At 65.9% G+C, this 46,359-nt stretch carries 39 protein-coding genes, 1 tRNA gene and 5 pseudogenes (1 of these 45 cut by a window edge); 23 read left to right on the top strand and 22 right to left on the bottom strand.

The annotated features are described in order from the left end of the window. Nucleotides 1-1,080, top strand: a pseudogene (locus tag B4U45_RS29845) (hypothetical protein); the annotation flags it as partial. Nucleotides 1,081-1,290: 210 nt separating this feature from the next. On the opposite strand, the gene B4U45_RS10960 reads toward B4U45_RS29845, so the two are convergent. The 3 genes from B4U45_RS10960 to B4U45_RS10950 all read right to left on the bottom strand — a co-directional run bounded on the left by B4U45_RS10960 (nucleotide 1,291) and on the right by B4U45_RS10950 (nucleotide 3,070). Continuing rightward, nucleotides 1,291-2,100, bottom strand: coding sequence for a sulfotransferase family protein (locus B4U45_RS10960; protein ID WP_116671212.1), 810 nt, complete (start codon nucleotides 2,098-2,100; stop codon nucleotides 1,291-1,293). Between the two features lie 148 nt (nucleotides 2,101-2,248). Then, nucleotides 2,249-2,320, bottom strand: a tRNA-Thr gene (locus tag B4U45_RS10955). Nucleotides 2,321-2,347: 27 nt separating this feature from the next. Continuing rightward, a complete protein-coding gene (locus B4U45_RS10950) occupies nucleotides 2,348-3,070 on the bottom strand; it encodes a hypothetical protein (protein ID WP_075545661.1) in 723 nt (240 codons plus the stop codon). Between the two features lie 161 nt (nucleotides 3,071-3,231). On the opposite strand from B4U45_RS10950, the gene phoP reads away from it, so the two are divergent. Both phoP and B4U45_RS10940 read left to right on the top strand, forming a co-directional pair. Continuing rightward, on the top strand, nucleotides 3,232-3,954 hold the full coding sequence (phoP, locus tag B4U45_RS10945) for a two-component system response regulator PhoP (RefSeq protein WP_075545662.1): 723 nt from the start codon (nucleotides 3,232-3,234) through the stop codon (nucleotides 3,952-3,954). Between the two features lie 40 nt (nucleotides 3,955-3,994). Beyond that, complete coding sequence (locus B4U45_RS10940) at nucleotides 3,995-5,428, top strand: sensor histidine kinase (protein ID WP_075545663.1); 1,434 nt, start codon at nucleotides 3,995-3,997, stop codon at nucleotides 5,426-5,428. Here B4U45_RS10940 and B4U45_RS10935 read toward each other — a convergent pair. Both B4U45_RS10935 and B4U45_RS29840 read right to left on the bottom strand, forming a co-directional pair. Then, nucleotides 5,416-5,820, bottom strand: coding sequence for an HIT family protein (locus tag B4U45_RS10935; protein ID WP_075545664.1), 405 nt, complete (start codon nucleotides 5,818-5,820; stop codon nucleotides 5,416-5,418). The genes B4U45_RS10940 and B4U45_RS10935 overlap by 13 nt on opposite strands. A gap of 36 nt (nucleotides 5,821-5,856) precedes the next feature. Then, on the bottom strand, nucleotides 5,857-7,206 hold the full coding sequence (locus tag B4U45_RS29840; RefSeq protein WP_075545665.1) for a PE-PPE domain-containing protein: 1,350 nt from the start codon (nucleotides 7,204-7,206) through the stop codon (nucleotides 5,857-5,859). A 295-nt stretch (nucleotides 7,207-7,501) separates the two neighbouring features. Between B4U45_RS29840 and B4U45_RS10925 the strand changes: the two genes are divergently transcribed. After that, nucleotides 7,502-8,956: a hypothetical protein gene (locus B4U45_RS10925; RefSeq protein WP_219859395.1), complete on the top strand. Its 1,455-nt coding sequence runs from the start codon at nucleotides 7,502-7,504 to the stop codon at nucleotides 8,954-8,956. 5 nt (nucleotides 8,957-8,961) lie between these two features. On the opposite strand, the gene B4U45_RS10920 is transcribed toward B4U45_RS10925, so the two are convergent. From B4U45_RS10920 to B4U45_RS10885, 8 genes are all read right to left on the bottom strand, one after another. Then, entirely contained in the window at nucleotides 8,962-9,381 is a 420-nt protein-coding gene (locus B4U45_RS10920) for a ketosteroid isomerase family protein (RefSeq protein WP_075545667.1), read from the bottom strand. Then, the gene (locus tag B4U45_RS10915; protein ID WP_075545668.1) at nucleotides 9,378-10,505 is read right to left on the bottom strand and encodes an NDMA-dependent alcohol dehydrogenase; all 1,128 of its coding nucleotides are present in this window, start codon (nucleotides 10,503-10,505) and stop codon (nucleotides 9,378-9,380) included. Before B4U45_RS10915 ends, B4U45_RS10920 begins: the two co-directional genes overlap by 4 nt. Nucleotides 10,506-10,656: 151 nt before the next feature. Then, complete coding sequence (locus B4U45_RS10910) at nucleotides 10,657-11,202, bottom strand: hypothetical protein (protein WP_075545669.1); 546 nt, start codon at nucleotides 11,200-11,202, stop codon at nucleotides 10,657-10,659. Nucleotides 11,203-11,215: 13 nt separating this feature from the next. Next, on the bottom strand, nucleotides 11,216-11,419 hold the full coding sequence (locus B4U45_RS10905) for a ferredoxin (protein WP_075545670.1): 204 nt from the start codon (nucleotides 11,417-11,419) through the stop codon (nucleotides 11,216-11,218). A gap of 2 nt (nucleotides 11,420-11,421) precedes the next feature. Then, nucleotides 11,422-12,774, bottom strand: a complete 1,353-nt coding sequence (locus B4U45_RS10900) for a cytochrome P450 (RefSeq protein ID WP_075545671.1) — start codon at nucleotides 12,772-12,774, stop codon at nucleotides 11,422-11,424. Beyond that, nucleotides 12,771-13,595 (bottom strand): SDR family oxidoreductase, encoded by an 825-nt coding sequence (locus B4U45_RS10895; RefSeq protein WP_122526526.1) that lies wholly within the window; start codon nucleotides 13,593-13,595, stop codon nucleotides 12,771-12,773. The genes B4U45_RS10900 and B4U45_RS10895 overlap by 4 nt, the downstream gene beginning before the upstream one ends. Further along, nucleotides 13,596-14,813: a cytochrome P450 gene (locus B4U45_RS10890; RefSeq protein ID WP_075545673.1), complete on the bottom strand. Its 1,218-nt coding sequence runs from the start codon at nucleotides 14,811-14,813 to the stop codon at nucleotides 13,596-13,598. Then, a complete protein-coding gene (locus tag B4U45_RS10885) occupies nucleotides 14,810-15,433 on the bottom strand; it encodes a TetR/AcrR family transcriptional regulator (protein ID WP_075545674.1) in 624 nt (207 codons plus the stop codon). The genes B4U45_RS10890 and B4U45_RS10885 overlap by 4 nt, the downstream gene beginning before the upstream one ends. Nucleotides 15,434-15,653: 220 nt before the next feature. Here B4U45_RS10885 and B4U45_RS10880 point away from each other — a divergent pair, with 220 nt between their 5' ends. From B4U45_RS10880 to purD, 6 genes are all read left to right on the top strand, one after another. Beyond that, nucleotides 15,654-17,123 carry an aldehyde dehydrogenase gene (locus B4U45_RS10880; RefSeq protein WP_075545675.1) on the top strand — a complete coding sequence of 490 codons (1,470 nt, stop codon included), beginning with the start codon at nucleotides 15,654-15,656 and terminating at the stop codon, nucleotides 17,121-17,123. Nucleotides 17,124-17,133: 10 nt separating this feature from the next. After that, on the top strand, nucleotides 17,134-17,886 hold the full coding sequence (locus tag B4U45_RS10875) for an SDR family oxidoreductase (protein ID WP_075545676.1): 753 nt from the start codon (nucleotides 17,134-17,136) through the stop codon (nucleotides 17,884-17,886). Further along, the gene (locus tag B4U45_RS10870) at nucleotides 17,883-18,755 is read left to right on the top strand and encodes an NAD(P)-dependent oxidoreductase (protein ID WP_075545677.1); all 873 of its coding nucleotides are present in this window, start codon (nucleotides 17,883-17,885) and stop codon (nucleotides 18,753-18,755) included. The genes B4U45_RS10875 and B4U45_RS10870 overlap by 4 nt, the downstream gene beginning before the upstream one ends. Next, the gene (locus tag B4U45_RS10865; protein ID WP_075545678.1) at nucleotides 18,755-19,192 is read left to right on the top strand and encodes a carboxymuconolactone decarboxylase family protein; all 438 of its coding nucleotides are present in this window, start codon (nucleotides 18,755-18,757) and stop codon (nucleotides 19,190-19,192) included. Before B4U45_RS10870 ends, B4U45_RS10865 begins: the two co-directional genes overlap by 1 nt. 102 nt (nucleotides 19,193-19,294) lie before the next feature. After that, the gene (locus B4U45_RS10860) at nucleotides 19,295-20,662 is read left to right on the top strand and encodes an HNH endonuclease signature motif containing protein (RefSeq protein WP_075545679.1); all 1,368 of its coding nucleotides are present in this window, start codon (nucleotides 19,295-19,297) and stop codon (nucleotides 20,660-20,662) included. Between the two features lie 81 nt (nucleotides 20,663-20,743). After that, the gene (gene purD, locus B4U45_RS10855) at nucleotides 20,744-22,012 is read left to right on the top strand and encodes a phosphoribosylamine--glycine ligase (protein ID WP_075545680.1); all 1,269 of its coding nucleotides are present in this window, start codon (nucleotides 20,744-20,746) and stop codon (nucleotides 22,010-22,012) included. A gap of 23 nt (nucleotides 22,013-22,035) precedes the next feature. On the opposite strand, the gene B4U45_RS10850 is transcribed toward purD, so the two are convergent. From B4U45_RS10850 to B4U45_RS10840, 3 genes are all read right to left on the bottom strand, one after another. After that, complete coding sequence (locus tag B4U45_RS10850; RefSeq protein ID WP_183155052.1) at nucleotides 22,036-23,571, bottom strand: serine/threonine-protein kinase; 1,536 nt, start codon at nucleotides 23,569-23,571, stop codon at nucleotides 22,036-22,038. Between the two features lie 147 nt (nucleotides 23,572-23,718). Then, entirely contained in the window at nucleotides 23,719-25,266 is a 1,548-nt protein-coding gene (locus B4U45_RS10845) for a gamma-glutamyltransferase family protein (protein WP_075545682.1), read from the bottom strand. Between the two features lie 69 nt (nucleotides 25,267-25,335). Then, on the bottom strand, nucleotides 25,336-26,247 hold the full coding sequence (locus B4U45_RS10840; protein ID WP_075545683.1) for an alpha/beta hydrolase-fold protein: 912 nt from the start codon (nucleotides 26,245-26,247) through the stop codon (nucleotides 25,336-25,338). A 55-nt stretch (nucleotides 26,248-26,302) separates the two neighbouring features. Here B4U45_RS10840 and B4U45_RS10835 point away from each other — a divergent pair, with 55 nt between their 5' ends. After that, nucleotides 26,303-26,926 (top strand): TetR/AcrR family transcriptional regulator, encoded by a 624-nt coding sequence (locus B4U45_RS10835; RefSeq protein WP_099224382.1) that lies wholly within the window; start codon nucleotides 26,303-26,305, stop codon nucleotides 26,924-26,926. 3 nt (nucleotides 26,927-26,929) lie between these two features. Here the strand turns inward: B4U45_RS10835 and B4U45_RS10830 are convergent. After that, nucleotides 26,930-27,658 (bottom strand): annotated as a pseudogene (locus B4U45_RS10830) (DUF429 domain-containing protein); the annotation flags it as partial. 66 nt (nucleotides 27,659-27,724) lie between these two features. Between B4U45_RS10830 and purB the strand changes: the two are divergent. The 3 genes from purB to B4U45_RS10815 are packed head-to-tail and all read left to right on the top strand — an operon-like array spanning nucleotide 27,725 to nucleotide 31,391. Continuing rightward, a complete protein-coding gene (gene purB, locus B4U45_RS10825; protein ID WP_075545685.1) occupies nucleotides 27,725-29,149 on the top strand; it encodes an adenylosuccinate lyase in 1,425 nt (474 codons plus the stop codon). After that, nucleotides 29,146-30,405, top strand: coding sequence for a cytochrome P450 (locus B4U45_RS10820; RefSeq protein WP_075545686.1), 1,260 nt, complete (start codon nucleotides 29,146-29,148; stop codon nucleotides 30,403-30,405). The genes purB and B4U45_RS10820 overlap by 4 nt, the downstream gene beginning before the upstream one ends. Next, the gene (locus tag B4U45_RS10815; protein ID WP_075545687.1) at nucleotides 30,402-31,391 is read left to right on the top strand and encodes a tellurite resistance/C4-dicarboxylate transporter family protein; all 990 of its coding nucleotides are present in this window, start codon (nucleotides 30,402-30,404) and stop codon (nucleotides 31,389-31,391) included. Before B4U45_RS10820 ends, B4U45_RS10815 begins: the two co-directional genes overlap by 4 nt. On the opposite strand, the gene B4U45_RS10810 is transcribed toward B4U45_RS10815, so the two are convergent. Further along, a complete protein-coding gene (locus B4U45_RS10810) occupies nucleotides 31,388-32,008 on the bottom strand; it encodes a hypothetical protein (RefSeq protein ID WP_075545688.1) in 621 nt (206 codons plus the stop codon). The genes B4U45_RS10815 and B4U45_RS10810 overlap by 4 nt on opposite strands. A 55-nt stretch (nucleotides 32,009-32,063) precedes the next feature. Between B4U45_RS10810 and B4U45_RS10805 the strand changes: the two genes are divergently transcribed. Beyond that, a complete protein-coding gene (locus B4U45_RS10805) occupies nucleotides 32,064-32,957 on the top strand; it encodes a phosphoribosylaminoimidazolesuccinocarboxamide synthase (protein WP_075545705.1) in 894 nt (297 codons plus the stop codon). After that, a complete protein-coding gene (locus B4U45_RS10800; protein WP_075545689.1) occupies nucleotides 32,954-35,068 on the top strand; it encodes a S9 family peptidase in 2,115 nt (704 codons plus the stop codon). Before B4U45_RS10805 ends, B4U45_RS10800 begins: the two co-directional genes overlap by 4 nt. 28 nt (nucleotides 35,069-35,096) lie before the next feature. On the opposite strand, the gene B4U45_RS10795 is transcribed toward B4U45_RS10800, so the two are convergent. Both B4U45_RS10795 and B4U45_RS30380 read right to left on the bottom strand, forming a co-directional pair. Beyond that, on the bottom strand, nucleotides 35,097-36,923 hold the full coding sequence (locus tag B4U45_RS10795) for a PPE family protein (RefSeq protein ID WP_122512022.1): 1,827 nt from the start codon (nucleotides 36,921-36,923) through the stop codon (nucleotides 35,097-35,099). Nucleotides 36,924-37,105: 182 nt separating this feature from the next. Next, nucleotides 37,106-37,366: pseudogene (locus B4U45_RS30380) on the bottom strand (glycogen synthase); the annotation flags it as partial. On the opposite strand from B4U45_RS30380, the pseudogene B4U45_RS10790 reads away from it, so the two are divergent. The 4 genes and pseudogenes from B4U45_RS10790 to B4U45_RS10775 form a co-directional block, all read left to right on the top strand. Further along, a pseudogene (locus tag B4U45_RS10790) lies at nucleotides 37,363-38,034 on the top strand (Mu transposase domain-containing protein); the annotation flags it as partial. The pseudogenes B4U45_RS30380 and B4U45_RS10790 overlap by 4 nt on opposite strands. Continuing rightward, a pseudogene (locus B4U45_RS10785) lies at nucleotides 38,034-38,353 on the top strand (ATP-binding protein); the annotation flags it as partial. The pseudogenes B4U45_RS10790 and B4U45_RS10785, both read left to right, overlap by 1 nt. 222 nt (nucleotides 38,354-38,575) lie before the next feature. Next, entirely contained in the window at nucleotides 38,576-39,469 is an 894-nt protein-coding gene (locus tag B4U45_RS10780) for an FkbM family methyltransferase (RefSeq protein ID WP_082275438.1), read from the top strand. A 554-nt stretch (nucleotides 39,470-40,023) separates the two neighbouring features. Then, nucleotides 40,024-41,130, top strand: coding sequence for a SagB/ThcOx family dehydrogenase (locus tag B4U45_RS10775; protein WP_198929531.1), 1,107 nt, complete (start codon nucleotides 40,024-40,026; stop codon nucleotides 41,128-41,130). Nucleotides 41,131-41,221: 91 nt separating this feature from the next. Here the strand turns inward: B4U45_RS10775 and B4U45_RS10770 are convergent, their stop codons facing one another. Next, nucleotides 41,222-42,838 (bottom strand): DHA2 family efflux MFS transporter permease subunit, encoded by a 1,617-nt coding sequence (locus tag B4U45_RS10770; protein ID WP_176358413.1) that lies wholly within the window; start codon nucleotides 42,836-42,838, stop codon nucleotides 41,222-41,224. A 158-nt stretch (nucleotides 42,839-42,996) separates the two neighbouring features. Here B4U45_RS10770 and B4U45_RS10765 point away from each other — a divergent pair, with 158 nt between their 5' ends. Next, nucleotides 42,997-43,701, top strand: a complete 705-nt coding sequence (locus B4U45_RS10765; protein ID WP_075547445.1) for a DUF2334 domain-containing protein — start codon at nucleotides 42,997-42,999, stop codon at nucleotides 43,699-43,701. Nucleotides 43,702-43,744: 43 nt separating this feature from the next. Further along, complete coding sequence (locus tag B4U45_RS10760; RefSeq protein ID WP_089025187.1) at nucleotides 43,745-45,451, top strand: FAD-binding dehydrogenase; 1,707 nt, start codon at nucleotides 43,745-43,747, stop codon at nucleotides 45,449-45,451. 19 nt (nucleotides 45,452-45,470) lie between these two features. Here B4U45_RS10760 and B4U45_RS10755 read toward each other — a convergent pair whose 3' ends face one another. After that, nucleotides 45,471-46,109: an MBL fold metallo-hydrolase gene (locus tag B4U45_RS10755; RefSeq protein ID WP_075547482.1), complete on the bottom strand. Its 639-nt coding sequence runs from the start codon at nucleotides 46,107-46,109 to the stop codon at nucleotides 45,471-45,473. Between the two features lie 176 nt (nucleotides 46,110-46,285). Between B4U45_RS10755 and B4U45_RS10750 the strand changes: the two genes are divergently transcribed. Further along, on the top strand, nucleotides 46,286-46,359 hold the 5' portion of the coding sequence (locus tag B4U45_RS10750; protein ID WP_075547447.1) for an LLM class flavin-dependent oxidoreductase. It continues 679 nt past the right edge of the window; only the first 74 of its 753 coding nucleotides appear in the window; its start codon is at nucleotides 46,286-46,288; the stop codon falls past the right edge of the window.

Raw genomic sequence — 46,359 nt, 5'->3', positions numbered from 1 at the left:
GCCGGCGGCGCCGGTACCACCGTGGCCGCGGGCGGGGCTGGCGGCTCCGGAGGCAACGCGACCCTCGCCGCCAGCGGTGTCGGCAGCTCCGCCAACGGTACCGCCACCGGCGGGACCGGCGGGGCCGGCGGCACCGTCGGTGCCAACGGCGGGCGCGGAGGCATCGCCATCATCAGCGCCAACGGAGGCGGCACCATCACTGGTACGGCCATCGGCGGCGTCGGGGGTGCGGGCACCACCGGTGGCCGCGGCGGTGCCGGCGGTGGCGGCTACCTCGTTGCCAACGGTGCAGGCAGCTCCGCCAGTGGCACCGCCATCGGCGGAGTCGGGGGCGCGGGCACCACCGGTGGCCGCGGCGGCTACGGAGGCGGCACCCGAATCGGTGCTTATAGCGGCGGCACCGCCACTGGCACGGTCACCGGCGGCTTCGGGGGTGCGGGCACCGCCAACGGCCGCGGTGGCGGCGGCGGCGTCGCCATCGTCGCCGCTTACGGCGCGGGCGGCTACGCCAGCGGCATCGCCATCGGCGGCGCCGGGGGCGCGGGCACCACCAACGGCTACGGCGGCAACGGAAGCTACGCCGGGATCAGAGGTAATAGCGGCGGCACCGTCACTGGCGGCACGGCCACCGGCGGTGACGGGGGCGCAGGCACCAACGGCCGCGGCGGCTACGGAGGCAGGGCCACCCTCTTCGCTAGCGACGCCGGCAGCTCCGTCACTACTGGCTCGGCGACCGGCGGGGTCGGCGGGGCCGGCAGCGGCGGCGGCATCGGCGGCGCCGGAAACATCGCCCAAATCAACGCCCTCGGGGGCGGCACCGTCATCAGCAGCGCCACCAACGGCGGGGACGGCGGTAACGGCATCACCGACGGCATCGGCGGTACCGGTGGGCAATCCGCCTTCACCGCAAACACCGGCGGCGCCATCACCACCAGCACCGGCACCGGCGGCGACGGCGGTAGCGGCACCGGCGCAGGCAACGCCGGCGGCAACGGCGGAGCCGCCGACCTCACAGTTCCGCCTCCCGCCCTCGTGACGGGAGCGGTCATTACCGGTACGCCCGGCGCGAATGTGCCGTGAGAGTTCGCCGCTGATCGAAACGCCAACCGCGGCCGGTCGAAAGACACGGCCGCGGTTGCCGTCATACGGTGTGCGACTGCCCGGTCGAGGCATCAGGCTGCGGCGGCATCCGCGCGGCTGCGCGCACCGGCCCACCTGGAGCGACTGGGCGTCCACATCGCCTAGCCAGTCCGTTCATCCCATGCTCGGTACGCGAAACCGGCGCTTACCTCACACGACCGTCAGCCCGGCGGGTTTCCTCTCCGGGTCGCGCCAGAAGGCGTCGTGGATGAAGCGGTTGAACAGATCCGGCGGTAGCAACGTGTCGCGCGGTTCGGCCGTGACCGTGGGGCGCACGGTGTGTAGTCCCGGTGTCCCGGCGCGCTCGTCGAACTCGGTGACGTCGTACTCGACGTGGCTGAAGTCGTGGTCGAACACCGGCTCACCGAGAAACGAGTAGACGGCCTGCATCGCCTTGGCCGGGTCGGTGCTCAGGGTTTCGTACTGCAGCAACAAAAGTCGCTCCCGTTGCGCGCCATAGCAGGCTTGCTTGAGAGCATCGTAGGGACCGCCCACCATGCCATCGGGCGCCACCACCTGTTGGGCGCGGCTATAGACGGTGCCGCCGGCGCTGTAGTTGAAGATCGACGACGGGCTAAAGACGTTGCGTTGAATCAACCGCTCGATGCTGTCCACCACCCACTGCAGATCACGCACGCAGGCAATCACTTTCGCCTCGGGAAACAGCCGGGCAATCGCGGGCATCCACGCACACCAGCCGCGGTTGGTGTCAAAGATCACCTGGGCGGTGGAGTCCGCATAGAAATCGTCGAATAACCCGCGCAGGATGCGCTCGCGCTTGGCGTCGTCGATGAACACCGAAAACTCATTGCGCCCGCTCATTTCGTCGAGCAGGGCGCCGAACAGGCCGGCCAGCGGCCCCGACATTCCCGCCTGGAACCGCGGGTTTTGTCGCAGTAGTGCGGCCAGCAACGTCGAACCCGAACGCGGCAGACCCGAGATGAAATGAATGGCTACCACGGCACACCCCCGACCTACCTTCCGCACCATGAAATGCTCTGCGGACGTCACCCCGTGTGGTGGCGCCATGTTAGTCGATCACACATTCAATCGAGCGAATACTCGGCAAAAAACGCCATAAACAGCGCAAACGCCATCCGAGACCGAGAGCCCCCTGTCAGGATTGAACTGACGACCGCTCGCTTACAAGGCGAGTGCTCTACCACTGAGCTAAGGAGGCCTGGTTAACCGGTGCCAGCCTAACGGGTCAATGCTCGCTGTCGATGACGCGTTGCGAGCGCACCGGCCGCGACGCCGAGCGGGGCCGGCGGCCCGGCAGCGGAATGCGCTCGGCGATGTTGCTGAGCGGGTTGACCACCATGGTGAGCGCGATGACGGCGTCCTGCAGGGTGGCGATCGCGGGCTCGAGCGCCTCCATCCCGGGTGCCAGCCGGGCCAGGGTGTCGGCCACGTCGGCGAGTTGTTCGAGCGGTCCGTTCCTCGACGTCAGCTTGTCGATCAGGCCGCCCTCGGCGAGCAGCCGATCAGCCAACCCGTCCTCGGAAAGCACCCGTTCGACCAGGCCGTCTTCGGCCAGTATCTGGTCGGCCAGCCCGCCCGGTTGCAGCGCGCGCTGCATCGCACCTCCCTCGGCGGTCAACCGATCGAGCAATCCGCCGGGCGCGGTCAGCAGGTCGACCACCCCACCCGGGCGCAGCATTCGGTCCATCGGCCCGTCGGGTGCGATCGCGCGTCCCAGCGGCGCGTCTTCGTCCAGGAGCTTGGCCAGCCGGTTGGCGCGCACGATCGCCTCTTCGATCCCCAACACGCTGGCCATGGCGTGGGATCCGGCATCGCCACCGGTCTCACCGAGTGCCTGCTTGGCCAGCCCGACCGCTGCGCCGGCCAGGTTGAGGCTGGTTTCGGCGGCGGCGAGGCTGGCACGGGCGGGCGCAGTCGCGATGGCGACGAGGGTGTTGCCGAGATTCATCCTGCGAGTCTATTCGCGACGCGGCCAAATAATTGCGCACGGGTTCAAGCCGATCAGCCGATTCCTGGCAGACTATTATCAGTCGACTGCCAACGAGCTCTCAGGAAGTACTCAATGAACGTGAAGCTAGTACTCAACTACGTGCTGCAGGAATGGTTGTCATGACCGCAGTGAACCCGGGCGAAGCCAGCACACCGGAAGCTCGCATCCTCGTCGTCGACGACGAGGCCAACATTGTCGAGTTGCTTTCGGTGAGCCTGAAGTTCCAGGGATTCGAGGTCCATACGGCCAGCAACGGAGCACAGGCGTTGGACCGGGCCAGGGAAGCCCGCCCGGACGCGGTGATCCTCGATGTGATGATGCCCGGCATGGACGGCTTCGGGGTGCTGCGCCGACTGCGGGCCGACGGCATCGATGCCCCGGCGTTGTTCTTGACCGCCCGAGACTCCCTGCAGGACAAGATCGCCGGCCTGACTCTGGGCGGCGACGACTATGTGACCAAGCCGTTCAGCTTGGAGGAGGTCGTCGCCCGGCTGCGGGTCATTCTGCGCCGCGCCGGCAAGGGCAGCGCCGAACCGCGCAATTCCCGCCTGACGTTCGCCGATATCGAGCTCGACGAGGAAACACATGAGGTGTGGAAGGCCGGCCAGCCGGTGTCGCTGTCGCCCACCGAGTTCACCTTGCTGCGTTACTTCGTGATCAACGCCGGCACGGTGTTGAGCAAGCCGAAGATCCTGGACCACGTGTGGCGCTACGACTTCGGCGGCGACGTCAACGTTGTCGAATCCTACGTCTCCTACCTGCGCCGCAAGATCGACACCGGCGAGAAGCGGCTGCTGCACACCCTGCGCGGGGTGGGCTATGTACTGCGGGAGCCACGATGAGCGCGCTTCGTGTGGTGCCTGGCCCGGCTAGGTAGCGAGTATGGCCACGTACCGTCGACGCGGAATACCGCTACGGGTAAGCCTGGTCGCGGCCACCCTGGTTCTGGTGCTGTGCGGTCTGTTGGCTTCCGGCGTGGCGGTCACCTCGATCCTTCGGCACAGCCTGATCAGTCGGATCGACTCGACGCTGCTGGACGCCTCGCGTACCTGGGCGCAGTCCCCGTGGAAGCATTCGATGTCCCACGGGGAAGGGCCCGATCCCGCCCGGCCGCCGTCGAAGTTCTACGTGCGCGGCATCAGTCCCGACGGCCATACCGTTACCGCCATCAACGACCGCAATGCCGAGCCGGCGTTGCCGCCCGGCAACGACGTGGGTCCGGATCCGACGACCCTGCCCTCGGTGAACGGCTCGGACATCGAATGGCGCGCGGTCTCGGTGCACGGCGCCCATGGCGGCCTGACCACAGTGGCCATCGATCTGTCCGACGTCCAGCACACGGTTTCATGGCTGGTTTGGTTGCAGATCGGCATCGGCGCTGCCGTACTGGTTGTCGTCGGTATCGCCGGCTACGCGGTGGTGCGCCGTAGCCTGCGGCCGCTGGGCGAGGTGGAACAGACCGCAGCGGCGATCGCCGCCGGGCAGCTGGACCGCCGTGTCCCCGAGCGCGATCCCCGAACCGAGGTGGGCCGACTTTCGTCGGCGCTCAACGGGATGCTGTCGCAAATCCAGCAGGCGGTGGCGGACTCCGAATCGTCTGCCGAGAAGGCGCGCGATTCCGAGGATCGGATGCGCCGCTTCATCACCGACGCCAGCCACGAACTACGCACGCCGCTGACCACGATTCGCGGCTTCGCGGAGCTGTACCGCCAGGGTGCTGCCCGCGACGTCTCCATGTTGCTGTCTCGGATCGAGAGCGAAGCCAGCAGGATGGGCATGCTGGTGGATGATCTGCTGATGTTGGCCCGCCTGGACGTCCAGCGGCCGCTGGAACAGCACCAGGTGGACTTGCTGGCGTTGGCAAGCGACGCGGTGCATGACGCGCAGGCGATCGACCCCGAGCGCACGATCACCCTGGAATTCCTGGAAGGCCCCGGCACTCCCGAGGTGCTCGGCGACGACGCCCGGCTGCGCCAGGTGCTGAGCAACCTCGTCGCAAATGCGTTGCAGCACACCCCGGAAAGCGCCGACATCACCGTCCGCGTCGGCACTGAGGGTGATGACGCGGTGCTTGAGGTGGCCGACAAGGGACCGGGCATGAGCCAGGAAGACGCGTCGCGGGTTTTCGAGCGCTTCTACCGCACCGACTCGTCGCGGGCCCGAGCCAGCGGCGGTACCGGCCTGGGCCTGTCGATCGTCGACTCCTTGGTCAGGGCTCACGGCGGTGCTGTCAGTGTGACGACCGCGCCGGGCGATGGGTGCTGTTTTCGCGTCACCCTGCCGCGGGTCAGCGAGGTTGCGGCTCAGGTCAGTTGAGCCAGTGCGGCCTTGATTTTGGCCTGCGCCTCGTCAAGCGACTCCGGCGACGGGTTGCGGTCGACATTGGCAAATCCGAAGTCATGCAGGCTGCGGGTCGGGAACACGTGGATGTGCAGATGCGGAACCTCAAGCCCGGCGATGATCACACCGGCCCGTTCGGTGTGGAACGCCGTGCAGACCGCCTTGCCGATCAGCTGGCTGACCTGCATGACGCGGGCGAACACCGCGGTGTCCACGTCCTGCCACTGGTCGATTTCGGCGCGGGGCACCACCAGCGTGTGGCCTTGGGTCATCGGTTCGATCGTCAGGAACGCGACGACGTCGTCGTCCTCGTAGACGAAACGGCCTGGTAGCTCGCGGTTGATGATCCTGGTGAAGATCGACGCCATGGATCCAGCATAGGTGGGCGCATCGGCGGCCCGCCGTCACCCGAAGAGGTTGGGCGCGAACCCGAAAAGTCCACGCTGCACCGAGCCCAGCAGATCCGCGGCGGTAGGCAAGCCGACCAGTGACCCGTGTGAGAAGTACGGCCCGGCGTTAGGTGTCACAGACGAATAGCCGTCATTGACAATCGGCTGCAGAACCGAGTTGAGGTTGTCGACGATTGGTTGTGGGACACCGATCTCCTTCAGCGGCAACAACATTGGCAGTGTAGACGAGGGGATCAGGTACGTGGTGATGGTGCCGCCCAAGGAGGTGGTGGCGCTGGACACCTGCACTGCGTCCGACATTAAGGCAAGTGATGCCGTGTTGTGGAAGTAGGCCGCCCCGAACAGCGAATTCACCGCTGCCGGCAGATTCCAGGGCCGGTCCGGCGGATTACCCCAGAAATCGTACTGGCCGTACACCACGCTGACGTCGTACTGGGTGTTCGGTAGTCCCTGCACCGTGTAGTCGATCAACGGCACGGTCATCCCGTTCGGTAGGTAGATGTTCGCCAGGCCCTGCTCGGGGCTGGAGAACATGGCGAACTGCAGAGCATGAGGCGGCGGAGCGCTCGGGTTGGTTGCCAGGTAAGCCAATTCGCGGTTGACGACGATGGTTCCCTGCGACAGCCCGGCAATGTGCACCGGTGAGCCGTTACCGTTGGCAACCGCGTTCATGATTTGGTCATTGAGCGCTCGCTGTCCCATGGCGACGGCGTCGTTGGTGCCGGGAGCGGCCAGGCTACCGCTGAGGATGCCAATGCTGGCCGGGTAGTTGACAAGCTGAGCGGTGGTGCCGGGGAACCAGTTCTGCCCGATGGCGTGGTTGAGTAAGTCGTAGCCCTGCAGAATTGACACCGAACCTGGCCCCGGGACACCGCCTTGAAGGAGCACCTGCCCGAGATAGGGCAGCGTGGTGATGAAGTTCGGATAGTACAGCGGCCCGGCGCCGGGGATCGTGATCCGCGTGCCCGCCGCCGCGGTGGCAATCGGGGCAGGACCGGCTGCGCCACCCCTCGACAGGGTCTGGGCCGACGCGTTGACCGCGTTCCGCAGAGTTCGCTCGGAGTTGGCGATCTCGGTGGTCGCATACGAGTTCGCGGTTGCGGCCATGGTGCGCACCAACCGCTCGTGCAGCTGCGCCGCTTGTGCGATGACCGCCTGGCATTCCCGGCCGTGCGCGCCGAACAACGCCGCGATGCGGGTAGAGACCTCGTCGGCGGCTGCGGCCAGCAACGACGTGGTGGAGTTGGCTGCTGCCGTGTTCGCCGCGTTGACCGCCGACCCGATCTTGGCCAACTCGCCGGCAGCAGTCACCAGTGATTCAGGGGTCGCCACGACATACGACACTGCTGCCTCCTGGCGCGGGCACACGGGGCGGACGTCAACACCGTGTTCGTCCCCGACGCGATCGGTGGCTGTGAGGGTACTCGCCGCTCGCACCCTAGGCGGGGCTTTTCGCGGGCCTGGGCTTCAACGGCTTTCGGTCGGCGGCAGTTTTCCGGGCGTGCATGGTGTGGATGCGGGGTTGACCGCGATCAAGGTGTGCTCGGATCTCGAAGCGAAATCGTTAGCACAGTGTTGCCGTGTCGTCGTCCGCGATCGCCAGAATCCTCGGTAACCCAATGCACGGGAGGGGACCTTGGTGCGGTTTCCCGCGGCAATGTTGGCCGTTCCTACGGCACTGCTGGCCGCGTGCGCCATTTCTCTTGTACCCGGGGTTGTTTCGCGAACGCTCCCCGCTTCGGCGCGGGCGGCCGCCACGTTCGGCCCATTGGCGCCGCCGAATCCGTTCATGGCGCCGAACGGGTTGGCGTCCATGCACAACGACGCCGGCTCGGCCGACGCGGGACCGCTTCCGGGACCCGGCGCCCGGCCGGCGGCGATCTTGGCGTACCCGCTGGTGGCCGCGTGCCCGACCATCACCCAGGGGACCGACGGCCTGGTGCTGGCGCTGTGCACGTCCGATATCACCCAGGCGCCGGTAGTGCACCTGATCGATCCCAACGGCATTGTGCCGCGGGTCATCCCGCTGGCGAGCATGGATATCGCCAAGGGCGGGCTGCTCGGCGGCGTCTATGCCTACTTGGACAACAACGACCAGTTGGTGATGATCGACGGAACCAACCACCTGCTACGCATCGCACACGGCAAGGACGCCAAGGGCCGCTGGCAGCTAACCGTCACCGAGTCCACCGACGTGTCCAGCGTAATTCCGCCCGGCGACCAATCCGTCGGCGTCGTCCCGGATTATCTCGGCAACGTCTGGTTCGCCACCGGCACCGGCGTGGTGGGGGTGGCAAAAACAGGCGGGGGCGTCGCCAGCGTGCAATTGCCCGCCGGCGAGCAGGGAGCGAACAGCATCTCCGCGTCACCGAGCAACCGCGTCGCGGTCGCCACCACGTTCGCTCTCTACGAAGTCAACCTGGACGGTCTGGGCAACCCGCAGGTGTTGTGGCGCCAAGCCTATGACCGAGGCCCCGCCCGCAAACCCGGGCAACTCAGTTGGGGAACCGGTTCCACGCCAACCTATTTCGGCCCGACCGGCGCCGACTATCTGACCATCGTCGACAACGCCGATCCGCTGGTCCACGCGCTGGTCTACCAATCCGGAACCGGCACGCTGTTTTGCCAGCAACCGGTGCTGACCCAAGGAGGCCCGGGCAGCGAGAACTCTCCCATCGGTGTCGGGAATTCGATGTTCATCGCCAGCACCTACGGCTACCCCTACCCGGCGGTCCCGGCGGGCGCCGGCCCGGCAGTGCCGCCGACAGCGCCGTTCGTCGGCGGGATGACCAGGGTAGACGTCGAGCCCACCGGATGCCGAACCGTGTGGGACAGTCGAACTCGCAGCGCCGCATTGCCGCATCTGTCCATCGCCGACGGCCTGATCTACACCATCACCCGGATCGGATTGGACAACACCACACCACTGGACGTCTTCGCATTCGCCGTCATCGACCCTGGCAACGGGAAAGTGCTTCTGCAGCAACCGAAATCGGCTACCATCCTCAGCGACCCGATTCAAACCGCCTGCATGGTGTTGATGGGTAACAAGATCATGCAAGGCAACATCACCGGAATCGGCCGGATCGGCTGATACGCCTATTCCTCCTTGCCGAACGTCATCATGTCGAGGTTCCAGTAGCCCCGCATGTTGATGATCAGCCCCTCGTCGTTGACGCGATAGGTGAACACGCCACGGACCTCGCTGGTGAAGCCGCCCGGAAACCTGCTGCGCAACACCAGGATATGGGCGATCTCGTTGGGCGAACTCGACGGGAACGTTTCCTCGCAGGTGATCGTCAACTGATTGGCCGCGATATTGGTGTCGTAGAAAGCGGCAACGCCGTCCTTGCCGCGCACCCCGCTGCCGTCCGGATTCGTGACGGACTTGCCGATCGGGTCCTCGATCACCACGTTGTCGGCCATCAACGCGAGCCAACCCTGCCGATCGTGAGCTTGCACGCAACGCCACGACGACTGCGACGCCGTCAGCGCCGGAGAATGGGCCGTCTGGGTCATCGATCGGCGTCCGTGAACCGGATGACACCGCGAATGTTCTTCCCGTCCAACATGTCCTGGTAGCCGTCGTTGATCTGCTCCAGCCGGTACTGACGGGTGATCATGTCGTCCAGGTTCAGCTTCCCGGCCCGATACATCGACAACAGCTGCGGAATGTCGTACTGCGGGTTACCGCCGCCGAAGATGGTGCCCTGCAGGTTCTTCTGCATCAAGGTCAACATCGCCAGGTTCAGCGTCACATTGGTGTCCAGCAGGCTGCCGATCGCGGTGAGCACGCAGGTACCGCCCTTGGCGGTAATGGTCAGGTAGCTGTCGATGTCGGCGCCCTGGAGTTCGCCGACGGTGATGATCGCCTTCTTGGCCATCAGACCATAGGTGACCTCGGCGATGCCCATCAGCGCGGCATTCATGTCGGGATAGACGTGGGTGGCGCCGAATTTCAGCGCCTGGTCGCGCTTCCACTCCACCGGCTCGACGGCGAAGACGTAGCGCGCGCCGGCGGCAACCGCGCCCTGCAGCGCGGCCATCCCGACGCCGCCCAGACCGACGATGGCGACGTCGTCACCGGGCCGGACGTCGGCGGTGCGCACCGCCGACCCGTAGCCGGTGGTGACGCCGCAGCCGACCAGGCAGGCGACCTCGAACGGGATCGACGGGTCGATCTTCACCACCGAGCTGCGGTGCACCACCATGTAGGGCGAGAACGTGCCCAACAGCGTCATCGGGTAGACATTTTGCCCGCGGGCCTGAATGCGGAAGGTGCCGTCGCTTACCGCGGCGCCGGCCAGCAGCCCGGCCCCCAGATCGCAGAGATTGCGCAGCCCGGCCTGACAGGTGGGGCACTTCCCGCAGGACGGGATGAACGACAACACCACGTGATCGCCCGGGGCGATGTCGTCCACCCCCGGACCCACCTCGGTGACGATTCCGGCGCCCTCGTGTCCGCCCAGCACCGGGAACCCCGCCATCGGAATCCCGCCAGTGACCAGGTGGTTGTCGGAGCGGCACATGCCCGCCGCTTCCATCTGAATCTTGACCTCGTCCTTGACGGGGTCACCGATTTCGATCTCCTCGACCGACCACGGCTGGTTGAACTCCCAGATCAGAGCGCCTTTTGTCTTCACGGTAGACATGACCCCATTTCGCCATTGAATTGAGACTGCCCGGCCCCATCGTGCCGAGCAACGGTGGTGACGAGTACCACAGGGCACCCCCTGTGGCGCCAGCATAGCGCGCTCAACAAAACAAATGCTTGGTTGGGTCCCGGCGAGCGGCTCACCACAGCGGTACCGGAGCCTGGCCCAGCGGGTAATAGCCGGGCATTTTCTCGCCCGAGATGCCCCGTTCGATCCGGTTGCGCATGCCCTCCGACAGCTTCCCGTTCTTCATCAACTGCAAATAGAGCGCGGAGACGTGCCCGAAGTCGAAGAAATCGCGCTGCCACTCGATGAGCTTGTCGGCGTTGAGCCGAAACCAGCTGCCGCCGATGCCGTAGATCTCCTGCCGGCCGCCGTCGGCGTCGACGACCACCTGCTTCCAGAAGCCGACGATCTCCCCCTGGCGGTCGTCGACGATGACCTTCTGGTAGGGATACTGCCAATCCTGCAGCCCGTGCATCTCCAGGCCCAGCGCGATATCCCGGATCTCGTCGATCCCGATGCACATCACGTCTTCTTTGGGCCCGATGTTCCAGCCGTAGGTGGCGTCGACGGCGTAGAAGCCGGCCAGCGGCGTCCAGTCGCCCGCCTGTTCGCAGTCCTTGTTGGCCTGCAGCCAGGTCTGCACCCACTCGTCGAGTTCGGCGCGTTCGAAAGAGACCATGGTTAGTCCTCTGTCAGTCCTGTTCTTTGATGAAAATTGCTTGGGTGGGACACATTCGGACCGCCCGCTCGATTTCCGGGCGGGCCGCCTCGGGCGGCTGCGCGTCGATGATCTCGACCTTGCCCCGTTTGGGCACCCGGAAATAGTCGGGCGCCTCCAGTTCGCACATCGCGTGGCCCTGGCACAGATCCAGGTCGGCTTCGATCCGGTATCCCATCGTCAGCGCCTACGGCGGCGGTAGCGCACGCTGGCGGGCCGCGCCAACTGCACCACCATTTTGGAGTGGTCGTTGCGGTAACTCTCGGGCGGCTGCGCCATCTCGAACTCGTACTCGCGCAACAACACCGAGAAGATCGCCTTGATCTGCATGGTGGCGAACGCCGCGCCCACGCAGCGATGCCGGCCGGCGCCGAACGGAATCCACGTCCAGCGGTTGATCAGATCCTCTTGGCGTGGTTCATCGTAACGCTGCGGTACGAACGCGTCGGGATCGGGGAAGTCTTCGCGAATCCGGTTGGAGATCGCCGGCGAGGCCGCCACCAGTTCGCCTTCGTGAATCGGATAGCCCTCGACCTCGAATTCGCCCTTGGCGACCCGCATCAGAATGATCAGCGGCGGGTGTAGCCGCAGCGTCTCCTTGAGCACGTCTTCCAGATGCGGAATCTGGCGCAGCGCATGGAAACTCACCGGCTGCCCATCGGCATAGAGCTCGTCGAGCTCGGCGATCACCTCGGCGTAGGCGTCGGGGTGGCGCAGCAGTTCGATCAGCGTCCACGCCGAGGTACCCGAACTGGTGTGGTGCCCGGCGAACATCAACGAGATGAACATGCCGGTGATCTCGTCGGCGGAGAACCGCGGCTGGCCGGCCTCGTCACGGATCGACACCAGCACGTCGAGCATGTCGCGATCGCGTTTGTCGGTGGGTGGGTTGGCGATTCGTTGATGCATGATCTCCTGAACCAACGCCACCAACCCTTTTCGGGCTTCGTCGCGCCTGCGGAAGCTTTCAATCGGCAGATACGGGTCGACATAGCAGAGCGGGTCGGTGCCGCGCTCGAGCTCGTGGTAGAAGTGCGCGAACCGCGAATCGAGCTGGTTGCGGAATTTGGTGCCGATCAGGCACGAGGTGGAGGTGTAGATGGTCAGCTCGGCGAAGAAGTCCAGCAGGTCGATTTCGCCTGTTTCACCCCAGTTCTCGATCATCCGGTGCACTTCGCGCTCGATTGTCGTGGCGTGGCCCTTCATGTGCTCACCGCGCAGCGCCGAATTGTGCAGCATCTCTTTGCGGCGTTCGGGGCTGGCGTCGAACACCACCCCCTTGCCGAAGATCGGCGTCATGAACGGATACGCCTGCGCCTGGTCCAGCTCGTCGTCGGAGGACCGGAAGAAGAACTCGTTGGCCTTGGCGCCGGACAGCAAGACGACGTGTTTGTCGGCCAGTTGGAACCACCCCACGTCGCCGCACTCGTCGCGCACCCGCTGCATCAGGCCGATCGGGTCGGTACGGAACTCTTCGAGATGTCCGTGTTCGTCCTGGCCGCCGGACACTCGCGGCACGATGGCTGTGGTCATGAATCCAGCTTTCCCTCGTCGACCCTGAGCTGGTGCCGCTCTGCGGCGTTGGCCAGCGGCGCTTCGGGCTGCAGCTCCATGTTCACCACAAAGCCGCCCCGGGGTGTCTCCGCGACAAACGTGATGGCCCGGGCGATATCGGATGCCCGCAGGAAGTAGTTGTGGCGCGCCTGACCCCATTTAGCCCAGTCCTGCAGGGCCGGCCCGATCGACTCCACCGGCAGGGTCCAGCCCATCCCGGTCTTGGTCGGGCCCGGATGCACGATCGACGCGCGCACACCGGTTCCTTCGAGCTCCATCTGCAGATTGGTCACCATTGCCACCAGCCCGGCCTTCGCCGCCCCGTAGGCGCCCATGTGCGGACGCTGACGCAGCGCCACATCCGAGCCGACGAAGATCAGGTCACCGCGCTGACGGTCCAGCATGCCCGGCAGCACCGCTGTGGCCAGCCGGTTAGCCCCGATCAGGTGGATCTGGACCTGCGATTCAAAGCTTTCGGTGTCGGTTTCGTGCAGCCGTCCGAAGTAGGTGTCGCCGGCCCCGGCGACCAGAACCTCGATGTCGCCGAGTTGTTCGGCGGCCCGGTGCACGAAGTCCTTGACCGAGTCGGGATCGGTGACGTCGAGGGGCAGCACCACCGCCTCGCCCCCGTCGGCCTGGATCTTCTCGGCGATCTCCTGGCATTTGTCCACGCGCCGCGCACCTAGAGCGACCGGAAACCCGTGGGCGGCAAGCTCTATCGCGGTGGCGGCGCCGATGCCCGAGGACGCGCCGGCGACTATCGCCGGCCTGCGGTCCGGGTGTGGTTGAAAGCGGGGCATTCAGCGGACCTCCACGGCTATCGGTAGCGAAGCAAACCCGCGGACATTGCTGGAGTGGACGCGAACGGCATTGGCCTCGTCCACCTGGTATCCGCGGATCCGCGTGAACAGTTCGGTGAGCGCCACCCGGGCCTCCATCCGCGCCAGGTGGGCCCCCAGGCAGAAATGTGCGCCGCTGCCGAAACTCAGGAGCTTGGAACCGATTTCCCGCCCGATCAGGTACTGGTCGGGATTGTCGAAGACCCGCTCGTCGCGGTGAGCCGACCCGGGCAGCAGCAGCACCACGTCGCCCTCGGGAATCCTGGTGTCGTAGAGGGTGAGTTCGCCGACGACGGTGCGGGCCAGGATCTGGCTGGACGTGTCATAGCGCAGCGTCTCCTCGACCCACAGCGGCACCCGCGACAGGTCGGCGTAGACCGGGGTCAGCTGGTCGGGAAACTTGTGGCCCCAATACGCGGCATTGGCAAGGAGTTTGGTCGTCGTTTCGTTGCCGGCGATCACCATCAGGAACATGAACCCGAGGATCTCCTCGTCGGTGAGCCGGTCGCCGTCGATCTCGGCGGCAAGCAGCGCCGAGGTCAGATCGTCGGTCGGCCCGGCCCGACGTTCGGCGATCATCTGCTGGTAGTAGAGGATCAAGTTGATCGACGCCTCGATCGCCGACGCCGGCACATCGGTGATTCCGTCCTCGCGGTGCATGACGCCGTCGGCCATGGACCTGATCCGGTCGCGGTCGGCGACCGGGACGCCCATCAGTTCAGAGATCACGTCCATCGGCAGTTTGCCGGCAAATTCGGCGACATAGTCGACGGTTCCGGATGCGGCCTGATCCAGCATGCTGTCCAGATGCTGCACGGCCAGCTCGGTCACCCGTGGTTCCAGCTCTCGAATCCTGCGCGGGGTGAACCCTTTTGACACCAGCGTGCGTAACCGAAGATGCGCCGGGTCGTCCATCGCCAGGAACGACATCGTCTTGGCGGCATGCGGACCGCGGGACACCGGATCCAGTGAAACGCCGTCGCGGTTGGACAGCGTTGTGCTGTTGCGGAAACCCTGATGTACATCCCGGTGCCGCGACACCGCCCAGAAGCCGAGTTCTTCGTTGTGGTACAGCGGCGCTTCGTCACGCAGCCGCCGGTAGTAAGGGTATGGATCCTCGTGAAAGTCGTAGTCGTAGGGGTCGAGGACCACGTCGGGGTTGCCGATATGGACGCTCATGCGTCACCCGCCTTTTCGGCGCCGGTCAGAATGAGGCGCACCACGTCGGCCAGTCGGTCGGCGATCTCGTGATAGGTGAACTCGCCGCTGCCGGCTTGCACCAGCGCCCCAAAAAACGCCATCTCCAGGGCGGATACGGTGGCGGCCTCGGCGTCGGGTCCGATGGCCGACGCGATCCGGCGGTGGATCTCGGCGCCGATTCGCTCGCGCGCGGCCCGTACCGCGGGATCGGCACCACCGCCGAGCAGCGCGGCGGTGCACGCGGCACCCACCTCGGGTTCGTCGGCGACCACCAGGGCCAGGTGGCGCAGCGTCTGATCCACCCGGGCGGGCATCGGGACGTTGACGTCGGTGAAGTAGGGGACTTGCCGGACCAGGTCGAGGTAGACCTCGGCGATCAGGTGATTCTTCGACGAGAAATAGGTGTAGGCGGTGGCCGGAGCCACCTTGGCCCGGGCCGCCACCATCCGCACCGTCAGATCAGGGTAGGAGTTCTCCCGCAGGGTCTGCATGCCGGCCGACAGCACCTTGCGAAAGGTCTCTTCCTGGCGCCGGTTGCGTGCTCTGGCGCCCGCCTGTGGCACCTGGCCAGGGACCGTAACCAGTGCATCGCTGGACACCTGTCCACGCTAGCTGACAGCCGTGGCGGTGGGCAACCCCGGCGGCAACAATGCATATCAATAGGCACGTTGCTCGCTGTCAGCGGGTGGCTGGCGGCTGCCCTTGCACCATCACGATGCCTGAAGCTATGGTTCGAAAGAGCGATATCGGACAGTTGTCCATCCAAATCGACTGTCCTCTCAGCCAGCGGACAGCCAACGAATCAGGTGGGAGCGGTAGATGGCCCTGTTGGCCGACGGAGTCAGTGCGTTGTTCATCGACGGGAAGCTGTCCGAAGGTAACGCGGGCACCTTCCCCACGGTCAATCCGGCCACCGAGGAAGTGTTGGGCGTCGCCGCCGATGCGGACGCGCAGGACCTGGGACGCGCGATCGAAGCAGCACGCCGCGCCTTCGATGACACCGACTGGTCGCGCAACATCGAATTGCGGGTGCGGTGTGTGCGTCAACTGCGCGACGCGATGCGCGAAAGCGTCGAGGAGCTACGAGCGCTGACCATTTCCGAAGTCGGTGCGCCGCGGATGCTCACCGCCGCGGCTCAGTTGGAAGGTCCGGTCGACGACCTGGCGTTCGCGGCCGACACTGCCGAGTCCTATTGCTGGGAACAGGATCTCGGCCGCGCGGCACCGATGGGAATCCCGACCCGGCGCACCCTGGCGCGCGAAGCCGTGGGCGTCGTCGGGGCGATCACCCCGTGGAACTTCCCGCATCAGATCAACCTGGCCAAGCTGGGTCCGGCGCTGGCCGCCGGCAACGCCGTCGTGCTCAAACCCGCCCCGGACACGCCGTGGTGCGCGGCCGTGCTCGGTGAGCTCATCGCCAACCACACCGACTTTCCGCCCGGCGTCGTCAACATCGTCACCTCCAGCGACCACGGCCTGGGTGCGCTACTGGCCAAAGACCCTCGGGTGGACATGGTTTCGTTCACCGGCTCCACGGCGACCGGACGCAGCGTGATGGCCGACGCCGCCGCCACCGTCAAGAGGGTGTTCCTGGAGCTGGGCGGAAAGTCGGCGTTCGTGGTGCTCGACGACGCGGATTTAACCGGGGCATGCTCGGTTTCGGCGTTCACCGCCGCCGTGCACGCGGGCCAGGGCTGCGCGATCACCACCCGACTGGTGGTGCCTCGGGCCCGTTACGACGAAGCTGTCGCCATCGCGGCGCGAACCATGTCGTCGATCAGGCCGGGCGACCCGAATGACCCCGGAACCGTTTGCGGCCCCTTGATTTCAGCGCGCCAACGGGATCGGGTGCAGAGCTATCTGGACTTGGCGATCGCCGAGGGCGGGACGTTCGCCTGCGGCGGTGGCCGCCCGGCGGACAAGGACGTCGGATACTTCATCGAGCCGACCGTCATCGCGGGCCTGACCAATGAGGCCCGTCCCGCCCGGGAGGAGATCTTCGGGCCGGTGCTGACGGTGATCGCCCACGACGGCGACGACGATGCCGTCCGGATCGCCAACGACTCGCCCTACGGCTTGTCGGGCACGGTGTACAGCGCCGACCCCCAGCGGGCCGCCGGGATCGCCGCGCGGCTGCGGGTCGGCACCGTGAACGTCAACGGCGGCGTGTGGTATTCCGCCGACGCGCCGTTCGGCGGCTACAAGCAGTCCGGCACTGGCCGCGAGATGGGGCTGCTCGGTTTCGAGGAGTACCTGGAAGCCAAACTGATTGCGACAGCTGCAAATTAGAGGAGACGGCGTGGGTCAATTCGAGAACAGGGTGGCGATAGTCACCGGGGCTGCTCAGGGTATCGGCAAGGCCTATGCCGACGGCCTGGCCCGCGAAGGCGCCTCCGTGGTCGTCGCCGACATCAACGGCGCGGCCGCCGAGGCCGTCGCCAAGCAGATCGTCGCCGACGGTGGCACGGCAATCTCAGTGCCGGTTGACGTTTCCGACGAGGAATCGGCCAAGGACATGGCCCAGCGCACCGTCGGCGAATTCGGCGGCATCGACTATCTGGTGAACAACGCCGCGATCTACGGCGGCATGAAACTCGACCTGCTGCTGACCGTGCCGTGGGACTACTACCGGAAGTTCATGAGCGTCAACCACGACGGCGCGTTGGTATGCACCCGGGCGGTGTACCAGCACATGGCCAACAGGGGTGGCGGCGCGATCGTCAACCAGTCGTCCACCGCGGCATGGCTGTACTCGAACTTCTACGGCCTGGCCAAAGTCGGGGTCAACGGGCTCACCCAGCAGCTTGCCCGTGAGCTGGGCGGAATGAAGATTCGGATCAACGCGATCGCACCCGGGCCCATCGACACCGAGGCCACCAGGACTGTGACGCCCGGCGAGCTGGTCAAGCACATGGTCAAACAGATTCCGCTGTCTCGCATGGGAACTCCCGAGGACCTGGTGGGAATGTGCCTGTTCCTGCTCAGCGACCAGGCCTCCTGGATCACCGGGCAGATCTTCAATGTCGATGGCGGACAGGTCATCCGATCATGACCGCGATCCCCCGACTCGGCTACATCGGCCTGGGCAACCAGGGTGCGCCGATGGCCAAGCGCTACCTCGGCTGGCCGGGAGGCCTGACGGTCTTCGATGTGCGGGCCGAGGCCATGGCGCCGTTCGTCGAGGGTGGTGCCACCGCGGCGGCGAGCCTTGCCGAGGTTGCCGACGCCGACATCATCAGCGTCACCGTGCTCGACGACGCTCAGGTGCGCAGTGTGATCGTCGGTGCCGACGGGCTGGCCGCACATGCCAAGCCGGGCACCATCATTGCGATTCACTCCACTATCAGCGACACCACCGCAGTCGAACTGGCGCGACAACTCGGGCCGCAGGGCGTCTACGTTGTGGACGCTCCGGTCAGCGGCGGTCCGGGGGCAGCAGCCGAAGGCAAATTGGCCACCATGGTGGGCGCCGACGACCAGACGTTCCAGCGGATCAAGGAGCCGTTCCGGCGGTGGGCGTCGCTGGTGATCCATGCCGGCGAACCGGGCGCCGGAACCCGGATGAAGCTGGCCCGCAACATGCTGACCTTTGTGTCCTACGCGGCGGCTGCCGAGGCGGAGAAGTTGGCCGAGGCAAGCGGATTGAGCCTGCGGGCGCTCGCCATGGTGGTGCGCCACAGCGATGCCCTCACCGGTGGCCCCGCAGCGATCATGTTCCGCGAGACGACGGCGCCGATGAAACCCGACGACCCGCTGCGTCCGCTGCTGGAGCACACCCGGGCGCTGGGGGAGAAGGACCTGGGTTTGGCATTGGCGTTGGGGGAGTCGCTATCGGTCGAGTTGCCGTTGGCCAAGCTAGCGTTGGAGCGGTTGGCCGCCGGCCTCGGGGTACCGCATCCCGACCTAGCTGAGGAGACGTGATGGACGAGCTGCGCCGCAAGGGCCTGGACAAGATGAACGAGGTGTACGGGTGGGAGATGCCCAACATCGAGGGTGACCCATACTTCGACCTCACCGTCGATCACCTGTTCGGCGCCATCTGGACCCGACCGGGGTTGTCGATGCGTGACAAGCGCATCATGACGTTGACCGCGGTGACCGCCATCGGAAGTCGCGACCTCGCCGAAATCCAGATCAACGCCGCGCTGCTCAACGGCGAACTCGACGAGACGGAACTGAAGGAGATGGCCGTCTTCCTCACCCACTATCTCGGGTTTCCGCTGGGCTCTGCGCTCAACGGCGCGGTCGAAACCGTTGTGGCAAAGCGCAAGAAGGCCGCGGCGAAGGGCGTTGGCGAAGACAAGAAGGCCAACGTCGACGCCGCGTTGAAGATGCACTCGGGTAAGGCTGTCGAGTAAGCCGTAGGCGCTCGATCTCGGCGCTAAACCCCTTGTGTCACTGTGGTTTCAGTGGTCACATTGCGGGGATTGTTGTCGGTGGCCGTCCCTAGAATTTCAGGCGTGGGTTCGAGCAGTCGTGAAGGCATCGTCGAGGTCTTCGATGCGCTCGATGCGGACGTGGATAGGCTGTGCGGGTTGTCTTTTGACGTACTGACCATCCCGGAACGGTTGCGGGCCCTGGAGCGGCTGGAACGCCTGGCGCGCCGGCTGCGGACGCCCCAACACACGTTGATCAACCAACTCGACCTACAGGCAAGCGAAGAAGAACTGGGTGGCACACTGCGCTCGGCACTGGCCGACAGGTTGCGTATCACCAAGGCCGAGGCAGGCCGGCGCATTGACGAGGCAGCTGATCTTGGGGAACGCCGCGCGTTGACCGGCGAGCCGTTGGCGCCGCAGCTAAGCGCCACCGCGGCCGCCCAACGAGACGGCGTGATCGGTGACGGGCACATCAAGGTGATCCGCAGCTTCTTCGCGCACCTGCCCGCCGAGGTGGACCTGTCTACCCGGGAAGCCGCCGAGGCCGACCTGGCCCGCAAGGCCAGCGAGTACCGCCCCGACGAATTGGCCAAATACGCCCAGCGAATCATGGATTGGCTCAACCCCGACGGGGAATTCCGCGACCAGGAGCGGGCCCGCAAGCGCGGCATCATACTGGGCAAGCAGGAATTCGACGGGATGTCGCGGATCAGCGGCATGCTGACCCCGGAGTTGCGCGCCGCCGTTGAGGCCGTGTTGGCCAAGCTGGCCGCCCCGGGGGCGTGCAACCCCGACGACGAAACACCGGTCATCGACAACACACCCGATGCGGATGCGGTGCGCCGTGACAACCGCAGCCCGGCTCAGCGGAACCATGACGGCTTCCTCGCCGGACTGCGGGGGCTCTTGGCGTCGGGGGAGTTGGGTCAGCACAACGGGTTGCCCGTGTCGATCGTGGTGACCACCACCCTCAAAGACCTCGAGGCCGCGGCCGGGAAGGGTCTGACGGGTGGGGGCAGCTTGGTGCCCATGTCGGATGTGATCCGCTGGGCCGGCCACGCTCACCACTATTTGGCTATATTCGATCGCGGCAAAGCCCTGACGCTGTATCACACCAAGCGCATCGCGTCCCCCGCGCAGCGAATCATGCTCTACGCGAAGGATCGAGGCTGTACGAAGCCGGGATGCGATGCCCCCGCCTACCACAGCCAGGTTCACCATGTCCAAGGCTGGAAGGCCACCCACCGCACCGACATCGACCAGCTGACCCTGGCCTGCGGACCCGACAACCGACTTGTCGAAGAAGGTGGATTCACCACCCGCAAGATTGCCAACGGCGATACCGAGTGGATCCCGCCACCGCACCTGGACCACGGACAACCGAGAACGAATAGCTTTCATCACCCGGAGAAGCTGCTGGCGCCCGACGACGACGCGGAAGCTGATTGACCCACCAAACCGAGCTGTGCGGCATCCGGCGTGGCGTGCTGCCTCTTGGGCCCAACCCGACCCCGGCTACTCTGACGTCTCGTGCGCGTCCTGGTAATCGGCTCCGGTGCCCGTGAACATGCCCTGCTGTTGGCACTGGCCAGAGATCCGCAGGTCACGCACCTCATCGTGGCTCCCGGCAACGCCGGTACGGCCCGCCTGGCCGAACAGCACGATGTCGACATCACCTCCGGCGAGGACGTCGTCGCCCTGGCACGGCGGGTCCAAGCCGACATGGTGGTCATCGGTCCCGAGCTGCCGCTGGTGCTCGGGGTGGCCGACGCCGTGCGCGCCGCCGGCATCGTCTGCTTCGGTCCCGGCAAGGACGCCGCCCGCATCGAAGGTTCCAAGGCCTTCGCCAAGGACGTGATGGCCGCGGCCGGCGTGCGCACGGCCGCCAGCCAAATCGTCGACAACCCAGCCCATTTGGACGCCTCGCTGGATCGGTTCGGGCCGCCCGCAGGCGACGCGGCCTGGGTGGTCAAAGACGACCATCTGGCCGCGGGCAAGGGCGTGGTGGTCACGACGGACCGCGATGTCGCCCGCGCCCACGCGGCGGGACTGCTCGAGTCCGGGCATCCGGTGCTGCTGGAGTCTTATCTCGACGGCCCGGAAGTGTCGCTGTTCTGTGTGGTCGACGGCGAGACCGTGGTGCCGCTGCTGCCGGCGCAGGACTTCAAGCGGGTGGGTGAGGGTGACACCGGGCCCAACACCGGTGGTATGGGCGCGTATGCGCCGCTGCCGTGGCTGCCCGACGAGGTCTACCGGGAGATGGTCGGTCAGATCGTAGAACCCGTTGCGGCCGAACTGGTTCGGCGCGGCAGCCCGTTCTGTGGCTTGCTGTATGCGGGTCTGGCGATCACCACGAAGGGTCCCGCGGTGGTCGAATTCAACTGTCGTTTCGGCGATCCCGAGACTCAGGCGGTGCTGGCGCTGTTGGAGTCGCCTCTGGGGCAGTTGCTGTACGCGGCGGGTACCGGAAAATTGGCGGAGTTCGGCGAATTGCGCTGGCGAGACGGCGCCGCGGTGGCGGTGGTGCTGGCGGCCGAAAACTATCCCGGGCGGCCCCGGGTGGGCGACGTCGTCGTCGGCTCCGAAGCCGAAGGTGTACTGCACGCCGGGACGGTCCGGCGCGAGGACGGTACCGTCGTGTCATCCGGCGGCCGGGTGCTGTCGGTGGTGGGCACCGGCGCGGACCTGTCAGCGGCACGGTCGCACGCATACGACATCCTCGGCTCAATTCGGTTAGCCGGCAGCCACTTCCGGAAGGACATCGGGTTGCGTGCCGCGGAGCGAAAGATCAGCGTTTAGCTACCGCGACCGCGCAATGTTCCCTACCCCTGGTGTTGCGGGCAGAAGGCGGTGATCGCCGCGTTCACACCGGCGGCGGCCTGTGCGGGCGAGATTCCGGTGTTGTTGACGGTCGCGGCGGCGGCATCATCGGGGCTCGCCCCGTTTTGAAGGTCGGTGCACACGCCACGGCCAGTGGCGGCGGCAGTCGCGGGATCGGTGACGATGACACCCGGAATCTGGGACACCAGACCGAGGAAGGTTTGTTCGGGGTTGGGTGTCGGTTGCTGCGGGACCGGTGCCGGCCGTCGAGGCGTCGGCGCGACCGCAGCGGATGCCGCGGGCGGAATATCCCTGCGCGTCGGCACTGTTGGTGGCTGAACCGCTGCGGGTGGCGGCACGTACTCCGCCACCTGCCGAGGCGGCGCCACCGCGGGTGGCGGCGGGTGCTCCGCCACCTGCCGAGGCGACGCCACAGTCGGCGGTGCGGCCGGCGGGCCCGGTATCGAGCCGGCGTCGAACGGGTAGCCACTGGCTCCGACGGCGGTGACCGCGATAACCGTTGATGCTGCGGCGAAGAGCCGCCACCCACTACGTCGCTGCCGTGGGCCGGCCTCAGCCACGGCCGAGGGCACCGCAGCGCCGTTGAGTGGCCGGCTCGCCAAGGGTCTCGGCAGGGTCGAAGCCGACGCCATCGGATGTTCGACGCGACGGGCTGCGTGCGCGAACGCACCGGCGAAATCAGTACAGCAAGCGAAGCGATCGGCAGGGTCCTTGGCGAGCGCTACGGCAAGCACCGGGTCGAAGGCCGCGAGCAGCGGATGGATCTGCGCCAGTACCGGAGGCGGGGTGGTCAGGTGGCGGCTGATCACAACCGCCGGGTTGGTGTGCGGGAACAGTGGCGATCCGGTCAGCAGATGGTAGGCGGTGGCCGCTAGCGCGTACTGATCGGCGCGTCCGTCAATCGGTTCGCCCGTTAGCTGTTCGGGCGCCGCGTAGGGAAACGTGCCGATGGTCATGTTCGTCGCGGTCAGGCCACTGGTCTCGCCGATGCTCCGTGCTATTCCGAAGTCCCCCAAGAGAATCCGCTGATCGGCGCCGTCCGGCTCGGCGAGCAGGATATTCGCGGGGCTGACATCGCGGTGCATGACATCGTGGTGCTGATGCGCGTAGTCGAGTGCGCTTGCGATCGCGGCGATTATCGTGGCTACTTGAGCTGCCGGCATTCCGGCCGGAAAGCGGCTCCGCAACAGGCTTGCTACGTCGGTTCCGTCGACGAAGTCCATCGAGATCCATAGCTTTCCATCGAACTCGCCTCGGTCGTTGACCCGCACGATGTTCGGATGCCACAGCGCGGACGCCACGTCCGCCTCTCTGATGAATCGCCGCCGATAGTCGTCGTCAGCGGATACTTCACTGCCTAGAATCTTGAGCGCTTCGCGGCGCGGCAGCCGTGGGTGCTGGGCAAGGTAGACCTCGCCCATTCCCCCGGAGCCGAGCAAGCGGACAATCGTGTATCCGGCAAAAATCTCACCGGCTTTCAACCCGATGCCCGGGCCTTGGTGACTTAACCCAATCATCGCACCGTCCATTACCGGAATGCCGAGTACATTCTCAGCGCAGTTTGCGATTAGCTGGGACTGATATTACCCAGCACTTTACCGTTAGGCCACCCTAGGTTTTCTATGAGTTTACCTCGCGTTCATCTTTGGTCGGCGGGCGACCGGTCAGAACGCCACAGCCTGACCGTCGCGGCGCGGGTCGCTGGCCGCGACATATCCGTCATATCCGTCATTGAGACGCCAGATCGCCTGGCAGCTGCCGAACTGGTTGTAGTCGTCCACCGTGACCAGCGCATGCCCGCGGCTGCGCAAGTCGTCGAGTGTTGCCGGCGGAAAGCCGTTTTCGCAGCAGACCTGCAGTCCCTGCACCCACCGGAATCGTGGGCCGTCGCACGCCGTCTGGGGGTTCTGACCGTAGTCGGCGATGCGGACCAGCACCTGCACATGGCCCTGTGGTTGCATCTGGCCACCCATCACGCCGAAACTCAGCACCGGCGCGCCATCCTTGGTCACGAACCCCGGAATGATGGTGTGGAAGGGCCGCTTGCCGGGCCCAACCTGGTTCGGATGACCTTGCGTCGCAGCAAAACCCGAGCCGCGATTCTGCAGCGAGATGCCGGTCCCGGGCACCACCACACCGGACCCGAAGCCCAGGTAGTTCGACTGGATCATCGACACCATCATCCCGGAGGCATCTGCCGCGGTGAGATACACGGTTCCGCCCCTTGGGCTTCCAGCCGAGGCCGGCTTTGCGTGTTTGGGATCGATCAGCGCGGCGCGCCCCCGCAAGTACTGTTCGTCGAGCAGGTGCTCCGGAAGCAGCGGCATGTGGTCGATATCGGCGACATACGCCTGCGCATCGGCGAATGCGAGCTTGAGCGCCTCGATCTGCAGATGCACGCTGTCCGCGGAATCGACTGGCAGCGAAGCCATGTCGAACTGCTCGAGGATCCCGAGCGCGATCAGGGCGATGATGCCCTGGCCATTGGGCGGTAGCTCGTGAATGGTGTAGCCGCGGTATGTTCCGGTGATGGTGCCCACCCAGTCGCCGCGATGGGCGGCCAGATCGCTGACTCGCATCGCAGCGCCGTTGGCTCTGGCGTGCGCTTCGAGCTTTTCGGCCAGCTCTCCCCGGTAGAACGCGTCACCACGGCTGGCGGCGATCTTCTCCAGGGTGGCCGCGTGGTCTGGAAACCTGAACAGCTCACCGGGTTTCGGCGCGCGGCCACCCGGCAGGAACGCCTCGGCGAACCCGGGCTGCGACGCGAACAGGGGTACCTGGGCCTCCCATTGCGCGGCAACGGTCGGCGACACCGGAAACCCCTTGCGGCCGTAGGAAATAGCCGGTTCAAAAAGTCGTTCGAACGGCAGGTTGCCGAACTCGGCGTGCAGGTCGGTCCAGGCCGACACGGCGCCCGGTACCGTCACCGAATTCCAGCCGAGCGCGGGAACACCGTTGTCGCCGAAGTATTCCGGCGTCCACGCCGCAGGTGAGCGGCCGGAGGCATTCAACCCGTGTAGCCGCGTGCCGTCCCAGACGATGGCGAAGACATCGGAGCCGATGCCGTTGGACACCGGTTCCACCAGTGTCAAGGTGATGGCGGTGGCGATAGCCGCGTCGACCGCGTTGCCGCCTTCGGCGAGCATCCGCAGGCCGGCCTGGGCTGCGAGCGGCTGTGAAGTGGCGACGACGTTTCGGCCCAGCATCGGCATTCGCGGCCAGGCGTAGGGAAAACTCCAACCGAACGGATTCACCGGGCGATCCTCGCACGCCCCGGGCGGTCAGGCCGTCAGCAGCGGCGCCATCCAGGTCAGCTCGGCGGGCAGCTGCGAGCTCCAAAAACCACCGTTGTGCCCGCCGGGGGAGAAGCCGCCCGCGGGCGGGTTCGGCAGTTGGGCGATGAACTGTTTGGTCGCCGAATAGAAGGGATCGCTGTCGCCGCAATCCACCCGGATCGGAATGGAACCCAGCGCCGGCATGCCGAACACCGAGTTCGCCGCAAAGTCGTCGGCCCCGTCGAACGCGCCCGGTGCCGCCGCGCCGGGCGACAGCCACAGCGCCGGGCTCACCGCGCAGATCGCCGCGGTCCGGGCCGGTCCGAGCCGGCCGCCGAGCAGCAACGCCCCGTAACCGCCCATCGACCAGCCCAGAAACGCCACCCGCGAGGTATCCAGGTTCTGGGTGTCCAGCAGCGGGATTAGCTCACTGAGCACCATGGCCCCGGAATCCTCGCCGGAAGCCCGTTTATGCCAGTAGCTGCCGCCCCCGTCGACTGCCACCACAGCAAACGGCGGTAGCCCGGCGTTGACGGCCTGTGCCAGGCCCTGTTCGACGCCGCCGGCCATCACCGTGGCCGCGTCGCTGCCCTTGCCGTGCAACGCGATCACCGGCCGCAGCGGCCTGGTTTGGCCCGGCGGACGTGCGATCGCCCAATTCGTCGAGATGCCTCCGCGTGCCGCCGACACGAACGAGCCGGTGGTCATCGTCGGCGCGGCCTGAGCCGGCGGCGGTGGATCGAGCGGCCGTGTCGGCGCCAACGGAACGTTTGTGCCAATCACCGGCGCCGGTGAGGCATGCGAAGTTCGTGGCTGGAAGAGTATGTCGAGTGCGAATACCCCGCCTGCGCCAAGCGTCGCACTGGCGCCAAGACCGAGCACGGCGCGGCGACTTAACTCCGGCATGCGGGTCATCATGCCATGGCCGTTTAGCGAAAATGGCAATGCAGTACCAATTTCACTGGCAGCATGGGTGGGCGTGACGGCAGCAGTTACTCCAAAAGGAGAACGTCGGCGGTATGCGTTGGTAAGCGCCGCCGCTGAGCTGCTTGGTGAGGGTGGCTTCGAAGCGGTGCGCCACCGGGCCGTCGCCCGGCGCGCCGGGCTGCCGTTGGCCTCTACCACCTACTACTTTTCGTCCCTTGACGATCTGATCGCCCGTGCGGTCGAACACATCGGGATGATCGAGGTGGCGCAGTTGCGGGCCCGGGTCAACGCGCTGCCGCGGCGGCGCCGGGGACCCGAGACCACCGGTGAAGTGCTGGTCGACCTTCTTGTCGGGGACGTGGACGGCGCGGGGCTCGCCGAACAGCTGATATCGCGATACGAGCGGCATATCGCCTGCACCCGCCTGCCCGCGTTGCGGGAAAGTATGCGCCGCAACCTACGCCAGCGTGCCGAGGCGGTTGCCGAGGCCATCGAGCGATCCGGCCGGTCGGTGCGCATCGAACTGGTGTGCACCCTGATCTGCGCGGTCGACGGTTCGGTGGTTTCTGCGCTGGTCGAAGGGCGCGACGCGCGCAGCGCCGCGCTGGCGACCGTGGTCGATCTCATCGAGGTGCTTGCGCCGGTCGACCAACGGCCGATCCGGGTGTAGCGCTGCGGGCAACGTCGGCGTGACGATGTAGCCGGTCGCGAAGTCCCCGTAGACGGTGATGTCGGACGGGCGGCGTTCGGCGTACAGCGCGACGTATGCGCAGACGACGGCGTCGATCGGGTCTTCGGCGCGGCGCAGTTCGCACTTGCGCCCGGCGGCCCGCACGTGCCGGCGCAACGACACCCAGTCGCCATGACCGGTCACCCGCAGCGGCGTTCGGGTGTTTTCGAGTCCCTCGATGCCGTCCATCAACCGAAGCAGTTCCGATTTGAGCTGCTCGACACCGCGGCCGGGCTTGGCCTTGTACTTCAGCGTGCGGGACAGCCGGAACAGCGCCACCGTCGCCGCATGCGGGTATACCTCGATGGCCCGCCGGGGGCCCGCCGAGAACGGATCGATGTCCAGGTCCAGCGCACCGGCGAGCCGTGCCGCGCGTGGCCCGTCGGCGAACTCGGGTTTTCCGGTATTCGTCGGATGCGCACCAGCCTCGAACGCGCGGAAGTCGCGGTTGAGTGCGGTCTCGGCCGGCCGTTGACCCGACGGGTTGGTCACCACCAGCGGCGCGTCGAACGCGACCCGGCAGGGGCCGGCCGTGTACGGCCGCAACGCCGCCAGCACCGAGGAGTCGTCGCGGCCAGCGCAGATGTGCGCCAGGACACCGTCGGCGTCGAGTACTGCCACTCCGGTCGGGTTGGCAGTGGCCCAGGCCAGATCGACGCCGGCGAAGTGCATTCGCCAAGGGTACGGCCGGCGGGAGTCCGCGCGATCTGGCCGCGTCCGACCGTAAGCTGTGTCTTCGTGGGCATTCCGAACGTGCTGGCCTCCCGGTACGCCAGCGCCGAGATGGTCGCGATCTGGTCGCCGCAAGCCAAGGTGGTCGCCGAGCGGCGGCTATGGCTGGCGGTGCTGCGGGCACAAGCCGAACTGGAAGTGGAGGTTCCGCGGGAGGCGATCGCCGACTATGAGCGGGTGCTCGACGATGTGGACCTGGACTCGATCGCGGCCCGGGAGCGGGTGCTGCGCCACGACGTCAAGGCCCGCATCGAGGAATTCAATGACCGCGCCGGTCACCAGCACGTGCACAAGGGGATGACCAGCCGGGATCTGACCGAGAATGTCGAGCAGCTGCAGATCCGGCAGTCGCTGGAGCTGGTTTTCTCCCACGGCGTGGCAGTGGTGGCCCGGCTGGCCGAGCGGGCGGTGGCCTACCGCGAGCTGGTGATGACCGGGCGCAGCCACAACGTGGCCGCCCAGGCCACCACCTTGGGCAAGCGTTTCGCCTCGGCAGCGCAGGAAACGCTGATCGCGTTGACCAGGCTGCGAGAACTGATCGACCGCTACCCGCTGCGCGGCATCAAGGGACCGATGGGCACCGCACAGGACATGCTCGATCTGCTGGGCGGCGGGAAGGAAGGCGCGGCAAAGCTGGCCCGACTGGAACGCCGCATCGCTGACTTCCTGGGTTTCTCAACGGTTTTGACCAGCGTTGGGCAGGTGTATCCGCGCTCGCTGGACCATGACGTGGTGTCCGCGCTGGTGCAGCTCGGCGCCGGACCGTCGTCGCTGGCGCACACCATCCGGCTGATGGCCGGGCACGAGCTGGTCACCGAGGGTTTCGCGCCGGGGCAGGTCGGCTCGTCGGCGATGCCGCACAAGATGAACACCCGCAGTTGCGAACGGGTCAACGGGTTGCAGGTGGTGGTGCGCGGGTACGCCTCGATGGCCGCCGAACTGGCCGGAGCGCAGTGGAACGAGGGCGACGTCTTCTGCTCGGTGGTGCGCCGAGTTGCCTTGCCGGACAGCTTCTTTGCCATCGACGGACAACTGGAGACGTTTCTGACGGTGCTCGACGAATTCGGCGCCTATCCGCGGGTGATCCAGCGGGAGCTGGATCGCTACCTACCGTTTTTGGCCACCACCAAGGTATTGATCGCGGCGGTGCGCGCGGGTATGGGCCGCGAGAGCGCGCACCATGTGATCCGCGAGCACGCGGTGGCCACCGCACTGGCCATGCGCGAGGGCGCCGAGCCCGACCTGCTGGACCGGTTGGCCGCCGATCCGCGGCTGCCCCTGGGCCGCGCGGCGCTGGACGCCGCCCTGGCCGACCGCAACGCGTTCACCGGAGCCGCCGCCGACCAGGTCGACGAGGTGGTCGCGATGGTAGACAAGCTGGTAGGCCGCTACCCGGAAGCCGCTAAGTACACACCAGGAGCAATCCTATGACTCTCGCGGGCGCGCTCTCGAGCATCGACTTCACCGACCTGGACAACTTCGCCAACGGATTCCCGCACGAGCTCTTCGCCGTGCACCGTCGGGAAGCACCGGTGTACTGGCACCAGCCGACCGACAACACCCCGGACGGCGAGGGCTTCTGGTCGGTCGCCACCTACCCGGAAACGCTTGCGGTGCTGAAGGATCCGGTGACGTACTCGTCGGTCACCGGCGGGGAGCGACCGTTCGGCGGCACGCTGCTGCAGGACTTGGCCATCGCCGGCCAGGTGCTCAACATGATGGACGACCCGCGGCACGCCCAGATTCGCCGGCTCGTCAGCTCCGGGCTGACGCCGCGGATGATCCGCCGCGTCGAGGACGATCTGCGGGCCCGGGCGCGCCGGCTGCTGGACGCGGTGCAGCCGGGCGAACCGGTCGATTTCCTGGTCGACATCGCCGCCGAACTGCCAATGCAGATGATCTGCATTTTGCTGGGAGTGCCGGAATCCGAACGACATTGGCTGTTCGAGGCGATCGAGCCGCAGTTCGACTTCGGCGGCCAGCGCAAGGCCTCGGTATCGCAGCTCTCGGTCTCCGACGAAGCCGCGCAGGCGGGGTCGCGGATGTACGCCTACGGCCAGAAGTTGATCGCGTCCAAGCGCGCCAACCCGACCGACGACATGCTGTCCGTCGTCGCGAACGCGATGCTCGACGATCAAGATGCGCCGGCCCTGTCGGATCTGGAGCTCTATCTGTTCTTCAGCCTGTTGTTCAGCGCCGGCGCGGAGACGACGCGCAACGCGGTGGGCGGCGGGCTGCTGGCGCTGGCCGAGCACCCCGAGCAATTGCGGTTGCTGCGTGACGATTTCGATATGTTGCCGACGGCGGTCGAGGAGATGGTTCGCTGGACGTCGCCGTCGCCGTCCAAGCGGCGCACCGCCACCCGCGATGTCACCTTGGGCGGACGCTCGATCCGGGCGGGGCAGAAAGTACAGGTCTGGGAGGGTTCGGCCAACCGCGACGCCGCCGTGTTCGACCACGCCGACGAGTTCGACATCACCCGAAAGCCCAACCCGCACTTAGGGTTCGGCCAAGGTGCCCACTACTGTCTGGGGGCAAATCTGGCTCGGCTGGAGCTGCGGGTGCTGTTTGAGGAACTGCTCTCGCGGTTCGCCGACGTGCGCGTGGTGCGGCCGGTCGAATGGACTCGCAGCAACCGGCACACCGGCATCCGCCACCTGGTCGTGGAACTACGTGAGGGGCAGTGACACTTCGGCTCGCCGATGCCGAGCCGTCACCCGATGTCTTCGCCGCGGTGATGGCGACCGGCATCGTGTCGATCGCCGCGGAGAAGCACCACTATCGTCTGATCAGCGAGACCATGGGCGTTCTGGCATCGCTTGGTTTGGTGCTCCTGATCGCCCTGGTGATCTTCACCCGCCGGTTTCGCTTCTGGGACCTGCGCGATCCTGACATCACGCTGCGACTGTTCACCTTCGTCGCCGCGTGTGCGGTGCTGGACAGCCGGCTGATGGCCAACGTCGCGGTGGTGCTGGCCCTCGGCGTGGCCGCGTCGTCGTCTTGGCTGGTGCTGGTCGTCCTCACCACCCGCAACATCACGGCGCGGCCGTGGACGCGGCTGCGCGATCGGGCGCACGGCGCCTGGGAGCTGGCCAGTGTCGGCACCTCCGGCCTGGCGATCGTGGCCGCCAAGGTGGCCCGATCGACCGGCGAGCCCGGCTGGCTCGGCGTCGCCGTGCCCGTCTGGGTGGTGGCGCTCGGCATCTACGGGTTGATGACCTGGCTGATCGTGTGGCGGGCGGTAGCCGACCGACAGGACCGCGACAATTTCGGGCCTGACAGCTGGATCCTGATGGGCGGCTTGGCCATAGCGACGTTGGCCGGCGACAACATCCACCAGGTGGCGCCGGCCTGGCTGGCCCGGCCGGTGTGCATCGTGACCGTGGTGACCTGGGTGGCCGGCACGCTGTGGATACCACCGCTGGTGTACTTCGGCCTGCGCCGCATCAGCCGGAGGCCCGAAGCGCTGCGCTTCGCCGGGGTGTGGTGGGCGTTCGTGTTCCCCCTGGGTATGTACTCGGCGGCCACCGAGGCTATGGCGGCCGAGCTGGGCCGGCGATCGCCGAGCACCGTTTCGCTGGTGTTCTGCTGGATCGCGGTGACGGCGTGGGTGATCGTGACCGTCGCGGGCCTGTTGCGGCTGCGGCGCGCCGTGGTGGGCAACCGCGATTAGTGTCCCCGAAGCCGCACGCCCGCCGCTCGCAGCTCGAGTGCGGCCAGGCCCCGGATGGTGGCGGGATCCTCACGGCGCCAACCGCCGACCGGATCCGCGCTGACGGCGGCCAGTTTGGCCGGCGACCGGTTGGCCAACGCCCGCAGCGCCAGCAGCTGCTGACCTGCCGCGGTGGCGGCTAGGGTGGTCACGGTCCACTTGCGGCGGAAGAACCGCAGCCGCAGGAACAGCCACGGCATGGTGACCGCGAGGATCGGCGTCGCGGCGACCGCCAGGGCCAGCAACACGGCCAGCCAGCTCGCGGTGGTGTCCAGGCTGTGGCCGGCGCCGGCGATGTCGAGCGCGGCCTCGCTGGCGGCCGTGATGGGCTTGCTGACCGCATCACCCACCAATGGGATGTGCTGAGCTCCATGACCCGCCGACGCCAGATTGCCGGCAATGCCCTGGGAGCCGTTCTCGATTTGGCGGCCCGCCTCGGCGATGGTCGAGATGGCGCTGTGGACGGCCAGACCGACCAGCACCCAGACCGTCGTCCACGCGGCAACGGTGGTATCGCTGAACAACTGGATGGCCAGTCGGACGGGTCTGGTCGAGTAGGGCAAAAACCGTGATCGCATAGCACCGATACCAGCACAGTGTGCGGCCCGACCCCACCGATAGGCTGGCCCGATGTTGCGTCCTGCATTGTCCGACTACCAGCATCTGGCCAGCGGCAAGGTCAGGGAGATCTACCGCGTCGACGACGGCCACCTGCTGCTGGTCGCCACCGACCGGATCTCGGCGTACGACTACGTCCTGGACAGCACCATCCCGGACAAGGGCCGCATCCTGACCGCCATGAGCGTGTTCTTCTTCGGCCTGGTCGATGCCCCCAACCACCTGGCCGGGCCACCCGATGATCGGCGCATCCCCGATGAGGTGCTGGGCCGGGCGCTGGTGGTGCGGAGACTGGAGATGCTTCCGGTGGAATGCGTCGCGCGCGGCTATCTGACCGGCTCGGGCCTGCTCGACTACCAGGCCACCGGAAAGGTCTGCGGGATCGCCCTGCCACCGGGTTTGGTCGAGGCGAGCAAGTTCGGTGCGCCGCTGTTCACCCCGGCAACCAAAGCCGCGCTCGGCGACCACGATGAGAACATCTCGTTCGCCCGGGTGATCGAGATGGTAGGTGGGGTGCGCGCCAACCAGCTGCGCGACCGTACGCTGCGGATCTACGTTCAGGCCGCCGACCACGCCCTGAGGAAGGGGATCATCATCGCCGACACCAAGTTCGAGTTCGGTATCGACCCGGACGGCAACCTGCTGCTGGCCGACGAGATATTCACCCCCGACTCGTCGCGGTACTGGCCTGCCGACGAATACCGGCCCGGCGTGGTGCAGACCAGCTTCGACAAGCAGTTCGTCCGCAACTGGCTGACCAGCCCCGAGTCCGGCTGGGACCGCGGCGGCGACCAGCCGCCGCCGCCGCTGCCCAGCGCCATCATCGAGGCCACGCGGGAACGCTACATCGAAGCCTACGAACGCATTTCGGGTCTGCGGTTCGGCGACTGGATCGGGCCTAGCGCATGACGGATCACGCCGCGCCGCCGTCGGCCAAGCGAGTGGAGACTCGACGGGAGCACCACGGTGACGTATTCGTCGATCCCTATGAATGGCTGCGCGACAAGGACGATCCCGAAGTGATCGCCTACCTGGAGGCGGAGAACGCCTATACCGACCAAGCGACCGCACATCTGGAACCGTTGCGGCAGAAAATCTTCGACGAGATCAAGGCGCGCACCAAGGAAACCGACTTGTCGGTGCCGACCCGGCGCGGCGACTGGTGGTACTACGCCCGCACCTTCGAGGGCAAGCAATACGGCGTCCACTGTCGTTGTCCGGTTGCCGATCCCGACGACTGGGACCCGCCGCGGTTCGACGAGAACACCGAGATACCCGGTGAGCAGGTGCTGCTCGACGAAAACCAGGAGGCCGACGGGCACGACTTCTTCGCGCTGGGCGCGTTGAGCGTCAGCCTGGACGACAACATACTTGTCTACTCCGTCGACGTTGTCGGCGACGAGCGATACACCTTGCAGTTCAAGGATTTACGCACCGGGGAAAGATACCCCGACGAGATCGCCGGCATCGGCCCCGGAGCGACCTGGGCCGCCGACCACCGCACCGTCTACTACACCACCGTCGACGACGCGTGGCGCCCGGACACGGTGTGGCGCTACCGGCTCGGGCCGGATGCCGCGTCCGAGCGGGTCTACCACGAGTCCGACGAACGGTTTTGGCTCGCGGTGGGGCGCACCCGCAGCAACGCCTTCATCGTCATCGCGGCGGGTTCGTCGGTCACCTCCGAGATCCGCTACGCGGACTCCGCCGACCCGGCCGCGCAGTTCGCCATCGTGCTGCCGCGCCGCGACGGCGTCGAGTACTCCATTGAGCACGCGATCATCGGCGGACAAAACCGCTTTCTCATCCTGCACAACGATGGCGCGGTGAACTTCACCCTGGTGGAAGCCCCGGTCGAGGATCCGGCCCGGCAACGCACGCTGATTGGGCACCGCGACGACGTCCGGCTCGACGGGGTGGACGCCTTCGCCGGCCACGTGGTGGTCAGCTACCGGCGCGAGGCGTTGCCCCGGATCCAGTTGTGGCCGTTCGGCGCCGAGGGGGAGTACGGCGAACCGGAGGAGATCGCGTTCGACTCCGAGCTGATGGCGGCCGGGCTGGGTCCCAATCCCAACTGGGATTCGCCCAAGCTGCGCGTCGGCGCGGGATCTTTCATCACTCCGGTGCGGATCTACGACATCGATCTGGTCACCGGCGAGCGCACCTTGCTCAAAGAGCAGCCGGTCCTGGGCGGCTACCGTCGCGAGGACTACGTGGAACGCCGCGATTGGGCTCACGGGGACGACGACACCCGCATCCCGATTTCCATTGTGCACCGGGCCGACATCGAGTTCCCCGCGCCCGCAGTCATCTACGGCTACGGTGCCTACGAGATGTGCGAAGACCCCCGGTTTTCCATTGCCCGGCTGTCACTGCTGGACCGTGGAATGGTGTTCGCCATCGCGCATGTTCGCGGCGGCGGTGAGATGGGCCGCTTGTGGTACGAACACGGCAAGATGCTGCACAAGAAGAATACCTTTACCGACTTCATCGCGGCGGCAAAGCATTTGGTGCATTCGGGGCTGACCCGGCCGGAGCGGTTGGTGGCTCTGGGCGGCAGTGCGGGCGGTTTGTTGGTGGGCGCGGTGGCCAATATGGCGCCGGAACTCTTCGCCGGAATCCTGGCGCAGGTGCCCTTCGTCGACCCGCTGACCACCATCCTCGATCCGTCGTTGCCGCTGACCGTCACCGAGTGGGACGAGTGGGGAAACCCGCTCAACGACAGTGATGTCTATGCGTATATGAAGTCGTATTCACCGTATGAAAACGTGGCAACCAAACGGTACCCGGCCATCCTGGCGATGACATCGCTCAACGACACCCGGGTCTACTACGTGGAGCCGGCCAAATGGGTTGCAGCGCTTCGGCACGCCAACACCGACGGCAGGCCGGTCCTGTTGAAGACGCAGATGAATGCCGGGCACGCCGGGATAAGCGGACGATATGAACGCTGGAAGGAAACCGCTTTCCAGTACGCCTGGCTGCTGGCTGCCGCCGGGTGTGCCGGCGAAGTCGAATAGCGGAGGATCCGTGACAGAATCGGGTTGTTCAACCGGAATGCCCGAAGCCGGAAAACCCTACACCAATGTTGAAACCACCAGAGTTGAAGTGTCCCAAATTGCGGAATCCTGAGTTTGCGAATCCGTTTTCAGGTCCAGAATTCCCGTATCCGGAATTCCCATGTCCACCCTGATTATTGACGCCTGAGTTCAGTTCGCCCATGTTCCACAGACCCGAGACAGCATTGCCCACGTTGCCGTAGCCGCTGGTGAGGGTGCTGGTCGTGACGCCGAAGCCTGAGTTAAAGCTGCCGTTGTTGAAGAAGCCCGAGTTGGGGCCGGGGCCGCTGTTAGCGTAGCCCGAATACGGGCCAGGCCCGTCGCCGCGATTCCCGAACCCGGTGTTGAGGCTGCCCGAGTTGAATACGCCGGTGTTGACGTGTCCGGAATTGAAAAGCCCCGTGTTAGTATCACCAGAGTTGAATCCGAGCGAATTGGTGCGACCGGAATCAAAGTTGCCCGAGTTAGCCTCGCCGGAATTAAAGCTTCCGGTGTTGGTGCTGCCTGAGTTATAGCTACCCGAATTTTGACTGCCGGAGTTGAACAAGCCGGTGTTCAAGCCGCCGGAGTTGAACAGACCGGTGTTGCCCCTTCCCGTACTGCCGAAGCCGGTGTCGGTGTCGCCGGAGTTGCCGGCACCGGTATTGTTCACTCCAGCATTTGCGATACCCACGTTGTGTGCGCCCGAGTTGAAAAAGCCCACGTTTCCGGTTCCGGAGTTGCCGAAGCCGGTGTTGCCGGTTCCCGAGTTGAAGCCGCCGAAGCCGACCTGGTGGTCGCCCGTGAGCCCGATGCCGAAGTTCCCGTTGCCGGTGTTGCCGAATCCGATGTTTCCGCGACCGCTGTTGCCGAATCCAATGTTGTTGGTGCCCGTGTTTCCGTAGCCGACGTTCGAGTTGCCCGCATTGCCGCTGCCGACGTTCGAGTTGCCGGTGTTGCCGTTGCCGATGTTCGAGTTGCCGGTGTTGCCGTTGCCGATGTTCAGGTCGCCGAAATTGCCGCTACCCGCGTTCATGGCGCCGAAATTGCCGCTGCCCAAGTTCCAGTTGCCGGTGTTGCCGCTGCCCACGTTTCCATACCCGGGCGTGCCATGCTTGCCCAAGTTTCCGCTGCCGACGTTATAGCTGCCGATGTTGCCGCTGCCCAAGTTCCAGTTGCCGGTGTTGCCGCTGCCAGGGTTGTAATCGCCGGTGTTGCCGGAGCCAATGTTGCCGCGCCCGCTGTTGCCGAAACCCAGGTTGACCCCGAACGCATTGCGGATCCCGATACTTGCGTCGTGTGCCAGACCGAGCAGTGGCGGTGGCAGGTTTTGCCAGGGCGTGAGGCTGGCGGCGGCGATGGATACGTCCGCATGGTAGCCCGCCATCGCGGCCGCGTCCTGGATCCACATCTGTTCATACTCGGTCTCAGTCGCGGCTATAGCCGGAAAGTTCTGGCCGAAGAAGTTCCTAGCGGTGAGCGACAGAAGGTGCGCCCGGTTGACGGTCACCACTTGCGGGGGAACGGAGCCCTGCAAAGCCGCCTCGAATGCTCTTACCGTCGCCCAGGCGTTCCCGGCGGAATTTTCGGCTCCGGTCGCTGCCGCTCGCAGCCATCCGGCATAGGGAGTGGCCGCGACCAGCATCGACGCCGCTGCCCGACCCTGCCAAGCCTCGTTCGCCAGTGCGGAAATCAGCGATTCGAAACCAGCTGCGGCCAACGCGAGCTCCCTTGCCACGCCGTCCCAGGCAGTGGCCGCAAACAGCATTGGTGCTGATCCGGCACCCGCAAACAGTCGTGCGGAATTAACTTCCGGCGGCAATATCAGATATCGCATCTGGACGGCACCTTTCTGCTCGGCTCCGATCCGAGACAAGAGTACGTCGATTCATCATCTTTGATGCGCCAATCCAGTAATCGCACTGTGGCATCATGTATTTGGTGGCTGGCTGGACCGGAACCGTTGTCGTCGGGGTAGCCCGATCACTAGGCCATGTCAGCGCGAAGGCCCGGGATACGTCACAAGCACGCCTTGCAATAGGTGTCCAGGATCCGCTCGGCGACGCGTGCCCAAGAGAACTTGTCGACACATGGCTGACGTCCGTCCTGGCCGTAACTCTCCGCTCTGGAGGGGTTCGCGACCAGCGCATTAATGGCTGTTGCCAATCCGCCCTGGTAGCCGTTCGGATCGTCGGGTCGTAATGCGCCAACGATCCGGTGACCTGTCGGCGACCACCTCCGCTATCCGCCCACGGAGGCCACCACAGCGGTTGCGCATGCCGGCGACGGTGATTGCCGAGCGGATCGGCTGGACCCGCTCGATTCGGGTCCTTTCCGGGCGGGTGGCCGAGCTGCGGCCGGTGTATTTGCCGCCGGACCCGGCCTCGCGCACCGAGTATGTGGCCGGGGGGGATCGCCCAGTGTGATTTCTGGTTTCCGCCGATCGAGCTGTCGGTGGGATTTGGGCAGAGCCGCACCGCCAAACAGCTGCCGGTGTTGACCATGGTGTGCGCCTATTCACGTTGGCTGTTGGCCATGCTGCTGCCTTCGCGGTGCGCCGAAGACTTGTTCGCCGGCTGCTGTCGTTGCCGCCGGTGGCCCCGGCTACCGGGTGGTGTTCGTCGCTGCGGCTGCCGCGCGATCACTATGTGCGCGTGGATTCCAACGATTACCCGGTGCATCCGGGCGGCATCGGGCGCCGGGTGCTGGTGCGCGCGGACCTGGATCGGGTGCAGGCGTTTTGTGATAGCCAGCTGCTCGCCGATCACCAACGGATTTGGGCGGCTCATCAGACGATCTCCGACCCCGCGCATGTCGATGCGGCGAAGGTGTTGCGCCACAAACACTTCAGCGTAGCCAAGCCGCTGTCCGAGCCGCAGGTGCAGGTCCGCTCGCTTACCGATTACGATGCCGCACTCGGTGTTGACCTTGATGGTGGGGTGGCCTGATGCCCGCCACCAAGACGGCCCAGCGCCGCGATGTGACCGCGGAGATCGCTTATCTGACAAGGGCGCTCAAAGCGCCCACACTACGCGAGTCGGTGACCCGGCTAGCTGAGCGGGCCCGCGCCGAGAACTGGAGCCACGAAGAGCACCTGGCGGCGTGCCTGCAACGCGAAGTCTCGGCCCGTGAATCCCTCGGCGGTGAGGGCCGCATCCGCGCCGCCCTGCTCCCGGCCCGTAAATCGTTGGAAGCTCGACTTCGAGCATGCCCGCGGACTCAAACGCGACGCCCATCGCGCATCTAGGAACGCTCGATTTCATCACTGCCCGCGACAACGTCGTCTTCCTCGGCCCGCCCGGCACCGGGAAACGTACCTGGCGGCTTAGCTGAGTCGGAAAGTTCTGGCCGACGTTGTCGCCGGGTGGCCGATCGTCTGCGTCCCCAGTGCCGTTCAACATCGGTCAGCGGCTGATCCACTCGGAGTGAGTGTCATGGACTACAACCATGGCAGCGGTATGATCTGCCGGTGAATCCGACCGGAAAACGATGACCTACAGCCTGCGGCTTCGGCAACTCGTACAACGTCTTTCGCATCGCATGGTTCGCCACTGGTTCGGCGGTCGCACAGTCATGCGTGACGTGCAGGGTGTGTCGCTCGCGATGCCACGATCGCACCGGCTTCCGGACCACGTCCGCCTGTTCCCCAGTTATGGTCAGAACCTCGTGGATCTGGCGGTCTGCCTCGGCGAGATCGACAGGCCTCTCGGCGTCATCGACGTCGGAGCGAATATCGGTGACTCCGCGGTACAGATCCTTGCGAAAGTTGACGCCCGCGTGCTCTGTGTCGAGGCAGACCACGAGTACCTGCCGTACCTGAAGCGCAATGTCGGGTCGGACAACCGCTGCGTGATCGAATTCGGGCTTCTAGTCACCGATACGGGCGAGGCCTCTGGTCTCGGCGCGGTGCGCAAGGGCGGCACGACCCGCTTCGTCCAGGGCGGAGCACCCGTGGCGGCTGCCGCACTGACCGTGGCCGAACTGCCGATCCGTCACCCAGAATTGCCGCCAATCCGGCTTGTCAAATCGGACACAGACGGCCACGACACGACACTGATCCCGGCGCTCGCGCGGGCATACTCAAGTTCTCGCCCGGTGCTGTTCTTCGAATATGATCACTACCTCTCCCACCTGGCTGGCGTAGCGGACCCGACCGCTGTTTGGGGCAAGCTCAAGGACGCCGGCTACTCGTTTGTTGGCATATGGGACGATTTCGGCAAGCCGATTCAGGTCGTGTCGATCGATGAGGTGCCAACCATCGCCTCGGTAATGGACAAGCCCGTTTCTGACCGCGGATACCACTACTGGGATGTCGCGGTCGTGCACGCCGACGACAACGCGGGCAGGGCCGCAGTGGACCGGCTCTTCGCTGCGGGCCGCTGAGATGCAGGCGCTGAATGGATCTCAATCAGCGACCCGGCCTGCTCGTGATCCGAGCCTGAGCTAGACGACAAGTTAAGGTCACCGAGCCCACGTCCAGATGACGGTCACCTTCGCCCCGAACAACCAAACCGGCCGACCGCACGGCGTCGTCACCCGACATGTTGACTGCCTCTCCGCGGTTGCGGTGCCGATACCGAGATCAGCGTAACTAGCAGCTGGTCACCAGTATCGTGTCAGGCGGCACACATGAAACCCAGGTATAAAGGCTTTTCAGCTAATGCGGCATTGCTCAGCACGTTCAACAGAAGGAGGTGAAGTCAAGATGCGTAAGTTTACGCTTAAGCCTGTTGCGTTGACCCGGACAGACAGGACCAGCGCGACCCCATTCTGGTACCCCGAGAGATAGGCTCCGGGAGGCTGTTGATGGATCCCGTCGGAGGTCGTTCATGAACACTCACCGAAGGTGGATCTGGGTCGAGACCAGGAGCAAATGATCGATGCGGCTGAGGCGGCGGCGATGTCTAGTCTGTTATTGGCATGCCGGCGCCTTTGTCGTGCATGGCTACCCGCGCCTGTCACCTCTTGAGCTGCACCCGGTTGCCGTCGAGATGCTCGCGGCCTTTGACGACTGGATTGAACTCGACAGGGCCATGGAAGACCTCGTGGGCTTCGACCGAGCATCCATCGAAGAAGCTGTGGCGGTATTGCGTGAGAACAGCCTCTTGCTGCAGGAGGGAAGCGATGAGGCCAACGAAGACGAGAAGATCTTCGATCAGTGGGGTCCCTGGGCGCCCGAGGCGTCGCTATTTCACTACGCCACCCAAGACGAGCACTACGTCCGAGTCGATCTGGCCTTCGATTCTTTGGAGTCCACGGCAACCGACGCGAACGAAGTGGTACCTGACGATGGCATCAAACGTCGGGTGCACACCCTGTTCACCACGTACCCCGAGGCAGATCGGTTGTTGCTGCCCCGCGGGTCTACCCGGTTATCGGAGCCATTCGACCAGGTTTTGCACCGCAGGCGGACACACCGCGATTTCACCGACCAGCCAGTTTCCTTGGAAACGTTCTCGGCGTTGTTGGCAACGGTATTCGGGCCGGTCGATTTTATCGATTCCGGCCGCAGCGCATTGCTGCGACGCACCAGCGCATCCGGCGGTAGCCGCCAGGAAATCGATGCCTGTGTCGGTGTTCTCAACGTCGAAGGCGTGCCGCCAGGTACCTACCACTACAACTGTCTCGAGCATTCGCTGGAACTGCTGAGCGAAGGGCTGACCAGCGACCAGGTAGTCGAGCTCTGCGGCAGGCAGGAATGGGCAGGCGCGACCGCGTTTATCGTGGTCCTCTGCACGACGATCGACCGCATGCTCAGCAAATACCGCACCCCGCGCGCGTATCGGATATGTCTGCTCAATGCCGGACACTTGGGCCAGACGTTCGCGCTTGCCGCCACGGCCCTTGGCTTAGGTCCATTCCAGACCGCGGCCTTCCACGACTCGACCGTCGCCGAATTCTGTGGACTGGACAACATCGGACGCACGCCGTTGTACATTCTCGCGGCGGGCCACCCCAACAACGACCCGATCACGCCCCCGCTGGCGGGCCTGGACACCTTCCGTCGAACGTCCCTTTACACAAAACAACGCGGCTCGGCCTAGTTCGACGATCTCCAGGCGGGTGTGGCCGTAAACCCACCTGGACCAGCGCCACCAGTCGGCTGGCCAACTTAGCTGAACAGGTCCGGCGTACTCAAACGCTCGTCGTGCCCGGAGGTGTCTTCGGCAGGAACGCCGCGGGGATCAGTGTCGACACCACCAGCACGACCGCAATCACGAACACCACCGTGTAGGCGTGCGAAAGGTCGTGCAGCACCCGGCTTGCGAAGTCGGGGGCAAGGGCCTGTTGCGGTATCGCCGACGGGTCGACCGCTAAGCCATGTCTGACCGCCTGCTGCTGCAGGGCAGCGACTCTGTTTGCCACCCCGATGTTTTCGCTGCGATTGAACTGGTTGGTGAGGATCATCGACATCAATGCGGTTCCTATCGAGCCGCCGACCTGCTGGGTGACGCTGATCACCGCCGACCCACGGGCAATCTCGCGCGGTGCTAGCGTCTGGATCGCGGCGCCGGAGAGCGGCATCATCGTGCAACCGGTCCCCATGCCCAACAGCCCGAGGCCGGCCAGCAGCGTCGGTAGGTAGCCCGCCTGCCTGGCTACACCGAATGTGAAGATCCCCAGGCCGGCGGCGATCAGTGTGAGGCCCACGAGCACGCTCTTGCCCGGCCCGCGCCTGTCCATGAAGGCGCCGGCGAACGGCATGGTCAGCATTGCGCCCAGCCCGTTGGGAATCAGGTGTACCCCCGACTGCATCGGTGTTTGATGCAGAACCTGCTGGAGATAGCTCGGCAGCAGCAGCGCCGCACCGAAATAGGCGACGGCGAATGTCGCGAAGGTCAGATTGGCTCGGGCGAACACCCGGTTGGTGAACAGCCGCAGATCCAGAAGCGGGTGATCGGCGCGGTGCCAGGCATGCCACCCGAACAACGCAACCAGCATCAGCCCGACGATCACCGGAACGGCCACGTAGCGGTCGGTCACACTGCCGCGGCCCGGGATCGACGACACCCCGAACAGAAACGTTGCCAGACCGGGCGACAGCAGCAGCACCCCGACGAGGTCGAAGCTCTCCGCCGGTGCGGGCTGGTCTTTGGGGAACACGAGTGCCGCGAGGGTGAACGCGATCAACCCGATCGGCAGGTTGACCAGGAAGATCCACGGCCAGCTGAAGGCACCGATGAGCCAGCCGCCCAGGATCGGCCCGCCGATCGGGCCGAGCAGCATCGGGATGCCCAGCACCGCCATCATGCGTCCCAGACGTTTGGGGCCGGCCACGCGGGTCAGGATGGTGAACCCCAGCGGCATCAACATGCCACCGCCAATACCCTGAATCACGCGGAACGCGATGAGCGCCAAAATGTTTGGCGCCGACGCACACAGCAGTGAGCCGAGCGTGAACGCCAGGATGGAACCCATCCAGAGGCGCTTGGTGCCGAACCGGTCGGCCGCCCAACCCGTTAGCGGGATCACAGTCGCCAGCGCCAGCGTATAGCCGGTCATGGTCCAGCCGACCACGGCCTGGGTGGAGTCGAACTCGGTGATGAAGGTGCGTTGCGCGACACTGACGATGGTGGCGTCGAGGATCGACATCACCGAGGCCAGCACGCAGACCCCGGCGATCCGGAAAAGCCGCGCGTCGAGCCGGTCGGGGTAGACGTGTTCGCCGGGGCTGTGCTGCCCCGTGGCAGGTGTGGGCAGCGCGGCGTCGGCCGGTGCGGAACGCGCCTTGTCCATGGCGCTGCTGAGCATATCGACAGCTGTCACCGCTACCGCTGCCGGGACCGGCTCGGCTCGGGGTGCCCGGCCCCGCGGCGAGCCGGATATCCGCACGTCAGAGGCACTGGATAGTCGTCTGCTGGCTGCGTGTATTTCACCGTCCGGAAACCTGGCATCGGCAAACTGAACGTGTGTCTGGAAAACTGATCGTCTCGGTCTCGGGGATAGGTGAGCGCACCCTGGCCGGTGTCGAGGCATTCTGCGCGGAGATGGATGCCCGTTCGGTGCCGGTGTCGCTGCTGGTTGCTCCGCGACTCAAGGGTGACTACCGCCTCGACCGGGACCCCCGCACCGTCGAGTGGCTGGCCGCCCGGCGTGCCGGCGGCGACGCCCTGGTACTGCACGGCTACGACGAAGCCGCAACCAAGAAACGGCGCGGCGAATTCGCGACGCTGCTTGCCCACGAGGCCAACCTGCGGGTGATGGCCGCCGACCGGGTGCTCGAACACCTGGGGCTGCGTACCCGGCTGTTTGCGGCGCCGGGCTGGGTGGTGTCCCCGGGGGTCGTCAAGGCATTGCCGGGAAACGGTTTTCGGTTGCTTGCGGATTATCACGGGATCACCGACCTGGTCCGCAAGAACACGGTGCGTGCCCGAATACTGGGCATCGGTGAGAGCTTCCTGACCGAGCCGTGGTGGTGCCGGATGGTGGTGCTATCGGCCGAACGCATCGCGCGGCGCGGCGGCGTGGTGCGCGTCGCCGTTTCGGCGCGGCAATTGTCCAAGTCCGGTCCGCGCCAGGCCATGCTGGATGCCATCGACCTGTCGATGATGCACGGTTGCACACCGACGGTGTACCAATGGCGGCCCAATAGAGCTGTGCTCGACGCCGCCTAGCTGACGCCCGCCCGCCCAGCCGTAAAGTCTGCCGCCGTGAGCGGTGGCACTACCCTGTACCGACATGAGTGATGCTTCAGTAGGTTCGGGGCCTGTGTCGGACGGGTTTACGGCTGACGCGATCATCGTCGGAGCTGGCCTGGCCGGCCTCGTCGCCGCCTGTGAGCTGGCGGACCGCGGCCTGCATGTGCTGATCGTCGATCAGGAGAATAGCGCCAACCTGGGCGGGCAGGCGTACTGGTCGTTCGGCGGCCTGTTTTTCGTCGACAGCCCGGAGCAGCGCCGGCTGGGCATCCGCGACAGCCATGAGCTCGCATTACAGGATTGGCTGGGGACGGCGGCTTTCGATCGGCCCGAAGACCATTGGCCGCAACAATGGGCCCATGCCTATGTCGATTTCGCGGCAGGGGAGAAGCGCAGCTGGCTGCGGGCCCGCGGACTGAAGATCTTCCCGCTGGTGGGCTGGGCCGAACGTGGGGGTTACGACGCGCAGGGCCACGGCAATTCGGTCCCGCGGTTTCACATCACCTGGGGAACCGGACCCGCCCTGGTCGAGATCTTCGCCCGTCAACTGCGGGACCGCCCGAACGTGCGCTTCGCACACCGGCACCAGGTTGACCGGCTGATCGTCGAAGGTGACGCGGTGACGGGCGTCCGGGGCACCGTGTTGGAGCCGTCGGACCAACCGCGCGGCGTGCCGTCGTCACGAAAAGCGTTGGCCAAGTTCGAATTCCGTGCGTCGGCGGTAATCGTGGCCAGCGGTGGCATCGGCGGCAATCACGATCTGGTGCGCAAGAATTGGCCGAAGCGGATGGGGCGCGTCCCCAAGCAGCTGCTCAGCGGGGTGCCGGCACATGTCGACGGCCGGATGATCGGCATCGCCCAAAAAGCCGGGGCGCGCGTGATCAACCCCGACCGGATGTGGCATTACACCGAGGGCATCACCAACTACGACCCGATTTGGCCGGACCACGGCATCCGGATCATTCCCGGCCCGTCCTCGCTGTGGCTGGATGCGGCGGGAAATCGGTTGCCGGTACCGTTGTATCCCGGTTTCGACACGCTCGGCACCCTCGAGCACATCACCCAGTCCGGTTACGACTACACCTGGTTTGTGTTGAACGCCAAGATCATCGAGAAGGAATTCGCCCTGTCCGGTCAGGAGCAGAACCCTGACCTGACCGGACGAAGTGTGCGTCAGCTGGTGCGGTCGCGGATTCGGTCCGGACCACCGGAACCGGTGCAGGCTTTCATCGACCGGGGCGTGGATTTCGTCAGCGCCGACTCGTTGCCTGAATTGGTGGCCGCCATGAACGAGTTGCCCGAGGTCGATCCGCTGGATTACGAGACGGTGGAAGCCGCCGTCACGGCACGCGATCGTGAGGTGGCCAACAAGTTCACCAAAGACGGTCAGATCACCGCGATTCGCGCAGCCCGCAGCTACTGGGGCGACCGGTTGGGGCGGGTGGTGGCGCCGCACCGGTTGACCGATCCCAAGGCGGGCCCGTTGATTGCCGTCAAGCTTCACATCCTGACCCGAAAGACCTTGGGCGGCATCGAAACCGACTTGGACGCGCGGGTCCTCAAATCCGACGGCACCCCGCTGACCGGGCTGTATGCGGCCGGCGAGGCTGCCGGATTCGGCGGGGGCGGCGTACACGGTTACCGGGCGCTCGAGGGCACCTTCCTGGGTGGTTGCATCTTCTCCGGCCGGGCCGCCGGTCGCGGAGTCGCCACGGACATCACGTAGCGGCGAGCTTCAACAGGCCCTAGAAGGCGACCGCGTTTTCTTCCGGCAACACCTGGAAATCGGTGTCGGTCATTTCGGTGAGCCGGCCGTAGTAGATGCCGCGTGCGTCGGGAGCGATGATCCCCTGGTGGATCGGCACCGCCCGAGCCGGTGCGACCGCACGCAGATAATCCACCGCCTCGGAGATCTTCATCCACGGCGCGGCGGCCGGAGTCGCCAATACGTCCACCGGCTCGTCTGGCACGAACAGCGCGTCACCGGGGTGCATCAGGGCGGCGCGACGGTCACCGTCGTCGACCAGATACGAAATGTTTTCCACCACAGGAATTTCCGGATGGATCACCGCATGCCGACCGCCCACGGCCCGGATGGTCAGCCCGCCGACCACCAGTTCGTCGCCGACGTGTACCGCCCGGCACGGCGCGCCCAGCTGCGCGGCGGTTTGCGGATCCGCATATAGCGCCGCGTCCGGGTTGCCCTCGAGCAGCGCAGGCAGCCGCGCCGCATCGACGTGATCGGGATGTTGGTGGGTGATCAGGATTGCCGCCAGGCCGGTGATCCCCTCGAAGCCGTGCGCGAAGGTGCCGGGATCAAAAAGCACGCTGGTGCGCCCGAACTCGGCAAGCAGGCAGGAATGGCCGAAATGCGTCAGTTGCATGTCCACGATTGTGCCCCGACGCGGTCCGTAGCGATGCGCATCCCCCGAGGATGTTTTGCGTCGCAGCCGGACGGGCACGGCCAGAGGTGGCCGTGACGCAACGGGCGCGGACCCGGGATTCGGCCTGGCGCAATTAGTTTGCTGCATGCCGATCCGGCACACGGTAGGGTCGGCTCATGTTGAGACTCGACGTTGTCTACAGTGCGGCGACGCACACCTGGCCAGAGCTGCGAGACAACGTGTTGCGGGC

Source organism: Mycobacterium persicum, from assembly GCF_002086915.1.
GTDB classification, from domain to species: domain Bacteria; phylum Actinomycetota; class Actinomycetes; order Mycobacteriales; family Mycobacteriaceae; genus Mycobacterium; species Mycobacterium persicum.
Note: the sequence above shows the minus strand (reverse complement) of the source record. Positions and strands in the feature narration are given on the sequence as shown.

Coding starts and splice junctions, on each gene's coding strand:
- B4U45_RS10810 (WP_075545688.1), bottom strand. CDS start 32,008: ATGCGATCACGGTTTTTGCCCTACTCGACCAGACCCGTCCGACTGGCC.
- B4U45_RS10940 (WP_075545663.1), top strand. CDS start 3,995: ATGGCCACGTACCGTCGACGCGGAATACCGCTACGGGTAAGCCTGGTC.
- B4U45_RS10935 (WP_075545664.1), bottom strand. CDS start 5,820: ATGGCGTCGATCTTCACCAGGATCATCAACCGCGAGCTACCAGGCCGT.
- B4U45_RS10770 (WP_176358413.1), bottom strand. CDS start 42,838: ATGCTCAGCAGCGCCATGGACAAGGCGCGTTCCGCACCGGCCGACGCC.
- phoP (WP_075545662.1), top strand. CDS start 3,232: ATGACCGCAGTGAACCCGGGCGAAGCCAGCACACCGGAAGCTCGCATC.
- B4U45_RS10910 (WP_075545669.1), bottom strand. CDS start 11,202: ATGGTCTCTTTCGAACGCGCCGAACTCGACGAGTGGGTGCAGACCTGG.
- B4U45_RS10900 (WP_075545671.1), bottom strand. CDS start 12,774: ATGACCACAGCCATCGTGCCGCGAGTGTCCGGCGGCCAGGACGAACAC.
- B4U45_RS10905 (WP_075545670.1), bottom strand. CDS start 11,419: ATGGGATACCGGATCGAAGCCGACCTGGATCTGTGCCAGGGCCACGCG.
- B4U45_RS10800 (WP_075545689.1), top strand. CDS start 32,954: ATGACGGATCACGCCGCGCCGCCGTCGGCCAAGCGAGTGGAGACTCGA.
- B4U45_RS10870 (WP_075545677.1), top strand. CDS start 17,883: ATGACCGCGATCCCCCGACTCGGCTACATCGGCCTGGGCAACCAGGGT.
- B4U45_RS10880 (WP_075545675.1), top strand. CDS start 15,654: ATGGCCCTGTTGGCCGACGGAGTCAGTGCGTTGTTCATCGACGGGAAG.
- B4U45_RS10845 (WP_075545682.1), bottom strand. CDS start 25,266: ATGCCGATGCTGGGCCGAAACGTCGTCGCCACTTCACAGCCGCTCGCA.
- B4U45_RS10950 (WP_075545661.1), bottom strand. CDS start 3,070: ATGAATCTCGGCAACACCCTCGTCGCCATCGCGACTGCGCCCGCCCGT.
- B4U45_RS10795 (WP_122512022.1), bottom strand. CDS start 36,923: ATGCGATATCTGATATTGCCGCCGGAAGTTAATTCCGCACGACTGTTT.
- B4U45_RS10840 (WP_075545683.1), bottom strand. CDS start 26,247: ATGATGACCCGCATGCCGGAGTTAAGTCGCCGCGCCGTGCTCGGTCTT.
- B4U45_RS10865 (WP_075545678.1), top strand. CDS start 18,755: ATGGACGAGCTGCGCCGCAAGGGCCTGGACAAGATGAACGAGGTGTAC.
- B4U45_RS10850 (WP_183155052.1), bottom strand. CDS start 23,571: ATGATTGGGTTAAGTCACCAAGGCCCGGGCATCGGGTTGAAAGCCGGT.
- B4U45_RS10890 (WP_075545673.1), bottom strand. CDS start 14,813: ATGAGCGTCCATATCGGCAACCCCGACGTGGTCCTCGACCCCTACGAC.
- B4U45_RS10895 (WP_122526526.1), bottom strand. CDS start 13,595: ATGCCCCGCTTTCAACCACACCCGGACCGCAGGCCGGCGATAGTCGCC.
- B4U45_RS10820 (WP_075545686.1), top strand. CDS start 29,146: ATGACTCTCGCGGGCGCGCTCTCGAGCATCGACTTCACCGACCTGGAC.
- B4U45_RS10780 (WP_082275438.1), top strand. CDS start 38,576: ATGACCTACAGCCTGCGGCTTCGGCAACTCGTACAACGTCTTTCGCAT.
- B4U45_RS10920 (WP_075545667.1), bottom strand. CDS start 9,381: ATGACCCAGACGGCCCATTCTCCGGCGCTGACGGCGTCGCAGTCGTCG.
- B4U45_RS10755 (WP_075547482.1), bottom strand. CDS start 46,109: ATGCAACTGACGCATTTCGGCCATTCCTGCCTGCTTGCCGAGTTCGGG.